The sequence below is a fragment of the Flavobacterium quisquiliarum genome, assembly GCF_019308285.1.
Classification (GTDB): domain Bacteria; phylum Bacteroidota; class Bacteroidia; order Flavobacteriales; family Flavobacteriaceae; genus Flavobacterium; species Flavobacterium quisquiliarum.
In genome coordinates, this window is sequence record NZ_WWEM01000031.1 from 519,042 (window position 1) to 576,712 (window position 57,671).

The following is a 57,671-nucleotide window of genomic DNA, read 5'->3' on the forward strand; positions in this document are numbered from 1 at the left end:
ATTATCAAAACTATTTTTCTAAACGCGCTGTTCCGTTTCCAAACAACGAACAAATGGTTTTTGATACAGGCGAAGATTTGAAAGCTAAACTTAAGGATATCATTGTCAAAAATAAATTTAGACGATAATTATGTAACGTATAATTCTAGAAAAAGGCGCAATTTTAATGCGCCTTTTTTTGTTTACGTTCTTTTTGTGAAAAAAACATCTTTTTTTTATCGCGCAACCAAAAAGTTGCATATATTTGCAACTGATTAGTTGCGTAATAATTTTACAACAATGAAACGAGATATTTTTCAGGCAATTGCCGATCCGACCCGCAGAGCGATTCTAGTTTTGATTTCTTCGACTGCATTAACACCTAATGCAATTGCCGAACAATTTCAAACCACAAGACAAGCAGTTTCTAAACACATTAAAATATTAAATGAATGTGATTTATTGGAAGAAAAAAAATTGGGCAGAGAAATTTATTATCAGCTCAAAATTGATAAAATGAAAGAAATAGATCATTGGCTAGAACAATTCAAGAAAATTTGGGAACAGCGTTTTGACCAACTGGATCAAGTATTACTTAATTTAAAATCTAAAGAAAATGAAATCTGATCTTTTAATGCATTTTTCTGTAGACAAGGAAAATAAAACTGTGAACATCAAACGTGAATTCAACGCGTCATTATCAAACGTTTGGTCTGCTTGGACAGAAGCTTCAATTCTGGATAAATGGTGGGCACCTGCCCCATTTGAGTCCAAAACAAAGTTTATGGATTTTAGAGAAGGCGGCAAAAGGCTCTACGCTATGGTAAGTCCAGAAGGAGAAGAACGTTGGGCTGTTTTTGAATATACTTCGATTTCCCCAAAAACAAATTTTAAACACTCTTCTACTTTTTGTGATGCAGAAGGAAATCCGAATTCAGAAATTGGAAGTTCATATTGGGATTTAACATTTTCTGAAAATGGAAATTTAACGACCGTTGATGTCGCCATAAAACGAGATAGTTTAGCCGAATTGGAAAAAGTAATCGAGATGGGATTCAAGGAAGGCTTTACCATGACGCTGCAAACTCTCGATAAAATTCTGGAGACAAAATAAGACGATTCAGTAAGCTAATTTTTTAAATGAATTTAAAATTAAAAGAAAATGAAATCAAATCTATTAATGAATTTTACTGTAGATAAAGAGAATAATACTGTAAATGTAAAACGTGAATTCACTGCATCTTTGCCAAATGTTTGGTCTGCATGGACTGAAGCTGCAATTTTAGATCAATGGTGGGCTCCTGCTCCATGGAAATCACGAACAAAGAGTATGGAATTTAAAGAAGGCGGTAGAAGATTATATGCAATGGTTGGTCCTGAAGGCGAAGAACATTGGGCTCTTGCTGATTATACTTCTATCAATCCGAAAACAAATGTAAAATGGCTGGATGCTTTTTGTGACAGCGAAGGAAATTTAAACAAAGAATTTCCTCGTTCCGACTGGGATGTAACCTTTTCTGAAGAAGGAAATTCAACTTTTGTTGATGTTGCAATCAAACATGAAAAACTTTCTGACCTAGAAATGATTATTCAAATGGGCTTTAAAGAAGGCTTTACTATTGCTCTTGAAGGTTTAGATGCTATTTTTGCTGGAAAAGCATAGTAAAACTGTTAATAAATTATACAAATCCTGTCTCAACTGAGCAGGATTTTTTTATTTTTACAAAATATTGAAAGCGAACCCCATACGCAAATTTCAACAAAAGTAATCTAAGCATGTATTTTTACTAGATTACTCATTTCTAACCTACTAAAAAACATTATATCGGGATAAATCGTAATCAATAAATTTTCTTTCATCATTGTTATGAAAAAAGTATTTTTAATTTCTTTCATTTTAATATCTTTTTTGAGCTTTGGTCAAGAAAATTGCAATAATGGCATTGATGATGATGGCGATGGAAAAATTGACCTGAATGACGAAGATTGTTTATGCGTAGCTTCTCCTATAACAAGTTTGATTCATAATCATGATTTTGAACTTAAAAATGCCTGTCCAAGCACTTTTGCTCAATTTTCAACAGTTGAAAACTGGTTTTTACCCAGCACTGCAACTTCAGATTATATCAATTCTTGCGGTTTTATACCCGCTTCTGCGACTGATGCAGGAGTTTATCCTTTTCCTGCCCGAAACGGAAATGGTGTAGCAGGAATATTAATTTCTCAAGATTATAAAGAGTTTATCGCCGCCTGTACAAATGCTACTTTAAAAGCTGGAACAAAATACCAAGTAAACTTTGATATAGCGGCTTCTACATCGGGAAGAGATGCTTTCAATAATCTTCCATTAGGGCAAGTCTGTAATTTAGGCAAGTTAAACGGCGGAATAGTAGATATAACTATTTATGGAAAAGCCAATTGCAATAAAACAATTCCTCCTAACAGTAATAAACTTCCGCCAGATTGGTTTCTATTGGGTCATGCAACTTATTTACCTTCAAAAAAATGGGGGCAGTTAACAATAGAATTCACTCCTCCTTTCGATATGAATTCGATTATGCTGGGAGCTCCAAAGGAATTGTCTGACAGTTATGTTAATGAATATGATTATCAGTTGTGTTTTCCCTATTTTTATATTGATAATGTCATTTTAAACAAATCTTCCGATTTAGGTCTCAGCATAACTTCTACAGGCAGTTTTTGTGAAAACAATCTAGTTTTAAATGCGAAAATAGATCCTAGTATAGGTACAGGTTATACGCATCAATGGTACAAAGACGGTATTGCAATTGTTGGAGAAACCAACTGCACATTATCTATTTCTTTTGGTTCTGCAAATACTGGCAATTATCAAGTAAAAATTACTAATCCAAGTTTGTGTAAAATCAGTCCTCTTTATAATGTCAGCGAAATTATTGATGTTCCTGAATATTCAATTGATCAAAGTCCTTGTTTTCCTGGAATTACAACATTAACCATTAGTACACCAGCAGATGAATATAGCTTTGATGGTGGAATTACCTACTCAACAAATCCCTCTAAAAGTGGTTTAACTGCTTCATTTAATCCTATCTATATATCGATCAAGAAAAATGGCTGTTATTCGAATCTTCGAAATGTTATTTTAACCTTTCCTCCTTTAGAAACTATTTCATCACCTCCTAAAGTAACTATAAATCAACCTTCCTGCGGAGAAAATAATGGTTCTTTGACCGTGACAACACCTGCCTTAGAATATAGTTTTGATGATGGAGTTACCTGGAGTACAAATCCTGTGTTAGACAACTTATCACCAGATCCCTACCATGATTATAAAATCAGGATAAAAACAAAATTGGGCTGTATTTCAAATGCCTATTATGCTGTAATCTATCCTTTTTTACTACCAATGCCAACTGTTGTCCAAACCAATGCAAGTTGCGGAATAGGCGGTACAATATCAATAACTCCTTCTCCTTCTTATGAATACAGTATTGATAATGGAGGAACTTGGTCAGCAATTCCAGTCTTCAAAAATTTAAAAGCGGATTCCTATGCCGTTATAATTAAAAATGAAAAAGGCTGTATATCACAACAAAGAGTAGTTTATATAGGAACAGATTATACAAAAAAACCTCAGCTTATTGCTACACAACCTACCTGCGGTACACTTGGAAGCATTACTGTTACAACAACTGCTTCACAATATAGCTTTGATGACGGAATGTCTTGGACAAGCAACAATACCATTAACGATTTAAAATCAGGTTGGTACATTATTAAAGTCAAAGATGATGCGGGCTGTATTTCATTGAGAGAATCAGTCTATATTCAAAGTTATATTTTTGAAACTGAACTAAACTACACCTTTGAAAATGCAAACTGTTACAAAAACGGAAGCATTAAAATCACAACTAACGCTAAAGAATTTAGCATTGATAACGGGAATACTTGGTGCTCCAATCCTTTGTTTTCAAATCTTTCTGCCGGAGATTATTTCATAAAAGTGCGAGATAGGGCTAATTGTGAATCTATCGCAAAATATGTTCCTATAAGAGATCTTTCGACCAGTACACCAAGTTATACCATAAAAAATGCAGGCTGTAATTCTTTTGGAAGCATTACGATAACAACACCAGCTGATTATTATAGTTTTGATAATGGATTAACATGGTCAGAGAACAATATCATTTCGAATTTAAGCGGTATTTTAAATTTTACTCTACTGGCAAGAAATGGAACAAGTTGTTTTTCTCAGCCAGCAGGCATTACTTTTAATTCTACAATACTATCAGATCCAGTCGTTAATCATCATCAAGTTTCCATTTGCGATGAATTAAATGACAATGTCGAAAAGGTAAATTTAAAATCGTACGCAAGTCATCTCGTTAACAACTATTCAAATTATACTTTTCATTATTTTTCATCGCAAACGGATGCTGAAAATTTAGTTTTAGCAAATGAAATTAAAAATCTCATCAACTACGAAGTTTCAAATAACGCTACAATTTTTGCCGCTGTTGTATCTCCTGAGTACTGTCATAGTATAGCCAAAATTACTTTTTCCTTACAAGAACCTCCAACATTTAATTTGATTCCAGATACTATTGTATTATGTGAAAATGAAACCGTTTTGGTTGATGCAGGAAATGGATTTGACAGCTATTTATGGTCTAATGGAGCAACTACAAGCTCCATTGTAATTAATCAACCTGGCAATTATTCCATAAATGCAACATCCAAATATGGTGACCAGTTTTGTAGTTCTATTAAAAATTTTAACGTCATTTTATCCAATCGCGCCACCATCTTAAAAATTACTACACAAGATTTCAATGAAAACGATAATGTCATCGAAATAAATGTTTCAGGAAAAGGTGTTTATGAATATTCTCTGGATGGTACTTCTTTTCAGGATGATTCTATTTTTAGGAATCTATCAAGCGGTATTTACGCTGTTTATGTGCGTGACAAAAACAACTGTGGTATTACAACCGACGAAGTTTTTTTATTAATGTATCAAAAGTTTTTCACTCCCAACGGAGATGGCTTTAATGATACATGGAACATAGAATTTGCTTCTGCAGAACCGGGAATTGATGTAAGTATATTTGATCGTTATGGGCAGCTCATAAAAAAATTAAATCATGCCAATTCTTGGGATGGAACATTTAATGGCCAAAATCTACCTGCCGATGATTACTGGTTTATTGTAAAAAGACAAAATGGAAAAGAATTTAAAAGCCATTTTAGTTTAAAAAGATAAGGATGAAGGCTTAGTCAAAACCCAGGATTTTTTTGTATTTTCGGCTTAAATACCGAATAATTACAGCCAAATTAATGAACAAATTTATTACCCTAGCTTTTCTCCTTTTATCTTCCTCTTCAGCATTCAGTCAAAAAAGCAAAATCAAAACTACAGAAACTGCTAAACCATTTGTTTTAGGGGTTATTGACGAAATTCAATCAAAGGAATTAAATGAAAAAAGAGTTCTAAACATTTATCTTCCTGAAGGATACAATCCTTCTGAAGATACAAAATATCCAGTTATATATTTGTTGGACGGCTCTGCGGATGAAGATTTTATTCATATCACTGGTTTGGTTCAATTTAATAGTTTTGAATGGATCAATCAGGTTCCGAAATCAATTGTAGTCGGAATTGCAACAGTCGACAGAAGAAGAGATTTTACATTTCCAACAACAATTGAAAATGATAAAACTCGTTTTCCGACTACAGGTCATTCAAATCAGTTTATTGCTTTTATAGAAAAAGAATTACAGCCTTTTATTGATAAAAAATATAAGACCAACGAATCTAAAACCATAATCGGGCAATCTTTGGGCGGACTATTGGAAACAGAAATTCTACTTAAAAAACCGTATCTCTTTAACAAATACGTGATTGTAAGTCCGAGTTTATGGTGGAATAATGGTTCTATACTGGATTTAGATTCTGAAATACTGCAAGAGAATTTTAAACAGCAAACAGACATTTATATTGCCGTTGGTAAAGAAGGATTAACGCCAACAGAAATTCCAAGAGTGATGGAAGTTGATGCTAATGTACTGGCTGAAAAAATAAAAGCCTCTAAAAGCAAAAACATTAAAGTCTATTTCGATTATTTTCCGGAAGAAAACCATGGAACTATTCTGCATCCGGCGGTTGCGAATTCTTTTAAATTCTTTTATTCGACAAGTAAAGAATAAAACTAATAAACTACTCTCGAAATAAAATAAATATGATTATTAGTTATCAACTTAACGCAAATGATTTTTTACAATATCAGCTATATACAGCTTCAAAATCCGATAGAATCAAAAAGAAAAGACGTAGAAACAAAATAATAATTCCTCTAATTTACATTGCCGTCGCAGCTTTTTATCTTTATTCAAATGATACACAAGGAGCTATTATTTTTTTTTCATTAGGATTCTTATGTTTTTTTCTCTATTCATTTTGGGAAAGAAGACATTACATAAAACATTACGAAAGCTTTATAAAAGAAAATTATAAAAATCGATTTCACAAAACTATTGTTCTTGAAATTGACCAAGATTTTATCTCATCAAAAGACATTAGCGGAAGCGAAATTAAAATAGCTACAAGTGAAATTGAAGAAATAAACGAAATAAGTTCCTCACTTTTTATACAGCTGAATATTGGTAATTCACTAATCTTACCAAAAGACAAAATACAGAATATTAATGAAATGATACCATTTCTAAGACAACTTGCTAACAGCTTAAATGTAAAATACAATATTGAAAATTATTGGAAGTGGAAATAATTTACAGAAAAATATGAAATGTAAATTATTATTATTTACATTTCATATTCTAGTAATATTACCCCAACCACCCTTCTCTATCCAAACTTCTATATTGAATTGCTTCTGAAATATGATGGGAAATGATATTTTCTGAATTATCTAAATCAGCAATAGTTCTGGAAACTTTCAAAATCCTATCGTATGCTCGTGCTGAAAGATTTAACCTTTCCATGGCCGTTTTGAGTAATTCCTTTGAAGCTTCATCTAAAACGCAGTATTCTCTAATAAGTTTACTGCTCATTTGAGCATTATAGTTTACATTTTCTATTGTTTCAAATCGTTTGGTTTGAATCTCTCGCGCTGCAGTCACACGTTTACGAATTTCGACACTGCTTTCTGCTTTTTTATCATCAGCCAATTTTTCAAATGGGACAGGCGTGACTTCAATATGAATATCTATTCGATCTAAAAGTGGACCCGATATTTTACTCATATAACGCTGCATATCATGAGGAGAAGTTGTATTGGGTGAACTGGGATCGTTAAAAAAACCGCTTGGACTCGGGTTCATGCTAGCCACCAACATAAAAGAAGACGGATACGTAATTGTAAACTTAGCACGCGAAATAGTCACTTCACGATCTTCTAACGGCTGGCGCATTACTTCCAAAACATCCCGTTTAAATTCTGGGAGTTCATCTAAAAACAAAACGCCATTATGCGCCATTGAAATTTCTCCCGGTTGCGGGTAACTTCCGCCTCCAACTAATGCCACATTAGAAATAGTATGATGCGGACTTCTAAACGGCCGTTGATTCATCAAACCAACTTCTTTTAATTTTCCTGCTACGCTATGAATTTTGGTTGTTTCTAAAGCTTCACGCAAAGTCATTGGTGGTAAAATACTAGGAACTCGTTTCGCCAGCATTGTTTTTCCTGCGCCGGGCGGACCAATTAAAATGATAATATAGTAAACAAATACCATTTTTGGTTTATCTTTGCAAAATGAAGAAGGCAATTATATTAGTGAGAGTGAGTACATCTGAACAAGATTTTCAAGCTCAAATACAAGACCTCAAATATTATGGACACTCTTTAGGTTATAAAGAATTTCATATAATTGAAACTAAAGAAACTGCATTCGCTGATTTGAACCAAAAAATTGGGACCACCGAAATGTTCAATTACATTGAACGGAATCCTGAATACAATACTGTCCTGACAACTGAGATTTCTAGGCTTGCAAGAAGACAAAGCATTTTACATTCTATCAAAGAATGGTGTCTAAATCAACAGATTCAAATTTATATAAAAGATTTAGATTTCAAATTGCTTGATGAATCAGGAAAGATAACACAGCAGGCTGAAATGATTTTCACATTGTTTGGTTTGTTTGCTGAATCCGAGGTAAAACAAAAACTTGAAAGGTTTCAACGAAAAAGAAAGGAGTTGATGCAATTAGGTTTGTCAATCAGTGGCAAACTTTTGTTTGGATATAATAGAATGATGACCGAAAGCGAAAAGAATACGCTTGTAATAAATGAAAGTCAAGCTACCATAGTGAGAACAATCTTCAATTGGTATCTTAATGGCTTGGAAAATGTAAAAAATCCGTCAATAAAAACAATATCACTTGAATGCATTAAGCGTGGTTTCCATTCTTATACTCATAGTAAAAGAAATGTTAACAAGTTACTCAAAGAACAAGCATATACAGGTGAGAAAACAACCAACAATAAGCGCAAAAATCCAAAATTTGGTATTGTTTTAAACGAATCTGAATATCTTACATCAGCTAATAAGATTAGATATCCTGTTATTATTGAAAAGGAAATATTCAACAAAGTACAAGACAAACTAAAATCAAATATTACACAAGGTGATAAACAAACTAAACATATTACCTTGTTATCAAAGTTGATAAATTGCCCGTCCTGTGGTCGAAAGTTGCAAGGCAACTACAGAATTAATAAGGGAGAACAAAAAAACAGCTATCGTTGTACTAGCCGAGGTGATTCAAAACCTTGTTCAAGTACTAAATCATTAAGCATGAATCTTATTGACAGTGCTGTTTGGTCATTGATAAAAGCAGATTTGCCTGCTTTATCAAAAGTTATAAATGAAATCAATCCTGATAAATACTTATCTCAGCTTGAAAATCATTTACAAAACTTTATTGCTAGAGAAAATGATATAAAAAATGGTATAAATGAAAATATTGAAATTCTTAAATCAGTTAGAAAGCTCAGAAGTTCCAACATACTTGAACTTATAGATGCTACAGCTAAAAAAATTGAAAATCTTGAATCTGAACTGAATAAAATCCAACAAGAAAAATCTAAAATAGAATCCAATAAGTTATTGATATATGACAAGCAATCAAATGTTGAATCAGTAATCACTGATAATCTTCAAACAATAGAAGGTTCAAAAGAACTATTAAAAAAGTATATAAATAGTTTTATATACTCAATAAACATAATCGAGCACAATGTTAAGCATACTGTTCTTGAAATTGTCTTAAGAGATTACAGCTATTCAAGCGATATTCTCAAAATTTTTCCTATACTTAAAGATGCAGAATATATCATACTCGACAAAACAGTGACCAGACAAATCAAAGGTGCTTATTACAGGTCTAATTTAAGTTCTTCGATATACACAAATCATTCCTCATTGAGTTTAGGTGAAGTAGCTTCGATTATAAAAAATGAACTGAGAGAAAATAAGCTTGAAATAGGAACTGATTTGAAGTTTAATAAATTACAAAATTTATAGAAATATTAAAGATAATTGTGGTCCCAACTCTTAAATATTGTATGATGCATTATAATAGACTAATGAAATGCATTAATTGCTCTTTAGTTATATCACTAGATGAATATCATTTACACCAAAAAATTGAGGTAAGTAAAAGAAATATCTTTTTTCAATAGGTTTCTATTCAATAAGAAAAGCCACTTGAATAGAGTGGCTTTTGTTTAATGTTTTTTTTAGAAGAATCTTATTTTTTTGGAATAGCTGTAAATGTGCCTTTACTGATGTTGAAAAATTTTTCTTTTATCTGAGTACCATTGCAGAATCCAATATTAGAATATCCATTGCTATTGCTTAAGTTACTAATTGTAAATTCTCCTTTTAGAGTTTCGCCATCAAAGCTGGTTATTTTAACTTTTCCGACTGTTTCATCACGAACAAATAAGCTGGCAGTTGTATAACATACAGTTGGGTCTTTTGCCAAAGGTAAACCCAAAACTAAAGCTACTTCAATATCAATATCAATATCGTATGTCTTATTTACCTGCAATGTCTTATCAGAAGTTATAATGTTAAAATCAGTATAGTGATAGTATTCGTCTGCTTCTCCTTTTATTGAAACGCTTGAGCTAATAGTGTATTTGCTGTCAGCAGTGTTTGTAACCTGTTTCTTTTCCCAAGTAGTTGGAAAAATATCATAATCATTTATTTTTTCATCATGAATTGATGTGTATTCCGTTTTATTATCTAATGTAAAACTGAATGAAGATTTAGTGGAGCTTTCAGAGTTCTCTTGTGATTCATCAGAAGAGCAGTTAACAGTTAAAATTCCGATTAATATTAAAAGTATATTTTTTTTCATTGTTTATAGTATGATTAAGATTAAATTTATTGGTGTTTTATAGAATTGAATTATTAATATTCCCAACCCTTGTCCAGTTTGCCAGTATGAAATCCTTCGCTAGCATTGATTTCTTTAAAAATTAGAGCATTCCCTAACTTTTCGTTATGCTCAAACGTATATGTTCCGTAACTGCAATTTCCAAGTGACCTGATTTTTTTCGCATAAGAACTTGAACTTTCCGCTTCTTCCTGAACACTGCCAATAGATAAAGTAACAGGAGGCTGTTCAGTCCAATCACTGGTTATGTTATCTGATGAACGCCCTGTATTTGATAATATCATATTTGATTTCCAGCATCTTATTTGAGTATCTGTTATTTCGAATCTGTAATATGTTATCAGACCGCCTCTGCTGACAATTTCATCGTGCCATTTTCCCTTGATAAAATTTTCAACACTTTCGATAGAATCAATGTTGCCTCCTTTCTTATAGCTTTTCAGTCCAAAAGCAAAAACTAGGAAAACTATAGAAAAAATAAAGAATGTTGTTGGGGTAAAGATTTTTTTCATTTTTTTTTAGTTTTAGATTATAGGCACAAACATAATCAAAAATTCTAATATATAGTGTACTTTATTATAGAGTACCTCAAAACAGACAAAATATTGAGATTTGGAGTATGAAAGATTCAACTCCAAAAGACAGCATAAAAGAATTGCAAGCTATCGCATTGCGTTTAAAAGAGCTAAGAAAAGCTAAAGGATACTCTAACTACGAACACATCGCATTCGCATTAGAAATGAGTCGTTCCGCATATTGGAGACTTGAAACTGGAGCCAACTTCGAGTTGAAAACTCTAATAAAAGTTTGTAGATTATTAGATGTAAGCTTGGAAGAGTTCTTTAAAGGCATTAACATTCCCAATTCCAAAACAAAGTGATTTGAACGCTAGCCATTTTTTATAAAGCTCTCTGATACAAAATATGTTTCTGGATTCTGCTTATCATGTATTTTCAGCACCTTATAAATCTGTTCATTCTTAGTCATTATATTTTTGGTCAATTACTCGACCTGCTGTTTTACTATTGTGATGTGTTGTAAAGGTTTTGGCTTCAATTTCATCATGGGTTTTGTTGTGTTGTGCATCAATAAACCATTGCAATACCTTCTTATGAGTGTCTTTACGTTGGTTAACAGTTCCCCCTGTCATTTTGTTTTCAATTATCTTAACACATTCCGCTTCAGTTATTCTTGATGGTGCAACTTGTACGGGTTCATTGATGATGAACTTTTTTATTATCAGATTTATATTTTCAATGTTTAGCTGGTCGGCACTTTTAAGCGTACCATTAGCAATTGCAGTTTTAAAATACTCGATGCAATTTTCAATATCGACGTACTTGTCTTGCCTAATTGATTTGTCAATCTCGTCAAAAATTATATTAGCATAGTCTTTTAAAACTAACGGTTTAACATCAGATTCAACTGCTAAGATTGAACCATCTAGTGGGAGACTTATGTGTTCCGTTGATGGTATTTGCTCGGATGGGTCGTATGTATTTTCCACCTCTGGTGCTTCCAATTCGGTAGTTTCCACGGATTCTTTGTTTAGGTTTCCGTATTCACTTATTTTATATGTCCACATATTAAAGCGTTTATCTACTTTGGTTTGTATGATATACCCAGCCTTTTTAAGTCTTTTGATTGATTTACCTATTGTATCATCGCTACACCCAAATCGATTTGCATACGTCATAACATTAAATATGTAACTATCGTCATCGCTTAGGATGCTAATAATGAGCAACTTATCGAAATGAGTTAGTTTTTTATTATATAGGATTGTGTTTGATACTAGGCTGAAAGTTCCTGCTTGTCTTTCTTTCACGTGAAATGTTATTCTATTGTACTTTTTTGGTTGGGTCAGTTTTTTCTTTTCCATCTTGTGAGGCTTTATCTTAGCGTTATAATTTTGTCCTTAACCTAGACTAAGAGCTGGGCAGGTGTCGACTCCTGTTTATCCCAGCACTAGGGATTTTTAGTTAAAGCGGTTTACTCCGCTAGTTATATTCAAGTATACTCATACTCATTGAAAAGGTCAATACTTATTAAAATAAATTGGTAGGTACAGGTTGGGTCGTTGAAGTGTTGTTTATTATAAGGCACTGACCCATCATAACAAACTATTATACCGTAAAGTGGCGGTATTGCAACAACCCCAGTAAAATCATCAATACTACAAAATATGATACCGTAATTTTGCGGTTCTTAACTATATAAGTTATTGCTGGCGGAAGTAGACAGCGGATAACTGTGAGATAAAAGAAAGATATGTCTTATGTGGTCTTGATGACCACAAAGACAAGTATAAAGGATAAGACAATACTTCAACACAAACAGATTAATTCAACTCAAAGATTATCAAATAAACTCCAACGTAAGGGAAAGGGCGAGCGCAAAGGTTATCTACTAGAGGAAACTCCCACCCCCAGTTAAACACAAGGATAGACTAGCAAGGCAGACGCAGTTGCGCAGTAAGCTTAGGTACAAAGATTGTCAATACTATTCCAACAAAAGGAAAGACTAAAGACAATACGCTTCAACGTAAAGAGAATCCTGCTCTATCACAAGTAATATAATAGGAAGAGATAGAGAAAACCCTCTCAACAGGGTCGATGGCGCAAACTGCCCCTAAATGTTATGGTCAAAATACGTCTGTAGCCTTTGCTATTACTGGTGTTGCAACGTATCTGTAATAAATAGCTATGATAGAGAGATAAATTAAACCTTATCAGCCGTTTCCTGTACCACTAAGTGGAGTATTGTGTTCCTATAGAACTAAAGATGCTCCTGTAAAAGCTGGAGGGGGCTGAAAATGAAGTAATCAACCTCAACAGACAATTCAATCCCCCCTGAGTCCTTCCTATCCCCTGCAAACACTGAGTTTTCAGAGTCAAGTTACCTCCCCCTGTAATGCCCAAAATGTACACATTGCTTCTCCGTAGCTCTGATATGTCCGTAAACTACGCTGAAAAATTTCTGAGAAAAAAATCCAAATAAATTTTTAACGATATTTATAAGTAAAAGAGACCATGAAAATAGTAATAAGCTTTTCTCAACTAAAACAAGTACTGAAGACTCAAAAAGTCAGATACCCGCTATCGTTCAAAGCGATGAACTTCACCGATAAGGAAATTGAAGAGTTTTCCCGATTGCTACAATCCAAAGAACGAGGCTAAGACCTCGCCTTTTTGTGCTCAGAAACGACCCAAAAATCCGTGAGTCCAGGAAATCCAGGATTTTTCTAGGATAGTTTAAAAAAAACCTGGACTATTGCAGTGTAATAATTCATAAACGGTCGTCTAAGGATTATTACACCTTAAATTTTGACTATGAAAAAATTTGTATCTTATTATCGTGTTAGCCGAAAAGAACAGGGAGTTAGTGGTTTAGGACTGTCTGCTCAGAAAAGCTCGGTCGTAAAATATGTAGAATCACAAAATGGTGTCATTATTAATGAGTTTACTGAAATTGAAACAGGAACCAATAAGCGTGAACGTATAGAAATCCATAAAGCAATTCAATTAGCTAAAAATGAAAATGCGGTTCTGATTATAGCCAAATTAGACCGTTTAGCTCGAAATGTAAATTTTGTGAGCTCACTAATGGATGCTGGCATTGAGTTTCTAGCTGTTGACATGCCATCAGCAAATAATTTTACTATCCATATTTTTTCGGCACTGGCAGAACAGGAAGCAAAACTTATTAGTTCAAGAACTAAACTTGCATTAGCAGAGTTAAAGAATAAAGGTGCATTGCTAGGAACACCAAAGAATCTTAATAATGAGGCAAGAGCCAAAGGTCTTAAGAAAATAAAAGAAAATGCCATTAATAACGATAGGAATAGACAAGCTCAGTTTGTTATTTTAAGCTGTAAAGAAAAAGGAATGAGTTACCGTGAAATAGCTACCTATTTAAACAAATTAAATTTCAAGACTAGATATGGCAATCAATTCTTTGCTACAACTGTTCTTCAATTATACAATAGAATACATACACAATTAGTTTAATTTTTTTTTAAATTGTTTTTTTTAATAATCTCATCAATATAATTAAGTGTCCTTTGTACTGTTTTACTACCATGACAATTTTCATATAAAATTGATGAACCACAAATACAGTTACGTATACCTGATATAATGTACTCTCTATAATCGGCAATTAATGAGTACAAAGTTTTTACTCCGTCATTAAGTTCATGGGGAAAAATAACTAAATCTTTAATTTCTTTACTATCTCTCCCGTAATGTATAATCAACACATTTAAAATTTCAAAAATCATAAAATAATCATCGATAGCTTGCTGTTTTCTATAATTGCAACGGATATTAGGAACATAAATTCCATCATCAACATCATCCATAATAAACAATAACTGATTAATATTTTCTGAATTTGGACAAGATATATCAATATATTCTCCATCTGGGCTTTCCCAAATAGCATGTTTTTCGGCTTCAATGAAATAATCATTATCATAAACTGACCAACCATATCGAATTTTGCCTTTGGATAATTGTATCTTTTTATTAACATTATTATAGCAATCACTTGGAACTGAAAATGATTCAGTTTTGATTGGAATAGTAATCAATTCATATTGCCTACCTTCAAACCTTTTTAATAATTGCAGTACAGGTTCTGTTATTTCTGTTGGGCTATAATAATTAAAAAACATAGTAATAATATAAAATTTCGACAAAACAAATCTAATAATTCCAACAAATTAAATATTAGATACTTATAAACATTTTGAACTATAAATAAGTTAGTAAAAGTTACAATTACAAATACAGCAAGCTTTTTTTATTCATAAATTAGTAAAAGATAAAAGATAAAAAAATGGATAAAGAAGCAATTAAAAATGAGTTAGTCCGAGAAGGGGAATTGATAATAAATTCTACAAGAAACCCTGTAAAATCTAGCGTAGGAATTAGTAAACTAAAAGCTCTAGCAAATCATCTTGGCACTATAGAAGATTTTACAAAAAAAATAAATTCTAAGTTGAATGAAATTCTGAAAGAGCATAACATAACAGAATTTGAAAGTGAAGAAGAAAAAAATGAGCTTATTCAATACTTAAAACCAACAGTTACCGAGTTGATTAGAAAATATACTTTGGGTTAAAAACAAATTACTGTTAATAATTCCTTTAAAAATACTTAGTAAGGATAATCTTATTTGAAGATTTTTATTACTATTATTGTGAAAAAATATTAACAAAATATGAGTACACCAAACATTAATAGTAATATCGAAGTTTATAAAAGATTACTAAAAGCATTTTCTGTAGAATCTTTAAAAACAATTTTTAATCTTAGTGATTCAAAAGAGAGGCAAGCTGGATTATTAATCAATATTACTAATACACATAATGTTGCAACACTTAATAAAATTATTTTTGATAATTTTTCTTTATTAAAACAATATGTTTATGTTTACGAATTTAAAGGAGTTCTAACAGACACTTGGCTAGACAAGCATCCAGCTTTTATAAATAGCCAAAAAATAACAAATAGCCACTCTATTTTTAATTTGTTGGTTCCTATTGTATACGAGGGCTATAATAAAGCTAAGGGAACTATCGACAAATTTAATTTCTTAGTTCCTGTTCAAATACACAAGAGAAAAACTGTTCTTACCATTCATATCAATATTCTTGAAAGAGATATTTCTACCATTACAACAGATAAAATTATTGGTGCAACTCGTGATTTAAATGACGAAGCTATCTTAAAGACTATAGTTCCTTTCGCAAACCCTATAAATTTATTTAAGTATGATTTAAACAAAGGAATTAAATATCTATGGGATATTGATGAAATAGATGCATTAAAAGTCAAATTTAAAAAAAATGATTCAACATCTCACGAAGTAATGGATGCAGGTAAATTGATAAAAAAACAGATGCCACTCCTTTATGCTGAATTAATTAAAACACCTATAAGACACACAATATTTCGTATATTGCAAAGGCAAAATCTTGTAAACCATTTTGCTATTGACCCATCACTTGGAATAATAAATTTTTCCGTATACCCTCCATTTTTAAACGGAACCAATGATTTAATTGATTTGATTTTAGTAAACAATTAATATGTTTAAAAAATTTTTTGATAAAAAAGCTTCTATTATTGAAGAAACTAATCCCGACAACATTTCTGTTGAAAATGTGAGAAGTTTTTTTAATATTTCTACCAGATTAGCTAGACTAATCTGCAAATTAGCTGTGCGTCAAGGAATATTTAAGAGAAAATTTGCCGTCGAATGTAAAAATGAATCTTGTGGTGTAATTAATGTTTATGACACCATAGAAGAAATTCCTGAGCATATAAATTGCTTAACTTGTGAAATAGAAGGTTTAAATGACTTTTCATTTAAAACTAGCGAGCTAAATATAGTTGAATATTATCAATACATTGAAGATGGCGACAAAAAGTCAAGTTAATATATATCAAGCATTAACCGACTTAGTTCTCAAGGCGGTCATCGTTATGGCAATTGTAATATGCTTTTTAATTGGTTTTGGTTTTTTAATATACCTGAACTACATAAACCGTCCTTGGCAAAATATGGCATTACTCGGTGCAGTTGATGCTATGCTTGCTTGGTCCTTCCCTTATATTTTAAAACATTATTTTCCCAATAAAAATTCAAATAATAATCCATAACTTTATTAAACTCTTACCTTATAATAAATTATAAAAAAGTGTGATAGACTAATTCTAAAATTGAGTTTTATAATTAAAATTCATGGATATCAGGTATTAAGTCAACCAACCATTTTTTAAACTCTTCACCATTAAAATCATCTTCAAAATCAATCGTGTATGCTGTGCCGTCTTTTGTTTGGGTCGCAATATAATCTCCTTTCAAAGCATTAATTTTTCCATTGATTTGTGATTTTTTTACTAGATATTTATCAGGTAAAGTAAATGAATTTGTAGTCATATCTATTTAGTTAAAAGTTTTAAATTCTGATTTTATTATAGAATTATTTCACCCAAGAGGAATCCAATCTATAATTGTTCCGTCACACTCAGGAGCACTAGGGCAATAAATATATTCAATACCATCTTCTTTAAAAACTTTGTAATCACCTACTTTATATATTTTATTGCAGTGATAACATACTATTTCGCTTGTTAGTTCTGGTATACTTGGAGTACCTCCAAAAGGATAGTTTTCCTTGAGATATTTTTCTTTGTCGTTAATAAAAATTTCTTCCATTTTAACAATAATAATGTTTATCAAAACATCAAATTTAATTAATATAAGTTAAAAATAGGAAGTTAAATATCAATATTTCAACCTTTTAAGCTTTGTTCTTTTTATTATTTCTATTTTTAAATTCACGCAATATAGAACATAAAATAATACAAATGGGAGAACGCAGACTTTACGACCGTAACTTTAAAGAGAAAGCAGTCCAATTAGGGTATAAAATTGGTCTTACAAAAGGCGCACGAGAGCTTGGTATTAAACCTCCGCTTATGACTCGATGGAGACAAGAATTTCTTGAATTTGGAACAGCAAGTTTCTGTGGACGTGGCAACTGGAGATTAAATAAAGAACAAGCAGAATTTTCCAAACTAAAAAGGAAACTAAAAAACGAGCTAAAAGAATCAGAACTTAAGCTTGAAATTTTTAAAAGTGCTAGTAAATACATTTCTGAATCCAACCTTACCATCTATGACTTTATAAAAAAACATTCAGACAAATACACAATTACAAAAATGTGTAAAGTTTTGGGTACAGATAAAACTACATTTGACAAATGGAAAAGTCAGACAATTTCGCAAAGACAGCATAGGGTAAATTTGTTGCAAAAAGAGATAACTTCCATATTTTATGAATTCAGAGAGTTGTATGGAGGTGCAAAAATTACAGCAGAGTTGCAAAGTAGAGGGTTTAAAATAAAAACAGGTCAAGTGTGTATTCATATGAGAAAACTAGGTCTTGTTAGTAAGATTAGAAGAAATTACCGACTTAAGACAAATTCACTTAACAGTCCCTATAAATTTCCAAATATTTTAAATCAGCAATTCACATTCGAAGAACCATGCAAGGCATGGATATCTGACATAGCCCGAATCCAAACATCCAACGGATTTTTGTTTGTAACAATTATTATGGATTTATATGACAGAAAAGTTATTGGATGGAATCTTAGTACTGGATTAACTATAAATGAAACAACAATGCCAGCATGGGAAATGGCTGTCAATAAAAGAAAACCAGAGAACGGACTTATATTTCATTCCAATAGAGGTATTCAATATGCTAACAAAATCTTCAGCCATAAATTAGACTCCTATAAGTTTATTAGAAGAAGTATGAGTCGAATAGGAAATCATTCTGACAATGCTGTGTCAGAAAGTTTTTTCAAATCTTTTAAATCTGAATTGGTTAATTTAAATATGCTTTTTACCAGAAAACAAATGCAAGAAAAAATATCTGAATATTTTGAAAACCTTTGACGATAAACTTCAGCCTATGAAAACATACGAACGTACTTTCAAAGTGAATGCAGTTAAATTAAGTTATGAGCGAGGTAAGGGACAACTTGCATGTCTTGCAAGAGAGTTGGGAATATCTCCAGATAATTTGTACAAATGGCGAAAAGACTTTGAAAAATTTGGAACAAGAAGTTTTCCAGGCCCTGGTCACCCAAATTTAACTGCGGAACAAGCTGTAATTACAGACCTTGAAAGAAAAATTAAAGATTCGAAAATTTCTCTTCAAATTTTAAAAAGAGGAACTAAATACGTTTCGCAAGGAAAAATACCGACTAAAAATTTCATTGAAAACAACAAATCTGAATTTACAATTGCTAAAATGTTAGCTGTTCTGGAAGTATCAGAAACAACATATTATAGAAGAAAAAAGCAAGAAGTTACAGATACAGAATCTCGAGTAATTTTATTGAAACAAGAAATTATATCTATATACTATGAATTTAGGCGAAGATATGGATGCTTCAAAATTACAAGAGAGCTTCAAAATAGAGGATTTAAAATAAAAAATTCTTCAGTAAAAAAGTACATGAGAATGTTGGGCCTGCGTCGAAAAATTAAAAGAAAGTTTAAGGTCACTACTGATTCATTTCATAATCACTATATAGTTCCAAATGTTTTAAATAAAGAATTTACAGTAAGTGAGCCTTCAAAAGTTTGGGTTTCAGATATAACATATATACAAACAACCAAAGGCTTTTTGTATCTTACTATTGTAATGGATTTATTTGATAGGAAAATCATAGGATGGAATTTAAGTACGACAATGAGCACTAAAGCAACAACTTTACCCGCTTGGGAAATGGCTGTTAATAACAGAAAAATCAATAAAGAATTGATTTTCCATTCTGATAGAGGAGTTCAATATGCTAATAAACTTTTCACAAATAAATTGGATTCTTATAATCGTGTTATCCGAAGTATGAGCCGTAGAGAAAACCATACTGATAATGCTGTCTGTGAAAGTTTTTTTACTTTTTTTAAAGCGGAATTACTTACTGGAAATAAGTTACTTTCAAGAAAGCAAACCAGAGTCGAAGTATACGAATATATTGAAAATTGGTATAATAAAAAAAGAAGGCATTCGTTCCTAGGTTATAAAACAATTGAAGAGTTTAATAAATTAAAAACTGAAAATAAGTGATTAATCAGCATATTAATCTTTAGTTTCCTTCGGCAAATAAATTGTAGGTGTATTTTTTTCTTCATCAGATAAATTCACATAATAGTCCGTTATAAAAATTGAGATGCTTTTATCAAGGTCCATTTTATTCATACCCACAAATTCAATACATCTATATATTTCAAAATCGTGGTCGAACAAGACATATAAATCATTATTGAAATTGGATTGAAATATTTGATAGCCTTCAAATATATTATATTTCGTTAATTGTGGTGGTTCTTCAGTGCGGATGCTTTTTAATTCAAAATTATGTATTGGTCTCATTTAGGCAAGAATTATTTGTTTATAGCTTTGTAAAGTTAAAAAGAATAGTCTCATGCTAACTGAATGTCGCTAACTTAATTTATCAACTTATTTATGTCCATAACTCACAGCTTTCTAATAATTTACTTTGAAAATAAATCTTAAATTAGCGAAAACATTTCATCGATTTCAAAGTCGAGAGTAGAAAATAAATTAAATTATGAATTGGAAATCGCCAGACCACATTGAGGACAATAAGTATGATTTGCCAGGAAATTGGTTAAAAATAGAATATTTTGAAGCACTAAATATTCTTTTCAGATTTGAAAATTCACTTCGAGTTTTTGTTTATATAATTCTAAAAAATGAATTAAAGGAAAAATGGTGTGACCTCTCGATTACCAGTGATGATGAAGAGAAGTCTACTATCAATGCCATCGCAAAAAAAAGAATTTCGCAAGATAAAAATTACGCTTACTTAGGTTATGTACTCAATAGCCAATTGTTACACCTTACTAGTGGTGAACTTATTAGAATAATTACATCTGACAGCTATTGGAAACTCTTTAAAAATTATTTTCTAGGAACAAAAGAAATAATTAAAAACAAGCTGGATGAAATAGGTAACGTTCGAAATTCGTTGGCACATTTCAGACCAATAAAAAAAGGAGATATTGAATTAATTAAGCAGAATTCCAATCACACACTTTCAGAAATAGAAAAAACCATTAAGGATTTTATAAGTTGTCCAGACATCGTCCCAACTAATACAACGGACAATTGGTATAAAGAATTAAATAGTATTGGAAGTTTAGAATGTGACATAAGCTTTAAACAGAGTAAGAACGAAGAATGGGTGAAACTAATTTTAACATTTCGTCCCCCAATTTTATCTAGAACAGAATTTTATTCGGGATATGGTTTAAAAACTCTTAATATAAAAGTAACGCAATTACTGACTACTTATAAAGCACTGACTAACCAAACAATTTGTGTAAACGAATATGTTCCAAGATTACATACTAAAAGTGATGTATCCATTAACCCTTACAAAGAAATAAGATTTACATTTGGTCGTAAAAATTTAGAAAAAAATTACCCAGAAATAAAATCTCAACTTGAAGAAATCGTCGAACAAATATCTAATGAAGTTGACCTTATTACTAATGATAATTTAGCAAGAGGGGTTCTTATTGAAGCAACTAACACGCAGATTATTAAGTCATCCAGTAAGCTTTACACTTGGGAAGGTTCAAAATTTGAAACGGAATTTGGCGAAAATTCGCCAGTTGAATATTGGGGTCGCTTAAATTATCCGACCTCTGATTTTGTTACAGATACTGAACAATACCCTTGGATGCCAGTAACGATTGCTGATGATAAAGAGGATTTACCTTTTTAACAGTCACTTGTTCATGCATTAAATTACTCAAACGATATTAAAAAGTAAAAGAATATAAATGATACCATCAAAAATACAAGCATTATTTACATTCATTGATTATTTAAATGATAACAAAAATGAGTATATCGAAAAATATATCCCGTTGACCAATGAATTATTAGAATTAGATAAAAAAAGACGGGTATTAAATCCTAATGAAAACTATAGAAGCAAACAACTGTATGATGAAGTTCAAAAAGAAATCGACATAAAATTTCCACCACTTATTAATTACGTTTATGAACCAATAACTAACAAACTTAAACAGTTAGAAATTTGGACAGGAGACGAAATGTTTCTAAGTATATGGAATAATAATATTGGTGATATATGCGATTTTAAAAGAGAATTTTCAATTGAAGATGTTCCTTTAATTATGGAGAGTAAACTAAAATATAAAAGTTTTAGAGAAGAAACCAACTCAAATTTTATGTGTTTATCCTTTGTTTTCACCTCATTAGATGAGATACTAAAAGAACTTTTTGATTTTTTTAAAGATACTGAAGAAAACGAATTTGAAAAATTTGAAAATAAGATATTAGCAGTCAACAACCTTGAAGAGGTTATTAAGAGTTTTGCCAATGACAGGGATTCAAATACAAGTTTTTCTTTTCCTATAGAAACCTTATTACCACAAAAACAACAGAACAAAACTCAAAAGAATTATAAAACTAAAATCAAAAATAAAATAGTTATGGGGGATAACATCAAAACAGGAGACATTTCAAATAAAAGCGGCCAAATTAACGTTGGAAAAGGAAACGTAAATGAATTTAATGATAACGATAATGAACTTGCAAAAAAATCCTTTAATTGGCAAAAATGGGGAATAATCGTATCATCTATTTTAGCTGTAATTGCTATTTTAGTGACTCTCAACTGGGATAGAATTGTAGGATAGATTTCTTCGCATTTTGATAAATATTATAGCAAAATCAATCTTCGTATTTTAATATTTAGCCTTAATTAGAGCCCGATTTTATATAAAATACTGAATATCATTAATTTAAAAGTGGTATTTCTGTGCCATATTTTCATGATGTTATGACCTCCTGCTGCCGCAATTTCCATACAACGTTTGATGCTCTCCTGACCACGAACATCAGAAAAATCATGTTCTGGAAAATCTAAGGTTTTATAAAATTCTGCTCTGGTATCTATAATTGTGGGCTCAAGAGTTCCTTTTCCTGAAAAGAAATCGATTATTTCTTTAAGATTGGTAACGCCATAAACATCAAGTCCCGCCACAATTGCTGCTTCTTTTACATTTTGAATAGGAAGAAAAAATCCTTTATACCCTTCTTCTTTTGCTTTTATAGCGATTGGTAAAGCACCGCGAATAGGCTGTAAACTGCCGTCAAGAGAAAGTTCGCCCATTATTATATAGCGTTCAATTTCAGGTGCTTTAATTTGATCTGAGCCAACGAGAATTCCCATTGCTAAAGTCAAATCATACGAAGAGCCTTCTTTTCTAAGATCAGCAGGAGCCATATTGATCGTAATTCTTTTCCCTGGCAGACCATAACCGTTGTTTTTAAGTGCTGCCGCAATTCTAAAACTGCTTTCTTTTATGGCATTATCTGGCAACCCTACTAAATGATAACCAATTCCTTTGTCCATGTGAACCTCGATGGTAATGGTTGTCGCTTCTACTCCAAAAACGGCACTTCCGTAAACTTTTACTAACATAAATAAATTCTTATAAAAAGTAAAAATATTTAATTAAAAGCAAAAAAATGTCATTTTTGTAAATATTTTATTACTTTATTTTTTGATACTAACTTTTTTACTTTTCATAGTTTAATTCTAAATTTAGCTTCCATTAAAAAAATCAAATAATTGCAATGAATGAAATTCAAAATATTAGAGAACTTTTAGCTAAAAAAGCAACAGCGTTTATTGCTGGAGGATTTAAGCCAACAAATTCTGTAAACGAAAGTTGGATTGGCAGAGTTTATTTATATAATGAAGATGAGGAAATTCCTAAAGACAATAATGGAAAACTAATGATTCCTCTATTTCAACTTTGTTTTGAAAATCTTCCTTATGTTCCAGAAATTTTAAAAGAAACAAAAATCATAACCGTTTTCATTTCTGAAGACTATCCAATGGATTTAAATAAAAATGGGAATAACTGGGTTTTACGAGAGTACAAAAGTAGAGATCGAATTGTCTTTAAAGACTTAAAAAATGAATCATCATTTATTAACCCTTTTCCTTTATCAAATAAACTTATCGATGAAGATTTTCCTGTTTGGGAAGATCTAAATATACCAGATGATATTATAGATAAAATTAATGAACTTGAAGATTCAGGAGAGCTTGATTCTTATCATTATTCTTTTGAGAATAGTCATGGTCATAAAATTGGCGGCTATGCAAGTTATTGCCAATCTGGAATTTATTATGGAGAAGATTATGAATTTGTGTTTCAAATTTCTTCTGATCAAAAAGCACATTTAAATATTATTGATAGTGGAAACTTCTACTTCGCCAAAAATAGTAAAACTGGTGAGTGGCTTTACTATTGTGATTTTTATTAATTTATAATACTTACTTTAAGTGTAACTTGATCGGATTAAGTAAAACTTAATCCGATTTGCGTCTTAATTTCTTCAACTATCTTACTCAAATCCAAACTATTTTGATGTGACCAAAGTTCGCTTTCTATTTGATTATTTAAAATACAATTATGACATTCAATCGCTTCATGAACATATCCTTTTCCTAACGCTGGCAGGCTAAAAACAGCTTCTTTCCCATTTTCATACAAAGAATATCCGTCAGCAATAAACCAAGGAGAGTTCAATTCTATTCTTCCTTCGGTTCCGTTTAGAGAGGCTTTCATATCTGAATCTGAAACTATAGAAGCATGTAAAACCGATTGCGCTTTTTCATATTGTAAAATAATTGAAGTCTGTAAATCAACTTGATTTTTATGCATCACAGCTTTTGCCAAAACCTCCTTCGGATTCCCTAATAGTACATAGGAAAGAAACAAAGGATAAACTCCAATATCAAATAAAGCCCCGCCTCCAACTTCTTTATCAAAAAGCCTTTTGTTCTCAGTTTCACTTCCGTAAAAAGCAAAATCGGCGTTTATGTAATTGACATTGCCTATTATTCCATTATTCACTTTTTGTAAAACATCTTGAATAGACGGAATAAAACGTGTCCAAAATGCTTCCATAAAAAACCTATTGCATTTTTTAGAAGCTTCAACCATTCTCACTGCATCTTGATAAGACAAAGCCATTGGTTTTTCGCATAAAACATGTTTGCCATTTTCTAAAGCTTTAATCGATAATTCGGAATGTGAGTTATGAGGCGTTGCGATATAAATAATTTCAACATCTTGATCTTCAAAAATCAAATCATAAGAATCATATACTTTCAAAGCACTAAACTTTTCTGCAAATTGCTGTCCTTTTGAAAAATCTCGAGAAGCAACAGCTGTTAGTTCTGCATCTTCTAGTAATAGTAAGTCAGAAGCAAACTGGCTCGCAATATTTCCCAAACCAATAATTCCCCATTTAATTTTTCGATTCTTCATCATTATATATTAATCATTAAAATAGTTAAAAAGATTAAAAAAATTCTGTTGTTAAAAAACATCAGCCATTTTTAATCAACAAATATCCAATATATCGTAAAAAGTAACAATCAATTAACCCAAAAATTATTAAAAGTCCTATTAAGAAAAAAAAAACGTTGTCAAATTATAAATTTTAAGTCCATTTTAACAAAGTCATGCAAAATTTACAGGGGTCAAATTTTAAATTTAACAAAAATTAAACATTGAACCCTATTTTTTTATGGGGTATCAAATCATTTTATACTTTTATCAAAAATTTTAAAACTAAATAACTATGCGAAAAATTATTTTAAGTGTGATTCTTATCACGATTTTGGTACTAACCTTTATATCAAACTTTATCATTGCAGACAATCCAATTCCTGCTGAAGCTGTTAAATTTGATACAGGAGATACTGCCTGGATGATCGTTGCAACTGCATTTGTATTGTTAATGACTCCTGGATTAGGATTTTTCTACGGAGGAATGGTAGGTAAGAAAAACGTAATTAGTACTATGCTTCAAAGTTTCATGGCAATGGTAATTGTTACTATTCTATGGACAGTTGTTGCTTTTGGATTAGCATTTGGACCGACTATTGGAGGAATTATAGGAAATCCATCTTATAATTTATTCTTCGAAGGAGTGGGAACCAACACAGCATGGAGCTTAGCACCAACTATTCCTTTTATATTATTCGCATTATTTCAGGCAAAATTCGCTATCATTACTCCTGCATTAATTACAGGTGCTTTTGCAGAACGTGTACGTTTCTGGGCTTATTTACTGTTTATGGTTTTATTTATCTTATTCATATACACTCCACTTGCTCATATGACTTGGCATCCTGATGGAGTTTTCTTCAAAATGGGAGTTCTTGATTTCGCTGGAGGAACTGTAGTACATATGAGTGCTGGATGGGCAGCTTTAGCTGGAGCAATCTTCTTAGGAAAAAGAAAAATTCAAAAAGTTAACCCTGCTAGAATCACTTACGTATTATTAGGAACTGGTTTACTTTGGTTCGGATGGTTTGGTTTCAACGCTGGATCTGCATTAGGAGCTAATGGTCTTGCTGCTCAAGCTTTAGGAACAACTACTGTTGCTGCTGCTGCAGCTGCAATGGCTTGGGTATTCCTTGATAAAATTTTAGGTCACAAATTATCTGCTCTTGGAGCTTGTATTGGAGCTGTTGTAGGTCTTGTTGCTATTACTCCTGCTGCTGGTTTCGTAAGTATCTCTCACGCTATATTCATTGGTTTATTCTCTGCAATTGTAAGTAACCTTGTAGTAAGCAAATTCCCTAAAGGAAAAATTGACGATGCTTTAGATGTATTCGCTTGTCATGGTGTTGGTGGTATGGTAGGTATGTTATTAACTGGAGTTTTCGCTTCAAAAGCTATTAACCCAGCTGTTGGCGACAACCAAGGTTTAATCTTCGGAACTCCAACTTTATTCCTTAACCAATTAACTGCTCTTGTTGTAGTATCAATCTTTGCTTTTGTTGGTTCTTATATTTTATTCTTTGTTGTAAATAAAATTACACCTCTAAGAGTTACTGAAGAAAAAGAAGAATTAGGATTAGACATCTCTCAACACGGAGAATTCTTGTAAGATATTAATTTTCACTTTCGCTTGATAAATAAAAAAGCGTCCTAAGCAATTAGGGCGCTTTTTTTGATGCAATCTAACGAAACTCCACCTATAAAAAATTTCATAAACAAAACATTTTGCAAATAAAATATCCCACCGCTGAAACATTTCTACCGATGAAACATTCCTACGGAATGGTAAATCGGTGTAAATAGTTTTTACCTAAAAGCAAACAAAATAATTATGCAAAAAGGCTGTCTCAAAAATCGAAACAGCCTTTTTATTTGAATTAATTTTAACCCCCAAAGAAAAATTAATTTGTGAGAATCCGCTTTTAAAGCTCAAAATTCTTAATTCTTAATTCTTAATTCTTAATTCTAAAAACAATTATTTAAAATTCGAAATTCCTTCTTTCAGCCATTGCAAATATTCTTCTGTACTAACGTAGCTGATTGTTGGTTTAGTATTATTTAAATTATTTCCTTCTAAATCTGTAATTACATACAAAGGTTGTGTATTCGTTTTATATTTAGAAATCATGAAATCTGTCCATTTATCTCCTGCTGTAATGATTTTATCTCCTGCAGCTGTAGTAAATTGTTCTTCTTTTGGAAGCTCACGTTTATCATCAACATAAAGCGAAATTAAAACAACATCATTTTTAAGAATTGGCAAAACCTCTGGTTCCGACCAAACATTGTTTTCCATCTTTCTGCAATTCACACAAGCATATCCTGTAAAATCTAACATGATTGGTTTTTTAATTTCTTTTGCATAAGCCAAACCATCTTCGTAATCATGGAAAACCATAATTCCGTGTGGCCCTAATTCTGCTCCTGCCGGTAAACCTTTTGGATCTGCATTTACCGTAGCATGACCTGATCCTCCAACCCCAAAAGGACTTTCGCTATATTGCGGTGGCGGCGGGAAAGCGCTGATTAATTTCAAAGGTGCTCCCCAAAGTCCCGGAATTAAATACATTGTAAATACTAAAGTTAGCAATCCTAAATACAATCTTCCTACTGAAATATGATTTGTTGGACTATCATGAGGCAATGTAATTTTTCCGAATAAATATAAAGTCAGTGCTCCAAAAATAGCAATCCAGATTGCAATGAAAACTTCTCTTTCTAAAAAGTGTAACTGTAAAACCAAATCGGCATTTGATAAAAATTTAAAAGCTAAAGCCAATTCTAAAAATCCTAAAACTACTTTTACAGTATTTAACCAACCTCCTGATTTTGGTAATGAATTCAACCAGCCTGGGAACATTGCAAACAACATAAATGGAAGTGCTAATGCAGATGAAAATCCTAGCATTCCAACAACTGGTGCAATCCCTCCGTTTGAAGCTGCTTCAACTAATAATGTTCCAACAATTGGTCCTGTACAAGAAAAGGATACAATTGCCAAAGCTAAAGCCATAAACAATATTCCAATTATTCCGCCTTTATCAGCTTGTTGATCCGCTTTATTTGCCCAAGAATTCGGAAGCATAATTTCGAAAGCCCCCAAGAATGAAGTCGCAAAAATGATTAGAATTACAAAGAAAATCAAATTAAACCAAACATCTGTAGACAAAGCATTTAAAGCATCTGCACCGAATATTTTGGTTACAATCAAACCTAAAATTACATAGATAGCAATAATTGAAAGTCCATAAAAAATAGCATTTCTAATTCCTTTTGCTCTGCTTTTACTTTGTTTAGTAAAGAAACTTACCGTCATAGGAATCATTGGGAAAACACATGGTGTTAACAATGCTGCGAATCCTGATAAAAATGCTATAAAGAATATTGACCATAAACTTCTTGCAGGAGCCTGTTCAGGAGCTTCTTTAGCCGCAACATCACTCTTCACTTCTTTTACATCGCTTTTTGCAATCTCTTCTGCAACTGGTTTTACAGTATCTACTGCAATTCCAACCGTTTTGGTTTCGTCTAGTTTATCCTCTTTTACAACTGGAATATCTTCCACTTTAAAAGTCGATGGAATCGCAATAGAGAATTTCTTGCTTGAATTGATACAAACTTCTTTACAAACCTGAAAATCAAAATCTACATCAACTGTTTTTAAGTTTGGATTAATGATTTTTATTTCCTGCTCTACATGGGCTTTTCCTTCAAAATAAGTTTCATCTACACCAAACACATCGTTAAAAGAGGTTTTTGTTTTTCCTTCCTTCGCTTTTCCCACTAACTCGTAATTTCCTTTTTGATTTTTAAAAGTAATTTCCAAAGCAAGAGGCCCGCCTTCTGGAGTAAATTGTGAATACATATGCCAGTCTTTTTCGATAACTGCATCAAAAATTAATATGGCATTATTCCCTTTCTTTTCAATTTTAGATGTCCATTTTACCGGTTCTAATATTTGAGCGTTAGTATTTGCAAAAGCAAAGAAAAACAAGAAAAGTAAAATAGTTTTAGTCCAAACGTTTTTAAACTGATTGTCCCTTAGAGTTTGAGTAAAGTTCATTATTGCAATTCTATTTTTAGTATATTATTTGTGGTTTTCTTTATTTTAAAACGTTCATCTTGTCTCATTCCAACAACCCAAATTATTTGATCATCAGAACATAAAATCCATGTTTTTTCCTTTTCAATCCTTGAAAGTTTTTCATCCTTAAAAAACTTACTTATTTTTTTAGATTTCCCATTCATTCCAAAGGGCTGAAAAACATCGCCTTCTTTCCATTTACGCAATATTAAAGGATACTGGATTTTATCGGCATCGACAAATATAACCTTATTTGAATCTAATGTTATGTGACTAACGTTACAAAGAGACATTTTTAAGGGAAAATTAACTTCTGTATCGTTTTCATTAATTTGATATTCAGCTTTTTCTGATGTTTCAGAAAACGGACTTAAAATTAATGCTTCTCTATTTTTCAACAACCTGAATTCTCCCGAAAAGATTTGTTTTCCCGACTGTCCTTCGACTAAATCATAAATGTCTTTCCAAGCAGAAAAACCAAATTCATTTAACCATTGATACAAATAAGATTTATAATTGGGAAGCTTTTTTAATTGATTTAAGTCAAAATGAATATCCTCTTCTGCTTCTTTTGCCACCTGCTGATAAATCATAATTGAAGCATCTTCCACCATTTCTTTTGACTCTTGAAGAAACGATTGTGTTTTTTGAAAAGCATCTAAAAAGTTAGGATTGATTTCTTTCAAAACGGGAATCAAATTATGACGAATCTTATTTCTTAAATATTTTGTTGAAGCATTACTGCTATCTTCACGCCATTCGATTTCATTTTCTTCTGCATATTTCAAGATTTCATCTCTAGAAAACGGCAGAATCGGCCGAATGATTTTATCGTTTTGTTCTGGAATTCCAGTTAAACCTTCAAGACCCGTTCCGCGTGTCAGATTGATTATAAAAGTTTCAAGATTATCATCGGCATGATGAGCGGTTAAAATATAATCGAAGTTTTTTTCTTCTAACATTTCATAAAACCAGCTATAACGAAGTTCTCTTGCTGCAACCTGTGTTGAAAGTTTATAATCTTTAGCAAAAGCTTCTGTATCGAAATGTGTGGTAAAAATTGGAATATTATTTTGTTCGCAATAGTTTTGAATGAATTCCTTATCTCCAAAACTTTCCAATCCGCGAAGCTGAAAATTACAATGCAAAACCGCAATTTCATAAGGCAGTTGATGCAACAAATGCAGTAAAACCATACTATCTAATCCACCGCTGACCGCCAGAAAAAGCTTCTTTTCTGCTAGAAAAGGAAATTTAGAGACTATATGATTCTGAAATTTTGAAAACATTCGATAAAAGTAAAAAATTAAATTCGATCTATTTTTAAATGAAATGTTAAGCGTTTTTTTTCGCCACAAATTCACGAATTATTTTGATAATCTTTGAGAATAAAAATTCGTGGCTTCAGCGATAGCGAACAGGCGAAGCTAATTCGTGGCGGAAAAAATTACTGTAAAACCTCGTGCATTGCTTTAGCTTTCAGTAGACATTCTTCATATTCCTTTTCAGGAACTGATTGTGCTGTTATGGCACTTCCAACCGAAAAGGAAACATACTTATTTTCTTGATTGTATAAAATACTTCTGATTACTACATTGAAATCAAAATCTCCTTCTGGTGTAAAATATCCAACTGCACCGCTGTATAAGCCTCTTTTAGTTTCTTCTAAATTTTCTACAATCTGCATTACTGAGATTTTAGGCGCTCCGGTCATGCTTCCCATAGGAAAAGTTGTTCTTAAAGCGTCTACTGCCGAATATTGAAAATCTAATTTTGAAGTCACAGTAGAAATCATTTGATGCACCTGCAGAAACGAATAAATACCGCAAAGCTCTTCTACTTCTACTGAACCTTTTTGAGCTGTATGTGACAAATCATTTCGAACTAAATCGGTTATCATGATATTTTCGGCACGTTCTTTTTCGTCTGAAACTAAAATTGATTTTGATTTTTCATCTTCAATTGGATCTTCAAAACGCTTTGAAGTTCCTTTGATTGGCTGAGAAATAATTTTATCTCCTAATTTCTTCAAATAACGTTCAGGGGAAGCTGAAAGTAAATACTGTTTGTAATTTTTAAAGAAAGCCGAAAAAGGTGCTTTTGAAATTTCATTCAGTTTTTGGAATTTCTCCAGCGGATTTATAATGGCATTTTCAGCATAAAATTCCATGCAGAAATTAGCTTCGTACATATCTCCCATATGAATATGTTCCAGCATTTTATTTACTTTCTCAATATATAAATCTTTAGAAATACGCTGTTGCACTTCGACTCCGCTCAGTGTGACAAATGTTTCATCTTGAATTTTTATAATTTCTTCAAAATCTTCTTCAAGTTCATCATCACAAAGCATTAAATATAGAACTTCAAGCTGATTTCCCTTTAGAATAAAAATCTTTTTAGGCTGGAAGAAAAACAAATCAGGAAAATGTAATCCGTCAAGATTATTAGATTGAAGATTTTCGATATCGTTTTTAAGATCATAAGAAAGATATCCAAAAAGCCAGTCTTTTGTGTTTTGCTGATATTGCTTTAAATCTTCAAAAGCATTATAATAGTCTGTTTTTAAAGACGTAAAAGCATCAACTGCCAATAAACAATCAAAACTAGAATATTGCTGTGGATAGGAATTACTATCTAAAAAAACGACTTCTCGAAACTGCTGTGCCCAATTTAAAAGCTGTTCTTTAAACAGTTCGGGATTGGTAATATTTTTATGGATGGATACTCTCAAAAACGAATAAATTTTAAACTTCAAAATTACGACAAAAATCTGTTATTAGAAGTCGACACAAAAAATATTGAAAGAACCAAAACAACACAACAAAACTGTTAAAAAGAGCACTCTTTAATAAGAAAAAATTCGTTATATTTGATATACAATTAGATTAATACCAAAATTAACTTAATTTGATTGTAAAATTCTTAAAAACAGACCGCAAAAAGTATAATTTGTGATTCTAATTTGAGATTTTAATTTGCATCTTTTCCAATAACTTAATTATATTTTTTAACCTTAAAAAATCCTAAGTAATATGAAAATTGCCACCATTATTGTCCGTGTTTTAATTGGTCTTTTGTTGCTTTTTGCATCGATCAGTTATTTTTTCCATCTTATGCCCGAACCGGAAACCACCGGAAATTTCAAAGCCTTTAATGTTGGTTTAATGGCTGCGACATATTTAATGCCTCTAGCAAAATCAGTAGAATTACTTTGCGGACTTGCCTTCGTCAGCGGTCGTTTTGTAACTCTTGCCAATATTCTGATTTTACCTATCACAATCAATATCCTTTTTATCAATTATTTTTTAGCCCCAGAAGGTCTTCCTATTGCGGTTCTGCTCTTCATAGGCAATATATTTTTGATATATAGATATTGGGATAATTATAAAAGTGTTTTTACACCTTGATTTAAATCATTTCAAAAAAACAATAAACCCGACAGTTAAAGAGCTGTCGGGTTTATTGTTTAATGTGCTTTATCGTGTTTTACCCAGACCAAATTAGATACATTGTATCCTATTTCCTGAGCTTTAATTAAAAAATCAGCTTTTATGCTTTCTGGCATTGTAGTTTCTCTGGAGAGTATCCACATGTAATCTAAACTTTTTCCAGCAACAAGAGCATATTTGTAATCATCGTCTACTGCGATTACATTGTATCCAGAATAAAAAGGACCAAAAAATGAGACCTTAAGCATACCAATATTGTCTTTTTTGACAAATCTAGCTTTCCCGATGCTTTGTTCCCATTTGTCTTTTTTGACATTATAGCCCTTATTATCGACTTTTATGGTTCCATTCTCGTTAAGAGAATATTCGGCAGTAACATTATCTAAATCTCTTTCCCATTTGTAATCTAACCTTGCTATTTCGTACCATCTGCCTAAATATTTGGCTTTGTCAAAATCAACAACTGCTGTTGCATTTTTAGGAATAGTCGCACCACTGCAGGAATACAATATGAAAGCGATTGTTGCTCCAAGTAAAACAGGAGCTATATATTTATTTTTCATGATGTAATCTTTTTATTATCATAAAGATAACATCAGAATGTTACATCTAATTTACAAAATTTTTATTCAAGTTTATATTTTTCAAGCATTAAATTTAGTTCAAAATAAAAACCCCGTTAGATATTAATTAACGGGGTTTAAAAATATTATTAAACGTAAATTATACGTGTAAAGCTCTATTTTCAGTTGCTGCCAATGCTGCTTCTTTTACCGCTTCCGCGAAAGTTGGGTGTGCGTGGCTCATTCTTGAAATATCTTCAGCAGAAGCTTTGAATTCCATAGCCGTAACTGCTTCAGCAATTAAATCTGCTGTACGAGCACCAATCATGTGAACTCCTAAAACCTCATCTGTTTTTTCGTCAGCCAAGATTTTTACGAATCCATCTAAATCAGCACTTGCTCTTGCACGTCCTAACGCTTTGAAAGGGAAACTTCCAGATTTGTATTTGACTCCAGCCGCTTTTAATTGCTCCTCCGTTTGTCCAACTGCAGCAACTTCTGGCCAAGTATAAACTACACCCGGAATCAAGTTATAATCGATATGTGGTTTTTGACCTGCTAAAATTTCAGCAACCATTACTCCTTCTTCTTCCGCTTTGTGCGCTAACATTGCTCCACGAACAACATCACCAATTGCATAGATATTTGGAACGTTAGTTTGTAAATGATCGTTTACTTCAACTTGTCCTCTATCAGAGATTTTTACTCCTGCTTTATCAGCGTTTAATCCGTCTGTGTAAGGACGACGACCAACAGAAACTAATGAATAATCTCCTTCAAGAGTGATTATTTCTCCTTTTGCATTTTCAGCTTGAACAGTAACTGCGTCACCGTTTCTTTCAACTGATTTTACTTTGTGAGAAACGTAGAATTTCATTCCTTGTTTTTTCAATACTTTAGTTAATTCTTTAGAAAGAGAACCGTCCATTCCTGGAATGATTCTATCCATGAATTCTACTACAGAAACCTGAGCACCTAAACGAAGGTAAACTTGTCCAAGCTCGATTCCGATAACTCCACCACCGATAATAACCAAATGTTTTGGAACTTCTTTTAATGCCAAAGCTTCAGTAGAAGTGATGATTCTTTCTTTATCAATTTTGATGAATGGTAAAGAAGAAGGTTTTGAACCTGTAGCAATTACAGTATATTTTGCTTCGATAGTTTCAGATGTTCCGTCAGCTTTTGCAACAGCAATGTGAGTTGCATCAACGAATGAACCTAAACCATTGAAAACAGTGATTTTATTTTTATCCATTAAATAATTGATTCCGCCTACAGTTTGATCAACAACAGCTTGTTTGCGGGCAATCATTTTCTCTAAATTGATTTTTACATCGCCAGAAACTTCGATTCCGTGATCTGCGAAATGAGCAATTTCAGCATAATGATGAGAAGATGATAATAATGCTTTTGAAGGGATACAACCTACGTTAAGGCAAGTTCCGCCTAATGAATTATATTTTTCTACAATTGCAGTTTTGAAACCTAATTGTGCGCAACGAATTGCTGATACATATCCTCCAGGACCTGAACCTATAATGACTACGTCAAATGAACTCATAGTATTTTGTTTTTATTTTAGCGGTTACAAAATTAAGCAATAAAGTTCTGTTTAAAGTTTAATTTTCAATGTTTTTTGTGTGAAATTTTGGAGGAAGGCTTTCTGCCACGAAGGCTCGAAGACGCGAAGTTTTTTTGTTTTTTTGAATCTTAGAAAGAAATTACAGTCGTATTCTTCACTTCACTAATCATAAACATACTTTGTGTACTGCCGATATGTTGCAATGAAGTCAGTTTGGTTACTAAGAACTCTCTATACGCTTCCATATCTTTTACTAGAACTTTTAGAATATAATCATAATCACCGCTTACATGATGGCATTCTAAAACCTCGTTTAGTTTGATGACTTCGCTTTCAAATTTGGTCAAGAATTCTTTGGTGTGTTGAATGAGTTTTAAATGGCAAAAAACCACAAATCCTTTTTCGATTTTGGATTTATCAACTAAGGCAACGTAGTTTTTTATGATGCCTTCTCGTTCTAGTTTTTTAATTCGTTCGTATACCGCTGTAACCGAAAGATCCAGTTTTAAGGATAATTCTTTAGTTGTTTTTTTACTATCAGTTTGTAATAAAACTAAGAGCTTTTTATCTGTGGCGTCTAAAGTCATGGTTTCTGTTTATAGTTTATAGTTTGTTGTTTTTGGTTTGTTGCTAAGATGAAAGAAAATCTACTAAACTATATTCCTTATATCAAATTTAGATTAAAAATCATAAAAAATAAATTTTTATAGTTTTAAAATCTAATTATTCATTTTATAGTTGATTAATTTTCTAATTAGATCTTATTTTGAATAGAATTTCTTTTGAAAATGAGTGCCCTAGCCCTGATAGAAGTGGAAAGCCTTTTTTACCGGGGTCTGCTCAAAAGATTGAAGCGGATAGCAGGAAATAGCTCCTTATCAATAACAATTTCAAAAATCAATTTCAATAACAAAAAACTAACTATAAATGAAAAACTTCAACCCAGCAGATAAAATTCAGGATCTGCAATACTTTGGCGAATTTGGCGGTGTAAATCCGTCGATTTCTGACTCTTCGACTTATACTTTTCTTTCTGCAAAAACTATGTTTGATACTTTTGAGGGCAATATGGAAGGCTGTTATTTGTATTCACGTCATTCGTCGCCTAGTAATTTGTATTTAGATCAAGCTTTGGCAGCGATGGAAGGAACAGAAACAGCAAATGTTTCGGCTTCGGGAATGGGAGCGATTACACCTACTCTATTACAGCTTTGCGGTGCAGGCGATCATATTGTTTCAAGCCGTACGATTTATGGCGGGACGTATGCTTTCCTGAAAAACTTTACGCCGAGATTCGGAATTGAAACGAGCTTTGTTGACATTACTAAACTTGACGTTGTAGAAGCTTCAATTACAACAAAAACGAAAGTTTTGTATTGCGAAACGGTAAGTAATCCACTTTTGGAAGTGGCTGATATTGCTGGTTTGGCTAAAATTGCCCAAAAGCACAATTTAAAATTGGTTGTCGATAATACGTTTTCTCCTTTATCAGTTTCTCCAGCAAAATTAGGTGCTGATATTGTAATCCACAGTTTGACCAAATACATTAATGGAAGTAGTGATACGGTTGGCGGTGTTACTTGCGCTTCGAAAGAATTTATTAATTCGTTGAAAAATGTAAATTCTGGTGCGAGCATGCTTTTAGGGCCTACGATGGACAGTTTGCGTTCTGCAAGTGTGATGAAAAACCTTAGAACACTTCATATCCGAATTAAACAACACAGTCATAATGCACATTTTCTGGCTGATCAATTTGAAAAAGACGGTTTAAAAACGGTTTATCCAGGATTAAAAAGCCATCCGAGTCATGAATTGTATAAAACGATGATTAATCCTGAATATGGTTTTGGGGGAATGTTGACGATTGATGTTGGAACTTTGGAAAAAGCCAATGAATTAATGGAATTAATGCAGGAACGAAATCTTGGATATCTGGCGGTAAGTTTAGGTTTTTATAAAACATTATTCAGCGCGCCTGGGACTTCAACTTCTAGCGAGATTCCGTTGGAAGAACAGAAAGAAATGGGATTGACAGATGGCTTGATTCGTTTTTCTATTGGTTTGGATAATGATATTCAGCGTACTTACGAAATGATGAGGGCTTGCATGGTTGAACTTGGAGTTTTGAATTCCGTAGCCATTCGCCAAGAAGTTTACACAGAGATTCACTAAAACTTTTCTCTCGCAGATTTGGCTGATTATGCCGATTTATATAGAAACTATAAAAAAAATCTGCTAGATCTGTGGAATCTGCGCGAGAAAAATTATTCAAAATAAAAACAAACTTTCCTCTATAAATAAATTTGCACATTTTTATTAGATTGCTTGAATCTGCTTTAGACTTTCTCTAAGCGGATTTTTTTGTAAAAAAAAGCCGTTTTGAAGGTTATCAAAAACGGCTTTCTGTGCTTTATCTTGGCTCGTAATGTCTAAACGTTTGCCAGTATTTGTCTTTGTAGATTTCATAGCTTATATCAAATGAACCAGCATATTTTTTGATTAATTGATCTGCAGTTTTTGATGGTTTTCTGAAGTCTTTACAAGTGAAAAAGATTTCTCTTTTATTGTTTACTGTTTCTCTCCCAAGATTTAAATAACCATCTGAATCTGGTAAGACGGACATTATTTCCTCTTCAATTTCATCTAACAATTTGTACATTCTTTCATCAGGTAATCCTCCATTATTACAATCTTCAAAAGGAATTGAAATGATAAAAACCCAAGGATGCGAAGCTTTTTTATCCCACTCTAAAAGTGTAGTATTCATTAAAGACAAAACAATAAGTCCTTCTTTAGTTTTTCCTTCATAATTTGCATAACCATCATTTTCTGTATTATGTCTCGTTCCTTCGTATTTTTCAACGAACTCCTTTTCTCTCCAAATTAAATAATCTTTTAATTTTTCGATAGGAATCAATTCTTCAGAAATGTCATTTGGACCTACCACTTTCATATTATCTATTAAAGTAACTGAATGCAATTCGCCTAAATAATTATCTAAGAAAATATAAACCGCATTGGTTATTTGCGATTTATTTTCTTCAACATAATTATCATATACAATAGTAAGGTCTATTTCATCAGGATAATTTTTATGAAGGGTTGGATAAAATTTTAAATTATTTGTAGAAAATTTTTCTCCTTCATAATTAATACTAAAATCATCTTTATCTGTCCCATATTTAAGAGCTGTAAATTTCCAGCCTTCAATTTGAGGAGCACTATGAACTAGTTCTTCAATTGCATAAATATTTTTAATAATTCCGTCTGGAGTAAAAACTAGTTCAGCTGTTTTATCATCAAACATTCCAGTTAAAAAATAAATACCATCGTGAACTTCATCTAATTTTGGCACTAGTTTATCAAAAAACTCTTTATTTATATTTTCTCCGTTTTGAACTGTTTTAAAAAACTCTTTTTTATGTTTTAAAAACCAATTCCAAAAATCACTATTAGATTGTATTGGAGCTTCTTTTTTGCCCAATATTTTATCAAGAAAACCCATGTATTACTTATTAATTTTAATTTTTTACTAAAAACAAACTTAAGGAAAAGTGCTTTTAAAACATAAGAATATTTCTATAAAAAATCCTGAAAAACAAAAAGCCGTTCTGAAGTACTCAGAACGGCTTTTCTATAAAAATTTCACTTTTTAAACTATATTTTCAGTATTCAGTTTACTGTTTTTTCGGCTGTAGCCAAAATAAATCAGCAATCCGATTATTAACCAAACTGTAAAATAAATCCAGTTCCATACACTTAATTCAGCCATCATGTACAAACAGCATATTAAGCCCAAAAGCGGAATCAAAGACAGATTTTTTCTGAATGCCCAAACCGCTAATCCAACCAAAACAAATAAGAAAATCCACATTGGAATCTTGTGTTTGAATAAGCTAAAACCTGATTCATACTTTGCAGAATCAGCAATAGGTAATCCTTTTACCACTTCAGCATATTTGGCTTCATTATCTTGATATTGTCCTAATAAATGCTCTAAATCTGATGTCTCGGCCGTTTTATTATTTACTTCGATGCTTTCTAAATATTTGAAAACTTTTTCAGATTCTGATTTATCTAAAGAGGTTACAATCGAAGTCGCATCATAAATCTGTGGTTCATTATTGATAAACGCCATTGTTGCTTTGTTGTTGAAAGCAAAAGCATAATACAAGCCTGCAATCATTAAAACTGGCAAAATGAATTTTGAATTGACATAAGGCGTTTTGAATTTCCCTCTCGGAATTTCAGGTTTGTTTTGTAAAACCAAAACTCCTGCACAAACTAATACAAAGGCAAATAAAGTTCCGATACTGCATAAATCCGTTACCATTGTTAAGTTTAAGAATAATGCTGGAACTGCCACTACAAAACCTGTAACAATTGTAGCAAAAGATGGCGTTTTGAATTTTGGATGAACGGTAGAGAATTTCTTCGGCAGTAAACCATCACGGCTCATACTCATCCAAATACGAGGCTGCCCCATTTGGAAAACCAATAAAACGCTCGCCATTGCCACTACTGCACTTACCGCAATAATCCCCGACATCCATTTTAAGTCTAATTTATCAAATACAAATGCCAAAGGATCTCCAACATTTAATTCGTGATATTTTACCATTCCTGTTAAAACTAAGGCGATGGCAATATAAAGTATTGTACAAATGATAATCGCCCACATCATTCCGCGTGGTAAATCACGCTGTGGATTTTTACATTCTTCGGCAGTGGTTGAAATCGCGTCAAAACCAATATAAGCAAAGAAAACGGCAGAAACTCCTTTTAAAACTCCTCCAACTCCATTTGGCGCAAACGGATCCCAATTTGCTGTATCTACATAAAATATTCCCACTGCGATTACCAAAAGTACCACACAAAGTTTTACCACGACCATTAAGTTACTGGCGTTACGAGATTCTTTCATTCCTCTATACACCAAAGCTGTAATCAAGATAATGATAAACAAAGCTGGCAAATCGGTTACAAAATGGAAAGATCCAATTGTTGGTGCTGTTGTCCAAGCTGTGTGTGCCTGCTGTAAAGCGACACTTAAATTTCCGAATGATTTTCCGCCTCGCATTAAAGCTTCGGCATCATTAAATCCGTTTGAAGCCGTTAGGTAGTCCATCTGAATCCATTGCGGTAAATGAATACCACCACTTTGGAGTAATCCTGTAAAATAGTCACTCCACGATATGGCGACAGTTATATTTCCGACGGCATATTCCATAATTAATGCCCAACCAATGATCCAGGCAATTAATTCTCCAAAAGCTACATACGAATAGGTATAAGCACTTCCTGAAACGGGTACCATTGAAGCGAATTCCGCGTAAGCGAAGGCGGCAAAACTACATGCTAAAGCCGTAAATAAGAATAAAAAGATTACCGCTGGCCCACCATCTGCACTGGCTTTTCCAATTGTACTAAAAATTCCTGCTCCAACAATAGCCGCTATTCCGAAAGCCGTTAAATCCCTTGTAGTCAAATGTTTTCCTAATGCATTATGACCGTCTGTTTCGTTCTGTGCAACCTGCTTCAGAATATCTTGCACTGTTTTCTTTCGGAATAAACTTGAAAATGCCATATATATTTTGCTGTTATAAATTAATTTAATTCAGTCGTTTTTGTTTTATTTTGCAAATAATGCAAATTTTATCGGTAAATCAAATTTATCAAACGTGATTTTTTTCTGCCACGAATTCACGAATTATTTTTTCTGCCACAAAGACGATAAGCGAAAAGGGTTTTTGCCACGAATTCACGAATTTTCTCTAATTAATTATTGCCTCTGATTTCACAAATTAATACCGATTTTTTTAACCTATTTAACCCATAAATTCTGTGGCTAAAAAATTCTTTGCTCCCGATAGCTATCGGGATTGCGTAATTCTTAGCGCCTTTGCGGTTAAATTAATCACAAATGTAACATTTCTCAAAATCAGCATACTGATTAGATAGTATTTAATTTTAAAGAATCATTTTATGGAAAAAATTTCAAGACGTTCTTTTGTAAACAAATTTGGTCTGGGTGTTGGCGCTTCGGTAGTAATGACCACACTTCCCTCTTTTATGACTGAAACAGAAAAAATTCATGTGCCTTACACTGGAAAAAAATTAAATATTGCTTTATGCGGTTTAGGAAACTATGCTTCTTTACTGGCTGAAGGACTTCAGGTTTCTGAATATTGTCAGCTTGCCGGAATTGTTACTGGAACTCCCGCTAAAGCTGAAACATGGAAGAAGAAATATAATATTCCCGAAAAGAATATTTACAATTACGAAAACTTCGACTCAATTGCCAAAAACAAAGACATTGACTTAGTCTATGTTGTAACTCCAAATGCATTGCATAAAGAATTTACTGTTCGTGCAGCAAAAGCTGGAAAACATGTTATTGTTGAAAAACCAATGGCAATTACAGCCGAAGATTGTGAAGAAATGATTAAAGTTTGCAATGATAATAATGTGCAATTGGCAATAGGTTACCGTTTGCATTACGAACCAAATCATTTAGAGATAAAACGATTGGGTCAAGAAAAAGTTATGGGACAGGTTCGTTACATAGAAACTGGACTAGGTTACAGTACCTATGATGTTCGTGATATAAATAAACCAGTCGATTTAAATGCCCGTAAAGAATGGAGACTGACTAAAAAATGGGCTGGAGGCGGTTGTTTGATTAATTTAGGAATTTATTGCATTCAGGTTTCGCGTTATGTCTTAGGCGAAGAACCAATTTCAGTTACGGCACAATTTGGACATGTCAATAATAAAAATATGTTTTCTCAAGTTGAGGAAAATATCACTTGGCAAATGGAATTCCCAAGCGGTGCTGTTGCGAATTGCAGCAGTTCTTGTGGCTTTGGCATTGATAGATTTTACGCTGCTGCAGATGAAGGTTTCTTTGAGATGAGTCCTGCTGTGAGCTATGGCCCTTTTATAGGGAAAAGATCTGATGGAAAACCATTTAATTTCCCCGTTATCAACCAACAGCAAACCCAAATGGATGAAATTTGTAAAGTTATTTTAGACAATAAAAAACTTCCAAATCATATTACTGGCGAAGAGGGCATCAAAGATGTTAAAATCATTAATGCAATTTATAAAGCTGCTGAAACAGGCAAAAAAATAAGTTTGTAATAGTTATATTTCTCTCGCAGATTTGGCAGATTGAGCAGATTTATTTTTGTATAATCAAAAATCCGCGGAATCTGCCAAATCTGCGAGAGAAAAACTTTGCGTCCTTTTCTCGTAATTCTTAGCGCTCTTTCCAGTTAAATCTACTTCAAGCAATCTCTCAAAATACTAACCGGATGCTGTGCTTCACGTTTTGTTCCATCATAAATTTGATGACGACAACTGGTTCCTGCAGCTGCAATTTTTACATTTTCGGCAGTGTTTCTTACTTTCGGGAATAAAGTATCTTCTCCCATCTGCATACTCACTTTGTAGTGCTCTTTTTCGTATCCAAATGAACCTGCCATTCCGCAGCAACCTGAGTTGTATATTGTAACCGTATTGTTTTTAGGCAGATTCAGCATGGCAAAAGTAGCTTCAACAGAACTTAGAGATTTTTGATGACAATGTCCATGAATTTTAATTTCTCTCGTTTCCTCTGAAAATGAATCTGGAGTTATTTTTCCGTCGATGATTTCTTTTTTAAAGAATTCTTCAATTGTAAACGCATTTTGAGCTAATTTTTCCGCAACTTCTTTATCATCTGCCAAACGGAGATATTCGTCTCTGAAAGTCAAAATAGCCGAAGGTTCAATTCCAATTAAAGGTGCATTGGCTAAAACCAAATCTTTAAACACATTTACATTATGATTGGCAATTTTCTTGGCTTCTTCTAAAAAACCTTTTGACAGATACGTTCTACCGCTTTCTTCATGATCTACAACCAAAACTTGATACCCTAATTTGGTTAATAATTCGAAAGCATCAATTCCAATGTTTACGTCGTAATAATTCGTGAATTCATCTACAAATAAATACAATTTACCATTTGGAAAATCAGTCGTTTCTGGTTTATGATTTTGATGCCATTTTCTAAAAGTCTTTTTCGCTAAAAGCGGCACCTGTCTTTCAGGAGCAATTCCCATTGATTTTTTAACCAATGACTGATTCGAAATAAAATTCGTGATTGACGGGAACAAACTTCCCATTTTATTCAATTTTGCGTTGTTGGCAAAGATTTTATTTCGCGTTGAGAATCCATTTGCTTTTTGATATTGGTATAAAAATTCGGCTTTAAGAGTCGCAACGTCAACGTTACTTGGACATTCGCTTGCGCAAGCTTTACAGCTTACACACAACTCAAAAACTTCGTATAATTCCTTTTGGTCAAATTTGTTTTCTTTTTCAGAATACGTCAGATATTCTCTTAAAGCATTTGCACGTGCGCGAGTGGTTTCTTTCTCATTTCTAGTTGCTCGATAACTCGGACACATTGCTCCTCCTGCCGACGGCATTTTTCGACAATCTCCTGAACCGTTGCATTTCTCGGCAGCACGTAAAATTCCTAAACTATCTGAAAAATCCTGAAACGTTTTAATATCTGGTTCTACCCTTCCCGAAATCACACGATGATTTTCGTCCATTTTCAAAGCATTGACAATCTTTCCAATATTTAAAACTGAGTTTGGATCGAACGCTAATTTAAGTCGTTTCAGTAGTTCGTAGTTCTTATCCCCAATCATAAACGGAATAAACTCACCACGTACAATTCCGTCTCCATGTTCACCACTTAATGAACCTCTATATTTTTTAACCAAATGCGCCACATCCGTCGCAATGGTTCTGAATAATTTTAAGTCAGATGTTTTCTTTAAATTCAAAACCGGACGAAGGTGTAATTCTCCAGCACCTGCATGTGCATAATAAATTGCTTCTTGTCCGTGGCTTAACATCATCGCCGAAAATTCGGCTATATAAGCTGGCAAATCACTTAATTCAACTGCTGTATCTTCGATAGAATCGGCCGCTTTATCGTCTCCAACAATACTTCCTAAAAGACCTAATCCGGCTTTTCTAAGTTCGTTAGCTTTATCAATATCTGCTCCGTAAATTTTGACGCTGGCGTAACCAAAATTGTGTTTCTCTAAATCTGCAATTAAAGCATTCGCTTGATTTTCTGCATCTTCTAAATTGTGCGAGGCAACTTCAAATAACATAATTGCTTTTGGTTCTCCAACTAAAAAGAAACGATTTTTAATGTGTTCACGATTCGTTTTCGTACAATCCAAAATCGTGTCGTCGATCATTTCGCAAGTGTACAAATGATGTTTCATCGCCACGACAACTGATTCCAATGATTCCTGAATGGTATGATAATGTGCCACCACCATAATATTATGTGCTGGCGGTAAATCATCTACTTTTAAAGTGATTTCGGTTGTAAAAGCTAAAGTTCCTTCACTTCCGCAAAGTAATTTTCCAAGATTTACAGTTGGTTCAGTTCCTCCAAATAATTCTGATTTTAGCAGAATATCAACAGCGTAGCCCGTGTTTCTTCTGTGAATTTCCGGTTTTGGAAATTCTCTTATAATTTCTTCCTGATTTTCTTTTATGGAAAGTTCGTCGTAAACGCTTTTGTAGATTTTATTTTCTAAAGTATCTCCTTTCGTTTTCTCCATAAATTCAGCAGAAGTCAGTTCGCCAAAAGCTACTTCTGTTCCGTCACTCAAAATCGTTTTTACCTCAACAATTTTATCACGCGTTACACCATAACGAATCGAAGTGGTTCCAGAAGAATTGTTCCCTACCATTCCGCCAATCATAGCTCGGTTTGAAGTCGAAGTGATTGGAGCAAAAAATACATTATAAGGTTTTAAGAATAAATTCAGTTCATCACGAATCACACCTGGCTGCACCGTAACGGTTTTCTTTGCTTCGTCATATCCAAGTATTTTAGTGAAATGTTTCGAAACATCTATTACCAATCCGTCTCCAACTGCCTGACCTGCCAATGAAGTTCCGGCCGTTCTTGGCGTAACAGAAATATTGTGTTTCGACGCAAAGCGAATTAATTTACTGATGTCTGCCGTAGTTTTTGGTAATGCCACAGCATTTGGCCTAATTCTGTATACCGATGCATCGGTAGAATAAAGTGTTTTATGAAGATCATCATGTAAAAGTGTTCCTTCTAATGATTCGGATAACTGCTGTAACTCTTGGTTTGACATTATATTCTAATTTGTTGTCTAAAACTGATTTTATTTTTTGTTGATGAGATTACAAAATTACTGTAATTTCAATAGTTATATTCTATTATATGTGATTAAAATAAAAGTATGAATCAAAGTTTTTCCGCCATGAATTCACGAATTATTTCAAATAAATTGGTGTAATTCAAAATTATTTTCACGTACAGATTTTCAAATTAATTCGTGAATTCGTGGCAAAAAAAACTTTTACTTATTAATCTGCTTCCAGATTTTTGCCATAAAATCATCCTTGTACATTAATCTGTTGGTTCTTGTTGGATTTACGCGATTGGTTAGAACAATGAGAAATCTGTTATTGTCTGGGTTCATAAAGAAAAAAGTTCCTGTGAAACCCGTGTGACCAAAATCATCTGCTTTGAAAAATTCATCTGGTTTTCGTTTATCGAAACCAAGTCCGCGATAGATGCCGCCTTTTGCTAAAGGCGATTGTATAAATTCTTTTACCACCTTCGCATTCAGAATTTGTTTCCCTTGAAATTTCCCATCATTTAATAACATTTGACAGATAACAGCAATGGATTGAGCATTGGCAAACAAACCTGCATTTCCGGAAACACCTCCAAAAATCGCAGCGGCTTCATCGTGAACATAGCCTCTAATAGTGTCTTTTCTAAAGAAATTATCCAATTCTGTCGGCATTACATTTTCAATAGCTGTCCATTTTAAAGGATTGTATCCAATTTTAGAAATACCCAATTCTGTGTAAATTTCATTAGTCAATTGATCGAGTTTTTTTCCTGTTTTGGCTTCGATCATTTCCTTTACCAAAAGTAAATTCAAATCGCTGTAAACGTATTTTCCTCGCGGATTAACATTTGCATTAGCAATCTGATCATAAACTGTTTTGTGAAATTCAGGATTCAGCCACATATTTTTATAAATCTGAATCCAATTTTCTTTTGGTGTAAACGAAAGATAATTGGCATCGTAAATTATATTCTTGTTTACATACATGGTATCAAACAATTCCGGATATTCTGCGGATTTTTTATCACTCAAAAGCGGAGCTCCATCAGGTGTTGAAAGCAGACTTTGGTAAAAAGTAATGCTGGCTTTTAATCCTGAAGTATGTGTTAATAACTCAAAAAGTGTTAAATCGGCAATTGGAGTGTTTTTAAAAAAAGGCACTGCATCGCCTACTCTGTCCGTCAATTTTATTTTATCCTCGCCCACCAAACGCATGGTTACTAACGTTGCGCCTAAAACTTTAGACATCGAAGCCAGATCGTAAACATCCTCATTTTTCACCACTTGTTTTTTTGAATAATCCTGAAAACCATAATTTTTCGAAATAAAAACAGCATCCTTGTTTCCCATCATAACCTGAGCTCCAGGAAAGAATCCTTTTTCCAGCGCGTTGGTCATCATTGAATCGATATAAACTTCATTTCGTTTTACATCAAAAGATTTTTTGGAATTTTTCTGGGCATAACTGCTGATTCCAAAAAAAATCAAAAAAGCGAATACAATTTTAAATGTTCTATTTTCCATTATTACATTTTTATTTTGTTGTAAATTCTACTGGAATACTTTCTGTCTGGGTCTGACTTAAAGCTGAAACAGCATAAACATAATTCTCTAAATCGGGATTTGGAACTTCCAATTTTGTAAGCGCAGTCACGTAATAAATATTTGCCGAATTGGAGAAATCTGTAATTTTCCCTTTTGGAAATCTATAAATCACATATTTCTTATCGTACATTTCGGCTTTCCAGGTTAAAACTGCTGTATCGCCTTTTTTAGCAATTACCGCATTGGTTGGCGTATTTGGTTTTATTCTTGTAATCCTATTTGCTTCAGGAGTTAAAGCAATATATTTATATTGTTTTTCAACAAGAGCATTTCTTAACGTATCGCCTTTTTTGAAGAATGAGTTTGCTGTAAAATGCATCGAACCGTCTATTAACGGCATTTTGCGAATCATTTCTATCTGCTTTACAATTTGATCTGGACTTCTCCATTCTGGCTCTTTTGCGGTATTTGAAATCTTATAATCGCCATGACCCACATAAACATTTGCTCCATATTTGTGTTCTGCCCACCATTTTGCCAAAACTTCAAAATTAGCTCTGTCGAAACCAATATGCCAGTACAATTGTGGTGTTACATAATCGATCCAGTTTTCTTTTTGCCATTTTAAAATGTCGGCATATAAATCGTCGTAATTAGTTGCTCCTGCCTTAGTGTTGGAACCTTGAGAATCTTTCACAATATTACGCCATACACCGAAAGGCGAAATTCCAAATTCAACTTCTGGTTTATTGGCAATAATAGTATCTCTGATTTGCTTGATGATTAAATCAACATTATCTCTTCGCCAATCATCTTTGTCTTTAAACTGCCGCGGTTCTTTAGCGAAAGCTTTTTCATCTGGAAATTCTTGTCCTTCTATCTTATACGGATAAAAATAATCGTCCATGTGAACGGCCTGAATATCATAATTTCGAACAATTTCGCCTACTACAGAAGACACAAAATCTCTGGTTTCTTTGTAACCCGGATTAAAATATCTTGATTTTCCGTAGGTTAAAAATAATTCTGGTTTCTTAAAATATAAATGAGATTTAGTCAATACATCTTTTACAGTGTCTTTTTGTACACGATACGGATTCAGCCAAACATGAACATTCATTCCTCTTTTTCCTGCTTCATCAATCATCATCTGCAACGGATCAAATCCCGGAGCAACACCTTGAGTTCCGGTTATCCAATGCGATGCTGGTTCTTTTGTTGATTTGTAATATGCATCAGCCGTTGGTCGGATTTGAAAAATTACGGTGTTTAAATTATTAGATCGCAAATTATCTAAAATAGAAATCATTTCAGCTTTCATCTGTTTGTCTGACAAACCTGGTTTTGATGGCCAGTCGATATTATCTACGGTAGAAATCCACGCTGCACGCATTTCTCTTTTTGGCGATTCTTGACTGAAAAGTTTCGTTTGACAGAGCAGTATTAGGATTATGAATTTTAGGTTTTTCATAAGGTTATATTTTGATTAGCTAGTTCTTGTTTAATAATTTAACCGCTAAGTTCGCTAAGTTTTACGCAAGGTTCGCAAAGATTTCTTTTTAATCTCGCAAAGTCGCGGAGTCGCAAAGTATTACTTAAAGTTTATGAAAGAAAAAAAACTTGGTGACTCTACGACTTTGCGAGAAAATTTGTTGGCTAGAAAAAAACTCTTAAAAAATTATTCCAACAAAAAGATTCCGCCTTCAATTAGTGAAACCCAAACTTGTCCTTTATCATCAACTGTAAATCCGTTTACACTTGAACTTCCCAGATTAATTTGTTTGATGATTTCAAATTTAGCTGCATCGACGATTATCACTTCTCCTTTTCGGCTTCCAATATAAATTTTATTTTTATTTTCTACTATTCCTGCAGGATTGTGCTCGTATCCTAATTTTAGATCCAGAACTTTACTTTGCGCAATTAGATTTTCTTCTGTTAGTTCAATAGTATCGTTCAATGGTACTCTTATCAGTTCTCCATCCATTGTTTTGCCATAAAACCATTTACCGTCTTGGCTTTTACCCATAGACTCTCTGATTTTCCATTTCTGAGTTCTCAAAAGTGTTTTACCCGTTTCAAGATCTAAGATAGTTAAGAAGCGCTGTGGCGTAACAAAATAAAGTCGGCTTTTTGTTGCAACCATATTGACATTTCCAGCCGAATACAGAATCTGCTTATCATTTCCATTATTCCATTTCCAGATTAGTTTTCCAGTGTTTTTGCCCAAGCAATACACGTACGAATCCCAAACTCCAAAAATTATTTTATCGCCTTGTATTAAAGGTACTCCTTGCGAATAAGATGCTGGCAAATTATTCTGCCAGATTACTTTACCAGTCACAGCATCTACACAAATAAACGCTGTTGAACTAGCTGTATAAATTTTATTGTTTTCTGCAATTGGCGAACCTACCAAGACACCACCAACAGGAATTGTCCATCTTTCTTTTCCTGATTGTGTATAAAAACCTTTCAGATTTCCTTCAATAGTACCAATAACTAAATTATTTTTTACAATGATGGGCGAAAAATAAATCGAATTGCCAGTTTCGGTTTTCCAGTTCACACTTTTGTTTTTCAAATTTACCGATTTTATTTCTCCAATAGAATTCGTAAAATAAAGGTTCTTTTTATCAAATGCCGGAAGACTGTAAATAGAAGCAATATCTTTTATAAAAGGAGATTGCATTGCCAAGCTATCTTTCGGGATTGTAATTTTAGAAGGTTTTGACGGAACCGAAAATCTAAAAACTCCCGGTTTATCTATTTCTTTTTGATAGATACTGATACTATCTTTGCTGATAATTACCTGATTATAACTTTTTGTTTTGCCGTCAAGCGAAGTGATAGAAGTTCCCATTATACCGCTCAAACCAGAGAAATCATATTTTCTTAAGGTATGTCCATGACCGCAAAAAGTGGCAACAGTTGGATATTTTGCTAAAACCGAAAGTACTTCTTTGTAATTGCTGACGCTGTTATCTAACGGATAATGAGCAAAATTCAGCACTTTTTTAGTGCTGTTTTTAAGATTTTCTTTTAAGGTTTTATCCAGCCAAAGCACATCTTCGTGTTTCACAAATCCGTCGCCCATTTTCATGTAAGGCCCGCATGGAAATCCGATAAAAACATAATCTCCTTTTGAAAACACAAACCGATCCTCGCCAAATATTTTTTTATAAGTTAATCCAGCGCTTTCACTCCAGTTCGTTTCATGGTTTCCTGAAATTACATAATAAGGTATTTTGAGCTGAGAAAGTATGGAATGAACTTGTTTTAATTCATCATCTGCACCACGATTGGTTAAATCTCCCGTTACAATTGCAAATTCAAAATCAGAATTATTGATTTCTTTTACGATATTCTGCAGTAAAAAATCATTATCATTTCCTACTGAAACATGCAGATCGGTAAGCTGTATAAACTTAATATTTTCTGATTTTTCAGGATTTTGAGAAAAACCGGAAACTATTATAAACAGCAATAATATTCTTGAAAATAGATTTTTCATAGATGTTTTTTTTATTTATTAAAACTTCATTTAAATTATGTTGTAATTACATTGTGTTAGATGAACTGCAGTGCATCTCTACGATATATGTCTATGTGCTTTTTTCTCACGCTCCCGATAGCTATAGGGATTGCAGATTCAGCAGATTTAATTCTTGGGGATTTGCTTCAGTAATTCACTATCGCTCGGTTTTATGCAAAAAAAATCTTAAATACTTTTAATCTTTGGCTATTCTAATTTATTGAGAAATACCTAACAGGTTTTGAAAACCTGTTAGGATTAGGTAACCAACCAAAATTTATGCATTACTTTTTTTATGGGTAAAATCGCAATACACACTTACTTATCTAGTTTTTTATATTGTCTTTGAAAAAATTATTAAAGAACAGCAACTGAAACTTTAAAGAGTTTTCCCAATACATAAGATCATGTTTTCCAGGGCGTTCTATGTAATCGTGATTTATTTTTAAGGTTAGCATTTTAGCATGAAGCTGTCTGTTTACTTCCATGAAAAAATCATCAACCCCACAATCTATAATCAACTTTAAATTATTGTCTTTTACCAAATCAAGCATATTGGTAACGGTATTTTTATCCCAATTCTCAGGAAACTCCGTGATAGCGCCAAGACGTTTTTTAATATCCCAGTTATTAGGAAATGGTCTAAAATCTACTCCGCCACTCATACTTCCTGCAGCACCAAATACATCCTGATGTTTGAAAGACAAATACAAAGCACCATGTCCGCCCATGCTTAAACCTGAAATTGCTCTATTTTCACGATTGGCAAGAGTCTTGTATTTTTTGTCTATATAAGGCACTAATTCTTTTATAATATAAGTTTCATACTTAAAATTAGGATCGATTGGACTGTCAAAATACCTGCTTGAGTAATTCCCGTCTACACCAACTACAATAAAATTATATTGATCCACCTGACTTTTAAGCTCTTTGAAATCTTTTGCCCAAGAACCATAATTTCCGCTATATCCGTGAAGCAGATAAACTACAGGGAATTTTTTATCGCTTTTTTTATAACTATCTGGAACTATAATACAGCTTTTAATATTCTTATTCATTGAAGGACTATAAACCTGAATAGTATCAACTGTCGCCGCTTTTACAGAAAAAAACAAAAAAATTAAGAATAAGGTATAAAGTACTTTTAAATTACACTTATTTCGAAATAAAGCTTCCTCACTTTTTTGAAGTCTATTTGGGGTGGAGGAATAGTTTTTCATATCATATTGGTTTTGTTAGAAAATAGTTTTAACAAATATATACAAAAAACAAACAGAATACATTATTTTGCATTATTTAACAAAATAAAACGAAAATAACGCAAAAACATGCAGTAATAATTATATAATACTCCTTTCTTATAATATAAAAACGCCCGATTTTCTATATTCTTCAAGACTGGCATCTTCAGGATCAAGATTAGTCACAATGGTATCCAATTGCTTTAAATCGCAAACCACATGAGGCATTTTGGTATTCAATTTATCAGATGAAAACATAGAAACTACTCTATCAGAAGCTTCTATCATAGCTTTTTTCACAATTGAGATTTCATAGCCAATCTCTGTCAATCCTTGTTTTACATTAATACTGCTGGCACCTATAAAACAAATATCAGCTTTAATTTTTGACACTACCTGAATTACATCCATGCCAATTGTTACCATTGCATTTTTCTGCATTTTCCCTCCAATAAAGATCAAATCAATATTAGGATGTTGTGACAATTGCATTGCTATCGGAAGACTGTAAGTATAAATTGTCGCTTTTAAATCGGCCGGAATTAACTTTGCAAAAACCAAATTAGTGCTTCCTCCACTCATAATAATAACCTGATCATCACGAAGTAGAGACAGTGCTTTTGTAACAATCTTTATTTTTTCTTCTTCGTCTGATATTGTAATATTAAAAACGTCTGCAGATTTTTCTGTTACCTGTACAGCACCACCATAAACCTTCTCTAACAGCTTTTTACTATCCAGTTCGTTTAAATCTCTTCTAATGGTATCCTCAGACAAATCTAAAGCCAAAGCCAAATCAGTTGTGACAACTTTCTGTTCTTCAACAAGTTTAGTCATGATATATTTATGTCTTTCGGCTTTCAGCATATTATTAAAAGTTTAAATTCAGGCAAATATATCAAATAATTTTATTGAAATATAAAAGCAAGCCGAATTACTGCAATAGTTTGCATGTTTTAACTCAAAAAATAAAACAAGAAAAATTACACACTCAAAAAATGCATTATTTTGCGTTATTTAGAAGATTTTAAAAAAATATTAACAATAAAAATGCATTTGTATGCAATAAATAAATATATTTGCTCAACAACCATTAAAAAAACCAAGTAATCATGAAAAAACTATTTCTTATTTCATTGTTGGTTTTGTTCATTCAAGCAACTTTTGGGCAAACAAAAACAATCACTGGAACAGTAAAAAACAAAGCAGACGGATTCCCCATACCTGGTGTCAGCGTAATGATTCAGGGAACCTCTAATGGAACTACTACTGATTTTGACGGTAACTACAGTATCAGTATAGCTCCAGGACGAAGCCTTAGCTTCAGTTATATGGGTTTTGAAACCATAGCTGTAAAAATTGAAGGGCAACAAAAAGTAAACATTGACCTTTCTCCAAGTACTTCAAAACTAGATGAAGTTGTTGTTGTAGGTTTTGCTTCTCAGAAAAAAGCAAATCTTACTGGAGCAGTTGCAAAAGTAGATGTTAAAAAAGCTTTAGGAAGTATTCCCGTTACTGACATTACAAAAGGTTTGCAAGGAACTACTCCGGGACTTAATATCACTAATAACTCAGGAAACTTAGGTAAACAATCAAGCGTTAATATTCGTGGTATGGGAACAATTGTAAATGGAGAAGCTTCAGGATCTCCACTTATTTTAGTTGATGGTGTTCCGGGCGATTTATCAATGCTAAATGCAGAAGACGTAGAATCGATGTCTGTACTTAAAGATGCTGCTTCTGCTTCTATTTATGGTGCTCGTGCTGCATTTGGAGTAATACTAATTACTACTAAAAGTGGTAAAAATGCTAAAGGCAAAGTGAGATTCGCTTACAGCAACAATACAGGATGGAGTAATCCTATTTCTTTAGTTCAATTTAATGATCCAACAGTTGAGCTTCCTGCAATGATTGAGGCACAAGCCAGAGCTGGTAATGCAAATCCAGAATCTTTTGGTATGAACTATAAAACATTATTGCCTGGTATTATTAACTGGAAAGAAAAATACGCTGCAACTAGAAATCCTAATGATAAAAACATGATCTTAGGAGAAGATTTTGATATTATTGGAGGAAAAGAATATTTCTACAGAATTTGGAATCCGCATGATGAAATGTTAAAAAAGAATGCGGTACAAACACTTCACAATTTATCAGCACAAGGTTCTCTGAGTGAAAAAAGTTCCTTTATTGTTTCGTTAGGTCTTGCTAATCAGGAAGGTGTAATGAAAATTAACAACGAAACCAACCAAAGATTCAATCTTAATCTTGGTCTAACAACAGAGTTAGCAAGCTGGCTTACAGGAGATTTCAAAGTATTAGGAACCTTCCAGGAATATGATTCTCCTTTTAACTACTATAACAATGGTATTGATACTGCTGGTAACGGTTATTTTGGTTACTATATGCGTTGGGGTTCTTATTTCCCATATGGTACTTATAATGGCACTTACTTTAGACACGCGCCAGGTTATATGGCAAATGCATCTCAAAATGAAAGCAAGTCTAATGATATGAGGATAAGCGGAAAACTTACTGCTCAAGTCACAAAAGACTTTAATATCATTGGAGAATATAGTTTTAATACTAATTTTTCAAGTCTAAAAATGAACGGTGGGCAAGTGCCTCTTTGGGACTTTTGGACAGGTGCAGCTGACTTAGTTTCAGGAAAACCGACTTCAATGGAAGTGGCTAATGATTTTGTTGCGCAATCCAAATCATCTTTTACAAGAAATGTAGCCAATTTTTATGCAAATTACACTAAAACATTAGGAGAAAACCATAACTTTAAAGTATTAGGTGGTTTAAACTCAGAATGGTATGATTTTGAGAGAACCTACGCTCGTAGAAATACACTTTTGGACAAAAACAAACCAGAGTTTAATTTAGCAATTGGTGATCAATTTACTTCACCTCTTGTTGCTAATACCACTTTAAATCCAGGCTTATCAAGATATGCAATTGCAGGATTTTTTGCGCGTGTAAATTACGATTACAAAGGAAAATATTTAGTGGAAATAAACGGACGTTATGATGGCTCTTCAAAATTCCCTAGCAATGAGCAATGGGGATTCTTCCCTTCTGCTTCTGTTGGATATAGAATTTCTGAAGAAAGTTTCATGGAAGGAACAAGAGGCTGGTTAAATGATTTGAAAATCCGTGGTTCTGTTGGTTCAATCGGAAATCAAAATATCGCTAACAATGCCTTTTTACCAGTTATGACTAACGTTACTACTAACCCTAATCCTTATTGGATAGGTAGCGGTACGACAGTTAATCCTACTGTTAATCAGCCTTCAAATGTTGACCCGAATTTAACTTGGGAAAAGGTAACTACTCAGGATATTGGTATTGATATTCGTATCTTTAATATGTTAGGTTTAACATTTGATTATTATCAACGTGATACCAAAGGAATGTTAGCTCCAGGAAAAACACTTCCAGGTTCATTTGGCCAGACTGCTGCTAACACAAACTCAGGAAACTTAAGAACAAGAGGTTGGGAACTTGCACTGAACTTTAATAAGCAAATAAACAAAGACATAAACGTTTATGCAGATCTTACTCTTTCTGATAATACTACAGAAGTAACGGAATGGAACAACTCTTCTAAACTTTTAGGTTCTTTCTATGCAGGTCAAAAATTAGGTGAAATCTGGGGATTAGAAACAGACCGATTAATTCAGTCAACAGATCAAATTGATGCAACAGGACTAATAGTAAATGGTGTTGATTATAAAAACGTAAGAACTGGTGCTTTTAGATACGGTGCAGGAGATGTAATGTATAAAGATTTAGACGGAGACGGAGTGATCTCAAGAGGAGATGGAACAGCTCTTAAACCAGGAGATTTAAAAGTTATTGGAAACACTACGCCTCGCTACCAATATGGAGTTCGTTTAGGTGGTGCTTTATATGGATTCGATATTGATGCTTTCTTTCAAGGTGTTGGTAAACGTGAATTCTGGACAACTTCAGACTTAGTTTTACCATTCTACAACAGAACAGATGCTATGTATGCAAGTATGAATGATTACTGGACACCGGAAAATACAGATGCGTATTTCCCTAATCCATATCCTGGACATGCTACGAATGCTTTTGGAGCTTATGCACCTGGATCAAACAATTTTGTTGCGCAATCACGTTATTTATTAGACATGTCTTATTTAAGATTAAAATCTATGACTCTTGGATATACTTTTCCAAAAAGCCTTTCTCAAAAAGCTGGATTTGATAAAATCAGACCTTATGTTTCAGGTTTCAACTTAGCTACTTGGAAAAGCAGTAAATTACCTGTAGATCCTGAAATTAACGAAACTGAAGCAGTATGGGGAAGAACTTTCCCTTATTCTAAAACGTGGTCAGTAGGTATACAACTTGCATTTTAAAAAATGTATTAAAAAATTAAAATTTAATTAAGATGAAAAAATTAATAATAAATTCAAGGATAAAACTTTCAGTTGCCTTACTTACTTTTGCAAGTTTGACTGTTAGCTGTTCAGATTTTTTGGATACACCGCCAGAAGATGTATTTACAGATGCAAACTTTTGGACTTCAGAAAATAACGTAAAAACGTTTTCTTGGTTAAACTATAATACGTTTAATGGATACGGAAATAATGCTGGTACTACAGCTGATTTTTACTTTCACGCATCGTCTACAGGATTGATAGATGATAACTTGGCTATGAACGTTTTCACTAATTTCCTAACGGCTCCAAATGCAACTAATGCAAACTGGAACGAATATTACACTTTGGTTCGCCGTTGTAATCTTATGTTAGAAAGAGTGCCAAATGTACCTATGGATCAAACGAAGAAAAATCACTACATAGGTGTTGCAAAGTTTTTTAGAGCTCATACTTATTTTCGTTTAGCACAGCAGTTTGGCGATGTGCCGTATACAGATAAGTATCTAGCTCAAAGTGATCCTAATGTTTACAAACCGGCTTTGTCGAGATCTGAAGTAATAGACAATGTTATCAAAGATTTGGAAGAAGCAATTCCAATGTTATTAAATGTTGATGATAGCAATGTTACGGTAAATAAATATACCGCTTATGCATTATTAAGCCGAGTATGTTTGAGCGAAGGTACTTACAGAAAATACAATTTAGGACAGAACGGAAATACTTATCTTCAAAAAGCAAAAGAAGCTTCTTTAGCGGTAATGAATAATAATTCTTTCAAACTAAATGCAGATTGGAAAGCACTTTACAACTCTGTTGAGTTAATGAATAATACTGAGGTAATTTTAACCAAAAGATACATTAAAGGTGTTTTAGGAAATTCAGTGCAAGCCTATACTAATACCTCTACAGTTCAAAACGGGTTGACAAAATTTGCTGCAGAAAGTTATGTAACTACAAATGGACTTCCTATCAAGCAAGCTGGAAATGCTCAATTTTTAGGTGACAATACTATTGCTAATACTTTTGCCAACAGAGACCCAAGGTTTGCTAAAGCTTTCAGTACAGCAGATTATGCTTACTCTGATAAACCGTATAATGGTTTAACCTCTATCACAGGTTATGTATTTCAACTGTACAACAACCCTGCGACAACAGGTACAGACGTTTCAACAATTGGGCAAAATCAAATTGACGCTCCAGTTTTTACGCTAAGTGAAGTTTATTTAAATTATGCTGAAGCCTGTGCAGAATTAGGAACAATTACTAATGTTGATCTTGATTTATCACTAAACAAAGTTCGTACACGTGCAGGAATCGCTACTTTGACTACAGATGGTACAAATGCGACTGCAAGTGGAGTACAAATAAACGACCCGCAAAGAACAACTGCATTAGAACAACTTTCAGGAATTGTTAATCCAATTATATGGGAGATTCGTCGTGAACGCAGAATCGAATTTATGGCTTGGACGACAATGAGAAAAGAAGATCTTATGCGTTGGAAAAAAGGAGATTATTTAGATACTAATGCCAATCCTGATGTTGTTTTAGGAGCTAGAATACCTGCTTTGATAGGAGGAAATACTAAAACTAAAGTAAACGCACAAGGATATGTAATTCCTTATGCTGCAGGTGTGTCTAGACTGTTTGTTTCGCCAAAAAATTATCTAAGTGCGATCCCAACAAATGACATTAATCTA

At 32.8% G+C, this 57,671-nt stretch carries 47 protein-coding genes and 2 pseudogenes (2 of these 49 cut by a window edge); 25 read left to right on the plus strand and 24 right to left on the minus strand.

Annotation, left to right across the window (positions count from 1 at the left end; all coding sequences use genetic code 11):
• The 7 genes from GSY47_RS14650 to GSY47_RS14680 all read left to right on the plus strand — a co-directional run.
• On the plus strand, positions 1 to 128 hold the end of the coding sequence (locus tag GSY47_RS14650) for a hypothetical protein (protein ID WP_219071422.1). The gene continues 1,060 nt to the left of window position 1, outside the view; only the last 128 of its 1,188 coding nucleotides appear in the window; the start codon falls outside the window, past its left edge; it ends in the stop codon at positions 126 to 128.
• A gap of 151 nt (positions 129 to 279) precedes the next feature.
• Positions 280 to 606: an ArsR/SmtB family transcription factor gene (locus GSY47_RS14655; RefSeq protein WP_109192365.1), complete on the plus strand. Its 327-nt coding sequence runs from the start codon at positions 280 to 282 to the stop codon at positions 604 to 606.
• On the plus strand, positions 596 to 1,093 hold the full coding sequence (locus tag GSY47_RS14660) for an SRPBCC family protein (RefSeq protein ID WP_179006828.1): 498 nt from the start codon (positions 596 to 598) through the stop codon (positions 1,091 to 1,093). Before GSY47_RS14655 ends, GSY47_RS14660 begins: the two co-directional genes overlap by 11 nt.
• Positions 1,094 to 1,141: 48 nt before the next feature.
• On the plus strand, positions 1,142 to 1,642 hold the full coding sequence (locus GSY47_RS14665) for an SRPBCC family protein (protein WP_179006826.1): 501 nt from the start codon (positions 1,142 to 1,144) through the stop codon (positions 1,640 to 1,642).
• Positions 1,643 to 1,846: 204 nt separating this feature from the next.
• The gene (locus tag GSY47_RS14670; RefSeq protein ID WP_219071423.1) at positions 1,847 to 5,224 is read left to right on the plus strand and encodes a T9SS type B sorting domain-containing protein; all 3,378 of its coding nucleotides are present in this window, start codon (positions 1,847 to 1,849) and stop codon (positions 5,222 to 5,224) included.
• A 74-nt stretch (positions 5,225 to 5,298) separates the two neighbouring features.
• Positions 5,299 to 6,168, plus strand: a complete 870-nt coding sequence (locus GSY47_RS14675) for an alpha/beta hydrolase (RefSeq protein ID WP_179006822.1) — start codon at positions 5,299 to 5,301, stop codon at positions 6,166 to 6,168.
• A 32-nt stretch (positions 6,169 to 6,200) separates the two neighbouring features.
• Positions 6,201 to 6,749: a hypothetical protein gene (locus tag GSY47_RS14680; RefSeq protein ID WP_179006820.1), complete on the plus strand. Its 549-nt coding sequence runs from the start codon at positions 6,201 to 6,203 to the stop codon at positions 6,747 to 6,749.
• A 58-nt stretch (positions 6,750 to 6,807) separates the two neighbouring features.
• Here the strand turns inward: GSY47_RS14680 and GSY47_RS14685 are convergent.
• A pseudogene (locus tag GSY47_RS14685) lies at positions 6,808 to 7,695 on the minus strand (YifB family Mg chelatase-like AAA ATPase); the annotation flags it as partial.
• Between the two features lie 41 nt (positions 7,696 to 7,736).
• On the opposite strand from GSY47_RS14685, the gene GSY47_RS14690 reads away from it, so the two are divergent.
• Positions 7,737 to 9,509 carry a recombinase family protein gene (locus GSY47_RS14690; RefSeq protein WP_219071424.1) on the plus strand — a complete coding sequence of 591 codons (1,773 nt, stop codon included), beginning with the start codon at positions 7,737 to 7,739 and terminating at the stop codon, positions 9,507 to 9,509.
• A gap of 226 nt (positions 9,510 to 9,735) precedes the next feature.
• On the opposite strand, the gene GSY47_RS14695 is transcribed toward GSY47_RS14690, so the two are convergent.
• Positions 9,736 to 10,350, minus strand: a complete 615-nt coding sequence (locus GSY47_RS14695; protein WP_219071425.1) for a hypothetical protein — start codon at positions 10,348 to 10,350, stop codon at positions 9,736 to 9,738.
• Positions 10,351 to 10,403: 53 nt separating this feature from the next.
• A complete protein-coding gene (locus GSY47_RS14700) occupies positions 10,404 to 10,901 on the minus strand; it encodes a hypothetical protein (protein WP_219071426.1) in 498 nt (165 codons plus the stop codon).
• A 107-nt stretch (positions 10,902 to 11,008) separates the two neighbouring features.
• On the opposite strand from GSY47_RS14700, the gene GSY47_RS14705 reads away from it, so the two are divergent.
• On the plus strand, positions 11,009 to 11,269 hold the full coding sequence (locus tag GSY47_RS14705) for a helix-turn-helix domain-containing protein (RefSeq protein ID WP_219071427.1): 261 nt from the start codon (positions 11,009 to 11,011) through the stop codon (positions 11,267 to 11,269).
• Positions 11,270 to 11,368: 99 nt separating this feature from the next.
• Here GSY47_RS14705 and GSY47_RS14710 read toward each other — a convergent pair whose 3' ends face one another.
• Positions 11,369 to 12,271 (minus strand): helix-turn-helix domain-containing protein, encoded by a 903-nt coding sequence (locus GSY47_RS14710; RefSeq protein WP_219071428.1) that lies wholly within the window; start codon positions 12,269 to 12,271, stop codon positions 11,369 to 11,371.
• A 1,450-nt stretch (positions 12,272 to 13,721) separates the two neighbouring features.
• Between GSY47_RS14710 and GSY47_RS14715 the strand changes: the two genes are divergently transcribed.
• Positions 13,722 to 14,399 (plus strand): recombinase family protein, encoded by a 678-nt coding sequence (locus tag GSY47_RS14715; RefSeq protein ID WP_219071429.1) that lies wholly within the window; start codon positions 13,722 to 13,724, stop codon positions 14,397 to 14,399.
• Here the strand turns inward: GSY47_RS14715 and GSY47_RS14720 are convergent.
• On the minus strand, positions 14,396 to 15,067 hold the full coding sequence (locus GSY47_RS14720) for a hypothetical protein (RefSeq protein ID WP_219071430.1): 672 nt from the start codon (positions 15,065 to 15,067) through the stop codon (positions 14,396 to 14,398). The two genes, GSY47_RS14715 and GSY47_RS14720, sit on opposite strands and share 4 nt — an antisense overlap.
• Before the next feature lie 164 nt (positions 15,068 to 15,231).
• Between GSY47_RS14720 and GSY47_RS14725 the strand changes: the two genes are divergently transcribed.
• From GSY47_RS14725 to GSY47_RS14740, 4 genes are all read left to right on the plus strand, one after another.
• Positions 15,232 to 15,516 carry a hypothetical protein gene (locus tag GSY47_RS14725; protein ID WP_219071431.1) on the plus strand — a complete coding sequence of 95 codons (285 nt, stop codon included), beginning with the start codon at positions 15,232 to 15,234 and terminating at the stop codon, positions 15,514 to 15,516.
• A gap of 99 nt (positions 15,517 to 15,615) precedes the next feature.
• The gene (locus GSY47_RS14730; protein ID WP_219071432.1) at positions 15,616 to 16,485 is read left to right on the plus strand and encodes a hypothetical protein; all 870 of its coding nucleotides are present in this window, start codon (positions 15,616 to 15,618) and stop codon (positions 16,483 to 16,485) included.
• Position 16,486: 1 nt separating this feature from the next.
• On the plus strand, positions 16,487 to 16,837 hold the full coding sequence (locus GSY47_RS14735) for a hypothetical protein (RefSeq protein ID WP_219071433.1): 351 nt from the start codon (positions 16,487 to 16,489) through the stop codon (positions 16,835 to 16,837).
• The gene (locus GSY47_RS14740; RefSeq protein ID WP_219071434.1) at positions 16,815 to 17,060 is read left to right on the plus strand and encodes a hypothetical protein; all 246 of its coding nucleotides are present in this window, start codon (positions 16,815 to 16,817) and stop codon (positions 17,058 to 17,060) included. The genes GSY47_RS14735 and GSY47_RS14740 overlap by 23 nt, the downstream gene beginning before the upstream one ends.
• A 73-nt stretch (positions 17,061 to 17,133) precedes the next feature.
• Here the strand turns inward: GSY47_RS14740 and GSY47_RS14745 are convergent, their stop codons facing one another.
• Entirely contained in the window at positions 17,134 to 17,340 is a 207-nt protein-coding gene (locus GSY47_RS14745; protein WP_219071435.1) for a hypothetical protein, read from the minus strand.
• 48 nt (positions 17,341 to 17,388) lie between these two features.
• Entirely contained in the window at positions 17,389 to 17,643 is a 255-nt protein-coding gene (locus tag GSY47_RS14750; RefSeq protein ID WP_219071436.1) for a hypothetical protein, read from the minus strand.
• 128 nt (positions 17,644 to 17,771) lie between these two features.
• On the opposite strand from GSY47_RS14750, the gene GSY47_RS14755 reads away from it, so the two are divergent.
• Both GSY47_RS14755 and GSY47_RS14760 read left to right on the plus strand, forming a co-directional pair.
• Positions 17,772 to 18,869 carry an IS3 family transposase gene (locus GSY47_RS14755; RefSeq protein WP_219071437.1) on the plus strand — a complete coding sequence of 366 codons (1,098 nt, stop codon included), beginning with the start codon at positions 17,772 to 17,774 and terminating at the stop codon, positions 18,867 to 18,869.
• A 16-nt stretch (positions 18,870 to 18,885) separates the two neighbouring features.
• Entirely contained in the window at positions 18,886 to 20,049 is a 1,164-nt protein-coding gene (locus GSY47_RS14760) for an IS3 family transposase (RefSeq protein WP_219071438.1), read from the plus strand.
• A gap of 12 nt (positions 20,050 to 20,061) precedes the next feature.
• On the opposite strand, the gene GSY47_RS14765 is transcribed toward GSY47_RS14760, so the two are convergent.
• Complete coding sequence (locus GSY47_RS14765; protein ID WP_219071439.1) at positions 20,062 to 20,355, minus strand: hypothetical protein; 294 nt, start codon at positions 20,353 to 20,355, stop codon at positions 20,062 to 20,064.
• Between the two features lie 199 nt (positions 20,356 to 20,554).
• On the opposite strand from GSY47_RS14765, the gene GSY47_RS14770 reads away from it, so the two are divergent.
• Positions 20,555 to 21,736, plus strand: coding sequence for a hypothetical protein (locus tag GSY47_RS14770; protein ID WP_219071440.1), 1,182 nt, complete (start codon positions 20,555 to 20,557; stop codon positions 21,734 to 21,736).
• 58 nt (positions 21,737 to 21,794) lie between these two features.
• A complete protein-coding gene (locus tag GSY47_RS14775; protein ID WP_219071441.1) occupies positions 21,795 to 22,679 on the plus strand; it encodes a hypothetical protein in 885 nt (294 codons plus the stop codon).
• 128 nt (positions 22,680 to 22,807) lie between these two features.
• On the opposite strand, the pseudogene GSY47_RS14780 reads toward GSY47_RS14775, so the two are convergent.
• A pseudogene (locus GSY47_RS14780) lies at positions 22,808 to 23,467 on the minus strand (magnesium chelatase domain-containing protein); the annotation flags it as partial.
• Between the two features lie 155 nt (positions 23,468 to 23,622).
• Between GSY47_RS14780 and GSY47_RS14785 the strand changes: the two are divergent.
• Positions 23,623 to 24,321 (plus strand): DUF1963 domain-containing protein, encoded by a 699-nt coding sequence (locus GSY47_RS14785; protein WP_179006786.1) that lies wholly within the window; start codon positions 23,623 to 23,625, stop codon positions 24,319 to 24,321.
• A gap of 35 nt (positions 24,322 to 24,356) precedes the next feature.
• On the opposite strand, the gene GSY47_RS14790 is transcribed toward GSY47_RS14785, so the two are convergent.
• Positions 24,357 to 25,334 carry a Gfo/Idh/MocA family protein gene (locus GSY47_RS14790; protein WP_246611335.1) on the minus strand — a complete coding sequence of 326 codons (978 nt, stop codon included), beginning with the start codon at positions 25,332 to 25,334 and terminating at the stop codon, positions 24,357 to 24,359.
• Between the two features lie 313 nt (positions 25,335 to 25,647).
• Between GSY47_RS14790 and GSY47_RS14795 the strand changes: the two genes are divergently transcribed.
• A complete protein-coding gene (locus GSY47_RS14795) occupies positions 25,648 to 26,964 on the plus strand; it encodes an ammonium transporter (RefSeq protein ID WP_179006782.1) in 1,317 nt (438 codons plus the stop codon).
• A gap of 366 nt (positions 26,965 to 27,330) precedes the next feature.
• Here GSY47_RS14795 and GSY47_RS14800 read toward each other — a convergent pair whose 3' ends face one another.
• The 3 genes from GSY47_RS14800 to GSY47_RS14810 all read right to left on the minus strand — a co-directional run bounded on the left by GSY47_RS14800 (position 27,331) and on the right by GSY47_RS14810 (position 32,173).
• Positions 27,331 to 29,418, minus strand: a complete 2,088-nt coding sequence (locus GSY47_RS14800) for a protein-disulfide reductase DsbD family protein (RefSeq protein WP_179006780.1) — start codon at positions 29,416 to 29,418, stop codon at positions 27,331 to 27,333.
• On the minus strand, positions 29,418 to 30,728 hold the full coding sequence (tilS, locus tag GSY47_RS14805; protein WP_179006779.1) for a tRNA lysidine(34) synthetase TilS: 1,311 nt from the start codon (positions 30,726 to 30,728) through the stop codon (positions 29,418 to 29,420). The genes GSY47_RS14800 and tilS overlap by 1 nt, the downstream gene beginning before the upstream one ends.
• A gap of 158 nt (positions 30,729 to 30,886) precedes the next feature.
• The gene (locus tag GSY47_RS14810) at positions 30,887 to 32,173 is read right to left on the minus strand and encodes an anthranilate synthase component I family protein (RefSeq protein ID WP_179006766.1); all 1,287 of its coding nucleotides are present in this window, start codon (positions 32,171 to 32,173) and stop codon (positions 30,887 to 30,889) included.
• A 301-nt stretch (positions 32,174 to 32,474) separates the two neighbouring features.
• Between GSY47_RS14810 and GSY47_RS14815 the strand changes: the two genes are divergently transcribed.
• A complete protein-coding gene (locus tag GSY47_RS14815) occupies positions 32,475 to 32,849 on the plus strand; it encodes a DoxX family membrane protein (protein ID WP_179006764.1) in 375 nt (124 codons plus the stop codon).
• Between the two features lie 59 nt (positions 32,850 to 32,908).
• Here the strand turns inward: GSY47_RS14815 and GSY47_RS14820 are convergent, their stop codons facing one another.
• From GSY47_RS14820 to GSY47_RS14830, 3 genes are all read right to left on the minus strand, one after another.
• Positions 32,909 to 33,454: a lipocalin family protein gene (locus tag GSY47_RS14820; protein WP_179006762.1), complete on the minus strand. Its 546-nt coding sequence runs from the start codon at positions 33,452 to 33,454 to the stop codon at positions 32,909 to 32,911.
• Positions 33,455 to 33,614: 160 nt separating this feature from the next.
• Entirely contained in the window at positions 33,615 to 35,018 is a 1,404-nt protein-coding gene (lpdA, locus tag GSY47_RS14825; protein WP_179006760.1) for a dihydrolipoyl dehydrogenase, read from the minus strand.
• Positions 35,019 to 35,167: 149 nt separating this feature from the next.
• Positions 35,168 to 35,626, minus strand: coding sequence for an Lrp/AsnC family transcriptional regulator (locus GSY47_RS14830; protein WP_179006758.1), 459 nt, complete (start codon positions 35,624 to 35,626; stop codon positions 35,168 to 35,170).
• Between the two features lie 340 nt (positions 35,627 to 35,966).
• On the opposite strand from GSY47_RS14830, the gene GSY47_RS14835 reads away from it, so the two are divergent.
• Positions 35,967 to 37,211 carry an aminotransferase class I/II-fold pyridoxal phosphate-dependent enzyme gene (locus GSY47_RS14835; protein WP_179006756.1) on the plus strand — a complete coding sequence of 415 codons (1,245 nt, stop codon included), beginning with the start codon at positions 35,967 to 35,969 and terminating at the stop codon, positions 37,209 to 37,211.
• A 238-nt stretch (positions 37,212 to 37,449) separates the two neighbouring features.
• Here GSY47_RS14835 and GSY47_RS14840 read toward each other — a convergent pair whose 3' ends face one another.
• Positions 37,450 to 38,544, minus strand: coding sequence for a DUF695 domain-containing protein (locus tag GSY47_RS14840; RefSeq protein WP_179006754.1), 1,095 nt, complete (start codon positions 38,542 to 38,544; stop codon positions 37,450 to 37,452).
• Positions 38,545 to 38,691: 147 nt separating this feature from the next.
• Complete coding sequence (locus GSY47_RS14845) at positions 38,692 to 40,626, minus strand: amino acid permease (protein WP_179006752.1); 1,935 nt, start codon at positions 40,624 to 40,626, stop codon at positions 38,692 to 38,694.
• Between the two features lie 398 nt (positions 40,627 to 41,024).
• Between GSY47_RS14845 and GSY47_RS14850 the strand changes: the two genes are divergently transcribed.
• Entirely contained in the window at positions 41,025 to 42,182 is a 1,158-nt protein-coding gene (locus GSY47_RS14850; RefSeq protein ID WP_179006750.1) for a Gfo/Idh/MocA family protein, read from the plus strand.
• A 140-nt stretch (positions 42,183 to 42,322) separates the two neighbouring features.
• Here GSY47_RS14850 and GSY47_RS14855 read toward each other — a convergent pair whose 3' ends face one another.
• The 6 genes from GSY47_RS14855 to GSY47_RS14880 form a co-directional block, all read right to left on the minus strand.
• Positions 42,323 to 45,226 (minus strand): FAD-binding and (Fe-S)-binding domain-containing protein, encoded by a 2,904-nt coding sequence (locus tag GSY47_RS14855; protein WP_218651448.1) that lies wholly within the window; start codon positions 45,224 to 45,226, stop codon positions 42,323 to 42,325.
• Between the two features lie 228 nt (positions 45,227 to 45,454).
• On the minus strand, positions 45,455 to 46,759 hold the full coding sequence (locus GSY47_RS14860) for a serine hydrolase domain-containing protein (RefSeq protein WP_179006748.1): 1,305 nt from the start codon (positions 46,757 to 46,759) through the stop codon (positions 45,455 to 45,457).
• Between the two features lie 10 nt (positions 46,760 to 46,769).
• On the minus strand, positions 46,770 to 48,251 hold the full coding sequence (locus GSY47_RS14865; protein WP_179006745.1) for a glycoside hydrolase family 10 protein: 1,482 nt from the start codon (positions 48,249 to 48,251) through the stop codon (positions 46,770 to 46,772).
• A gap of 207 nt (positions 48,252 to 48,458) precedes the next feature.
• Entirely contained in the window at positions 48,459 to 50,294 is a 1,836-nt protein-coding gene (locus tag GSY47_RS14870; RefSeq protein ID WP_179006743.1) for an outer membrane protein assembly factor BamB family protein, read from the minus strand.
• A gap of 347 nt (positions 50,295 to 50,641) precedes the next feature.
• Positions 50,642 to 51,535, minus strand: a complete 894-nt coding sequence (locus GSY47_RS14875; RefSeq protein ID WP_219071442.1) for an alpha/beta hydrolase — start codon at positions 51,533 to 51,535, stop codon at positions 50,642 to 50,644.
• Positions 51,536 to 51,673: 138 nt separating this feature from the next.
• A complete protein-coding gene (locus tag GSY47_RS14880) occupies positions 51,674 to 52,423 on the minus strand; it encodes a DeoR/GlpR family DNA-binding transcription regulator (protein ID WP_179006739.1) in 750 nt (249 codons plus the stop codon).
• 245 nt (positions 52,424 to 52,668) lie between these two features.
• Here GSY47_RS14880 and GSY47_RS14885 point away from each other — a divergent pair, with 245 nt between their 5' ends.
• Both GSY47_RS14885 and GSY47_RS14890 read left to right on the plus strand, forming a co-directional pair.
• Positions 52,669 to 55,947, plus strand: coding sequence for a SusC/RagA family TonB-linked outer membrane protein (locus tag GSY47_RS14885; protein WP_179006737.1), 3,279 nt, complete (start codon positions 52,669 to 52,671; stop codon positions 55,945 to 55,947).
• A 32-nt stretch (positions 55,948 to 55,979) separates the two neighbouring features.
• On the plus strand, positions 55,980 to 57,671 hold the 5' portion of the coding sequence (locus GSY47_RS14890; protein WP_219071443.1) for a RagB/SusD family nutrient uptake outer membrane protein. The gene runs 45 nt beyond the window's last position; the window shows 1,692 of its 1,737 coding nt (coding positions 1-1,692); its start codon is at positions 55,980 to 55,982; the stop codon falls past the right edge of the window.

Excerpts from the sequence above, each read along its gene's own strand:
- GSY47_RS14680 (WP_179006820.1), top strand. The coding sequence starts at position 6,201 with ATGATTATTAGTTATCAACTTAACGCAAATGATTTTTTACAATATCAG.
- GSY47_RS14860 (WP_179006748.1), bottom strand. The coding sequence starts at position 46,759 with ATGGAAAATAGAACATTTAAAATTGTATTCGCTTTTTTGATTTTTTTT.
- GSY47_RS14655 (WP_109192365.1), top strand. The coding sequence starts at position 280 with ATGAAACGAGATATTTTTCAGGCAATTGCCGATCCGACCCGCAGAGCG.
- GSY47_RS14850 (WP_179006750.1), top strand. The coding sequence starts at position 41,025 with ATGGAAAAAATTTCAAGACGTTCTTTTGTAAACAAATTTGGTCTGGGT.
- GSY47_RS14675 (WP_179006822.1), top strand. The coding sequence starts at position 5,299 with ATGAACAAATTTATTACCCTAGCTTTTCTCCTTTTATCTTCCTCTTCA.
- GSY47_RS14830 (WP_179006758.1), bottom strand. The coding sequence starts at position 35,626 with ATGACTTTAGACGCCACAGATAAAAAGCTCTTAGTTTTATTACAAACT.
- GSY47_RS14855 (WP_218651448.1), bottom strand. The coding sequence starts at position 45,226 with ATGTCAAACCAAGAGTTACAGCAGTTATCCGAATCATTAGAAGGAACA.
- GSY47_RS14875 (WP_219071442.1), bottom strand. The coding sequence starts at position 51,535 with ATGAAAAACTATTCCTCCACCCCAAATAGACTTCAAAAAAGTGAGGAA.
- tilS (WP_179006779.1), bottom strand. The coding sequence starts at position 30,728 with ATGTTTTCAAAATTTCAGAATCATATAGTCTCTAAATTTCCTTTTCTA.
- GSY47_RS14870 (WP_179006743.1), bottom strand. The coding sequence starts at position 50,294 with ATGAAAAATCTATTTTCAAGAATATTATTGCTGTTTATAATAGTTTCC.
- GSY47_RS14765 (WP_219071439.1), bottom strand. The coding sequence starts at position 20,355 with ATGAGACCAATACATAATTTTGAATTAAAAAGCATCCGCACTGAAGAA.
- GSY47_RS14725 (WP_219071431.1), top strand. The coding sequence starts at position 15,232 with ATGGATAAAGAAGCAATTAAAAATGAGTTAGTCCGAGAAGGGGAATTG.
- GSY47_RS14840 (WP_179006754.1), bottom strand. The coding sequence starts at position 38,544 with ATGGGTTTTCTTGATAAAATATTGGGCAAAAAAGAAGCTCCAATACAA.
- GSY47_RS14800 (WP_179006780.1), bottom strand. The coding sequence starts at position 29,418 with ATGAACTTTACTCAAACTCTAAGGGACAATCAGTTTAAAAACGTTTGG.
- GSY47_RS14820 (WP_179006762.1), bottom strand. The coding sequence starts at position 33,454 with ATGAAAAATAAATATATAGCTCCTGTTTTACTTGGAGCAACAATCGCT.
- GSY47_RS14770 (WP_219071440.1), top strand. The coding sequence starts at position 20,555 with ATGAATTGGAAATCGCCAGACCACATTGAGGACAATAAGTATGATTTG.
- GSY47_RS14660 (WP_179006828.1), top strand. The coding sequence starts at position 596 with ATGAAATCTGATCTTTTAATGCATTTTTCTGTAGACAAGGAAAATAAA.
- GSY47_RS14795 (WP_179006782.1), top strand. The coding sequence starts at position 25,648 with ATGCGAAAAATTATTTTAAGTGTGATTCTTATCACGATTTTGGTACTA.
- GSY47_RS14690 (WP_219071424.1), top strand. The coding sequence starts at position 7,737 with ATGAAGAAGGCAATTATATTAGTGAGAGTGAGTACATCTGAACAAGAT.
- GSY47_RS14695 (WP_219071425.1), bottom strand. The coding sequence starts at position 10,350 with ATGAAAAAAAATATACTTTTAATATTAATCGGAATTTTAACTGTTAAC.
- GSY47_RS14865 (WP_179006745.1), bottom strand. The coding sequence starts at position 48,251 with ATGAAAAACCTAAAATTCATAATCCTAATACTGCTCTGTCAAACGAAA.
- GSY47_RS14790 (WP_246611335.1), bottom strand. The coding sequence starts at position 25,334 with ATGATGAAGAATCGAAAAATTAAATGGGGAATTATTGGTTTGGGAAAT.
- GSY47_RS14730 (WP_219071432.1), top strand. The coding sequence starts at position 15,616 with ATGAGTACACCAAACATTAATAGTAATATCGAAGTTTATAAAAGATTA.
- GSY47_RS14785 (WP_179006786.1), top strand. The coding sequence starts at position 23,623 with ATGAATGAAATTCAAAATATTAGAGAACTTTTAGCTAAAAAAGCAACA.
- GSY47_RS14755 (WP_219071437.1), top strand. The coding sequence starts at position 17,772 with ATGGGAGAACGCAGACTTTACGACCGTAACTTTAAAGAGAAAGCAGTC.
- GSY47_RS14815 (WP_179006764.1), top strand. The coding sequence starts at position 32,475 with ATGAAAATTGCCACCATTATTGTCCGTGTTTTAATTGGTCTTTTGTTG.
- GSY47_RS14835 (WP_179006756.1), top strand. The coding sequence starts at position 35,967 with ATGAAAAACTTCAACCCAGCAGATAAAATTCAGGATCTGCAATACTTT.
- GSY47_RS14705 (WP_219071427.1), top strand. The coding sequence starts at position 11,009 with ATGAAAGATTCAACTCCAAAAGACAGCATAAAAGAATTGCAAGCTATC.
- GSY47_RS14885 (WP_179006737.1), top strand. The coding sequence starts at position 52,669 with ATGAAAAAACTATTTCTTATTTCATTGTTGGTTTTGTTCATTCAAGCA.
- GSY47_RS14745 (WP_219071435.1), bottom strand. The coding sequence starts at position 17,340 with ATGACTACAAATTCATTTACTTTACCTGATAAATATCTAGTAAAAAAA.
- GSY47_RS14670 (WP_219071423.1), top strand. The coding sequence starts at position 1,847 with ATGAAAAAAGTATTTTTAATTTCTTTCATTTTAATATCTTTTTTGAGC.
- GSY47_RS14760 (WP_219071438.1), top strand. The coding sequence starts at position 18,886 with ATGAAAACATACGAACGTACTTTCAAAGTGAATGCAGTTAAATTAAGT.
- GSY47_RS14880 (WP_179006739.1), bottom strand. The coding sequence starts at position 52,423 with ATGCTGAAAGCCGAAAGACATAAATATATCATGACTAAACTTGTTGAA.
- GSY47_RS14700 (WP_219071426.1), bottom strand. The coding sequence starts at position 10,901 with ATGAAAAAAATCTTTACCCCAACAACATTCTTTATTTTTTCTATAGTT.
- GSY47_RS14845 (WP_179006752.1), bottom strand. The coding sequence starts at position 40,626 with ATGGCATTTTCAAGTTTATTCCGAAAGAAAACAGTGCAAGATATTCTG.
- GSY47_RS14710 (WP_219071428.1), bottom strand. The coding sequence starts at position 12,271 with ATGGAAAAGAAAAAACTGACCCAACCAAAAAAGTACAATAGAATAACA.
- GSY47_RS14735 (WP_219071433.1), top strand. The coding sequence starts at position 16,487 with ATGTTTAAAAAATTTTTTGATAAAAAAGCTTCTATTATTGAAGAAACT.
- lpdA (WP_179006760.1), bottom strand. The coding sequence starts at position 35,018 with ATGAGTTCATTTGACGTAGTCATTATAGGTTCAGGTCCTGGAGGATAT.
- GSY47_RS14775 (WP_219071441.1), top strand. The coding sequence starts at position 21,795 with ATGATACCATCAAAAATACAAGCATTATTTACATTCATTGATTATTTA.
- GSY47_RS14665 (WP_179006826.1), top strand. The coding sequence starts at position 1,142 with ATGAAATCAAATCTATTAATGAATTTTACTGTAGATAAAGAGAATAAT.
- GSY47_RS14740 (WP_219071434.1), top strand. The coding sequence starts at position 16,815 with ATGGCGACAAAAAGTCAAGTTAATATATATCAAGCATTAACCGACTTA.
- GSY47_RS14720 (WP_219071430.1), bottom strand. The coding sequence starts at position 15,067 with ATGTTTTTTAATTATTATAGCCCAACAGAAATAACAGAACCTGTACTG.
- GSY47_RS14715 (WP_219071429.1), top strand. The coding sequence starts at position 13,722 with ATGAAAAAATTTGTATCTTATTATCGTGTTAGCCGAAAAGAACAGGGA.